Raw genomic sequence first — 57671 nt, forward strand, 5'->3', positions numbered from 1 at the left:
AGGACCAGGCGCAGCACGTCGAGCTGACCCGGGACCTCGCGGTGCGCTTCAACCAGCGGTACGGCCAGACGTTCGTGATCCCCAGGACGACTCAGCCGAAGGTGGCCGCCAGGGTGATGGATCTCCAGGACCCCACGTCCAAGATGGGCAAGTCGCACGCCCGTACCGCCGGAATCATCTATCTGCTGGACGAGCCCGAGGCGGTGCGGAAGAAGGTGATGCGGGCGGTGACCGACGGCGGCAGTGATGTCGTCCATGACCGGGCGGAGCGGCCCGGGGTGGCGAATCTGCTGGATGTGCTGGCGGCGTGCACGGGCGGCGATCCCGAGAAGATCGCCGGTCAGTACGACTCGTACGGCGCGCTGAAGAAGGACACGGCGGAGGCGGTGGTGGAACTGCTGCGGCCGGTCCGGGAGCGGCATGCGGAGCTGGCGGCCGATCCCGCCTCGGTGGACGCCGTTCTGCGGGACGGCGCGGAGCGGGCGCGGGCGATGGCGCGGCCCCGGGTCGACGAGGCGTACCGGGCGGTGGGGCTGCTGCCGCCGGTCTGAAGGGAGACCGCCGGAGCTACGTCGCGCGGTTGTACCGGTGCTCCCCTGCCCGGTCCGGGCAGGGGAGCACAGCCTGTGAAGAGGTCAGCCGTTGCCGGTGGCCAGCTCGCGGCTGCGGTCCCGGGCGGCCTCCAGTGCGGCGATCAGGGCGGCCCGTACGCCGTGGTTCTCCAGCTCCCGGATGGCGTTGATGGTGGTGCCGGCCGGGGAGGTGACGTTCTCCCGGAGCTTGACCGGGTGCTCGCCGCTGTCCCGGAGCATGACGGCGGCCCCTATGGCGGCCTGGACGATGAGGTCGTGGGCCTTGTCGCGGGGCAGGCCGAGCAGGATGCCCGCGTCGGTCATGGCCTCGACCAGGAAGTAGAAGTACGCCGGGCCGGAGCCGGAGAGCGCGGTGGCGGCGTCCTGCTGGGTCTCGGGGACGCGCAGGGTCTTGCCGACGGTGGAGAAGATCTCCTCGGCGCGGGTGAGGTGGGTGCCGTCGGCGTGGGTGCCCGCGGAGATCACGGACATGGCCTCGTCCACGAGGGCGGGGGTGTTCGTCATGACGCGGACGACGGGGGTGCCGGGCGTCAGCCGCTCCTCGAAGAAGGCCGTGGGGACGCCGGCCGCGCCGCTGATGACCAGCCGGTCGACGGGGACGTGTGGCGCCAGTTCGTGCAGCAGCGCGCCCATGTCCTGGGGCTTGACGGTCAGGATGAGGGTGTCGGCGGACTTGGCGGCCTCGGCGTTGGAGACCGCTTCGACGCCGTACCTCGTACGGAGCTGGTCGGCGCGCTCCGGGCGGCGGGCGGTGACCAGCAGATCGGAGGGGGCCCAGCCGCCCCGGATCATTCCGCTGAGGAGTGCCTCGCCGATTTTGCCGGTGCCGAGTACGGCGACCTTCTGGGACATGGTGCGGTTCACCTCGCCGGTGGGGCTTCGTATGGACGGTCGCGCGTTCATCCTCGCATTGCGGGGCGCGTGCGGCGGCGGTGTTCCACGGTGCGGGCACCGGACCCGTGCCGGAAGTGGCGGCAGGTACGTACGGGGGAGGTGGGGCACGTACGCCAGAAGGTGCGTACGTCAGAAGGTGCGTACGTCAGGGGGTGCGGCGGGAGAGGGTGGCGGCGCCGAGGGAGAGCACCAGGAGGGCGCAGGCGGTGACGACGACGATGTCGCGGAGGAAGGCTCCGGTGACGGCCGTGTGCCGGAGGACTTCGTTCATGCCGTCCACGGCGTAGGACATGGGCAGCACGTCGGAGACGGCTCGCAGGACCGGCTGCATCGTCTCGCGCGGGGCGAACAGGCCGCACAGGAGGAGCTGGGGCATCAGTACGGCTGGCATGAACTGGACGGCCTGGAACTCGGAGGAGGCGAAGGCCGAGACGAAGAGCCCCAGGGCGGTGCCCAGGAGCGCGTCCAGAAGGGCGACCAGGAGCAGCAGCCACGGGGAGCCGGTGACGTCCAGGTCCAGGAGCCATAGGGACAGGCCGGTGGCGACGGCGGACTGGAGGATCGCCACGAGGCCGAAGGCCAGGGCGTAGCCGGCGATCAGATCGGCCTTGCCCAGGGGCATGGCGAGGAGGCGTTCGAGGGTTCCCGAGGTGCGCTCGCGCAGCGTGGCGATGGACGTGACCAGGAACATCGTGAGCATCGGGAAGATGCCGAGGAGTTCGGCGCCGACGGTGTCGAAGGTCCGTGGGGTGGCGTCGAAGACGTACCGCAGCAGGGCGATCATCGCGCAGGGCACGACGAGCATCAGGGCGAGGGTGCGGGGGTCGTGGCGCAGTTGGCGGAGCATCCGCGTGGCGGTGGCCAGGGTGCGGGCGCCGGAGAAGACGGGTGGGGAGGGGTACGGGGCGGTGGAGGGGCCTGGAGGGACCAGAGTTTTTGAAGGGGGCAGGGGGTCGGGGCTGCCGACGGGTTCCGGGTGGGTGGGGAGGTCTGGGCTCGTGGGGGGCATGCCGGCTCCTTCGCGGGGGCGCCCGGGGGCGTCCGTCAGGGCGTGGGGTGCGGGTTGCGGCGGGACGGCGGCTGTGGCTGCGGTCGCGCCTGTGCCTTCTCCTCCTTCTCCTTCGCCTGTGCCTTCTCCTCGTTCTCCTTCGCCTGCTCCTGCGCCTGCGCCTGCGCTTCGTCCACGAGGCGCAGGAAGGCGTCCTCGACGGTGGCGCACCCCGTGCGCTCGCGGAGGGCGCCCGGTGTCCCGTCGGCGAGGATGCGGCCCTCGCGCATCAGGAGCAGCCGGTGGCAGCGTTCGGCCTCGTCCATGACGTGCGAGGAGACCAGCAGGGTGGCGCCGCGCTCGGCGGCGATGGCGTGGAAGAGGTGCCACAGGTCGCGGCGGAGTACGGGGTCCAGGCCGACGGTGGGTTCGTCCAGGACGAGGAGTTCGGGGGTGCCCAGCAGGGCGACGGCGAGGGAGACCCTGCTGCGCTGGCCGCCGGAGAGGTTGCCCGCCAGGTCCTCGGCGTGCGCGCCGAGGTCGACGTCCTCGATGGCGCGGCGCACGGTTTCGCGGCGCTCGGCGCGGGCGGCCCGCCCTGGGCGCAGGACGGCGGCGAAGTAGTCGAGGTTGTGCCGTACGGACAGGTCGTCGTAGACGGACGGGGCCTGGGTGACGTAGCCGAGGCGGGGGCGCAGCCGGGGGTGGCCGGCCGGGTGGCCGAGGACGTCGAGGGTGCCGGTGGCCCGGGCCTGGGTGCCGACGACGGCGCGCATGAGGGTGGACTTGCCGCAGCCGGAGGGGCCCAGCAGGCCGGTGATCCAGCCTCGGGGGATGTCGAAGGTGAGGGCGTCCAGGACCGTACGGCCGCCGCGTACGACGGTGAGGCCGCGGGCGTGGACGGCCGGGCCGGTGGGAGCGGCAGGGCCGGCGGGATCGACGGAACCAGCGGGATCAATGGAGCCGGCGGGATCGCGTCCGTAATTCATCACGTGTTGAATTTTGCTCCGCGCCGGACCGGCGCGTCAAGCGATGGCGCACGCTCCGGCGACCGCCGGAGTGAACGGAGGCGAGCATTCCGTTTCGCTGACTCCGCGTTAACGCGACGGTTACACGCGAAGGCGCACACGGCCATGTCGCCCTGGACACACTGAAGTTGAGTGTCCAGGCGCGCCTTTTAGCTGCTGGGAGGCGCCACCCCGGGCATCCCCGTGCCCGCGCGACCACAACGGATCGATCCGGCAGCCCGCACTCCCGTCCCCGGGCCCACCGGTCCCCTTCCACGGACCGCGGCCCCTTCCGGCGGACCCGGCGGCCCGTTCAACGGCCCGGCCGGCGGTCCGTCCCTCCGCACGGCGCGACGTGCGTCATGCGGTCCGCTACGCGCCGGAGGCGTCCCTCATGCAGAAAATCCTGGAATTCCGCGCGGATTTCACCGCGTCCCTCGTCGTCTTCCTCCTCGCCGTCCCCTTGTGCGTGGGGGTGGCGGTCGCCTCGGGGGTGCCGGCCGAACTGGGGCTGGTCACCGGCATCGTCGGCGGGCTGCTCACCGGCCTGCTGCCCGGGAGCAGTCTTCAGGTCAGCGGGCCCGCGGCCGGCCTGACCGTACTGGTCTACGAAGCGGTCAAGGAGTACGGGCTCGGCGCGCTGGGCGCCCTGGTGCTGATGGCGGGCCTGCTCCAGCTCGCCATGGGCGCGCTGCGGCTCGGCCGCTGGTTCCGCGCCATCTCGGTGGCGGTCGTGCAGGGCATGCTCGCGGGCATCGGGCTGGTGCTGATCGCCGGGCAGGCGTACGCGCTGGCCGACGCCAAGCCGCCGGGCAACGGCATCACCAACATCGGCGGACTGCCCGGCCTGGCCTTCGACACCCTCCTCTCGGACGCCGCGCTGACCGCGCTCGCGGTCGGCCTCGGGACGATCGCCGTCCTGGTGCTGTGGCCGCGCCGGTCACGGGCGGCGCGGTTGCTGCCGGCGCCGCTGGTGGCGGTGGCGCTGGCGACGGTGGCCGTGGCCGTACTGGATCTGCCGGTGGCGCGGGTGGACGTGCAGGGGCTCGTGGACGCCGTACAGCCTCCGGAGGGACCGGACTTCCTGCGGCTGGCGCAGGCCGGCGTCGTGGTGGGGGCGCTGGGCACGGTACTCGCCATCGCCCTGATCGCCTCCGCGGAGTCGCTGTTCAGCGCCGCCGCGGTGGACCGGCTGCACGACGGGCCGCGGACGGACTACGACAAGGAGCTGCTGGCGCAGGGCGCGGGCAACGCGGTGTGCGGGGTGCTGGGCGCGCTCCCCATGACGGCGGTGATCGTGCGCAGTGCGGCCAACGTCCAGGCGGGCGCCCGTACGAAGGTCTCGCGGGTGCTGCACGGCGTGTGGCTGCTGGTGTTCGCGGCGGCGTTCCCGGCGGCGCTGGGTGTCGTGCCGCCGGCGGCACTGGCCGGGGTGCTGGTGCACGCGGGGTGGAAGCTGCTGCCGGTGCGGGAGTTCGGGCCTCTGTGGCGCGAGCACCGGGGCGAGGCGGTGGTGCTGGCGGCCACGGCGGTGGCGATCGTGGCGACCAACATGTTCGAGGGCGTGCTCATCGGGCTGCTGATGGCGGTCGCCAAGTCGGCGTGGGAGACCTCGCACGTCCATCTGGAGGTGCTCGACGGGAGCGAGGAGACCGGGACGGTGCGGGCCGGTACGCGGGGGCCCGGTACGGCGCGGCCCGGTGCGGAGGGGCACGGCACGAAGGGGCACGGCACGAAGGGCTCGGGCGCGCGGTCCGGCGCGCAGAGTGGTGAGGGGCGTACGACAGGTGGCCCCGCGCCCGTCACCGCACCTTCACCCGTAACCGTCCCCGCGTCGGCCTCCGCGCCCGCCCCCGTACCCGTACCTCCCGAAGGACGCCTCTACGTACGGGCCGTGGGCAACGCGACCTTCCTGCGGCTGCCGAAGCTGCTGGACCAGTTGGAGGAACTGCCCCGGGACCGCGAGGTCGAACTGGACCTGTCGGGCCTGCGGCACCTGGACCGCGCCTGTGCGGCGGCTCTGGCCGGCTGGGCCGACGGCCGGCGGTCGGCCCGGCCGGTCGCCGTCACCCGGCCGGACCTCGCCCGGCCCCGCTCCGGGCATAAGGGGGTATAGCGGAAGGTAAGCGGAAGGGGCGGGCGCAGCGCGGCACACACCCGTAGGGTCGAACGGCTTACGCATTTCTGGATTAGGCACCTCCGGATTACGTACCTCCGGTTTGCCCGCCCTGCCCCGTCAGCCCCCTCCGCCCCTCCCCCCGCTCCAAGGAGTTCCGTGATCCGCCGGCCCCTGCGCTCCTGCGGTGCGACCGCCGCACTGTCCGTCGCCCTCCTGCTCTCCGCCTGTTCCCCGGGGACCGGTGGCGCGGGCGGCGGCACGGCCGGTGCCGCCGGCGTGGGTGATCCGCTCTTCCCCTCGCTCGGCAACGGCGGTTACGACGTCGGCCATTACGGCATCGACCTCGACTACGACGTGGCCGGCGGCACCCTCGACGCGACCACCGAGATCACCGCCACCGCCACCCAGGACCTGTCCTCCTTCACGCTCGACCTGGAGGGCCTGAAGGTGACGGGCGTGCAGGTGGACGGCGCGGACGCCGCGTTCTCCCGCAAGGGCCACAAGCTGACGGTCCGGCCGGCCGGCTCCCTGAAGAAGGGCGTGAAATTCCGTACGACCGTGAAGTACGGCGGCGAGCCGAAGGCCATGAAGGACGCCGACGGGTCGCCGGAGGGGTGGGTCAGGACACCGGACGGCGCTTTCGTCACGGGCGAGCCGGCCGGGTCGATGACGTGGTTCCCCGGCAACAACCACCCGTCCGACAAGGCCACGTACGACTTCTCCCTCACCGTGCCCCGGGGATACACCGCGGTCGCCAACGGGGAATTGCGGGCGAGACGGGCCGGGAAAGGCCGCGAGACCTTCCAGTGGCACAGCGGTGAGCCGATGTCGAGCTATCTGGCCACCGCGAGCATCGGGAAATTCACCGTCACCGAATCGCGCACGGCGGACGGCCTCCCCCTTTACGTGGCGGTGGATCCGCAGGAGGCGGAGAAGAGCGAGAAGCCGCTCTCCCGGCTCGAAGAAATACTGAAGTGGTCGGTCAAGCGCTTCGGCCGCTATCCCTTCTCCTCGGCCGGCGCGATCGTCGATCACCCGCCGCGGGTCGCCGAGAATTACGGCGCGCTGGAGACCCAGACCAAGCCCGTCTACGCGGGCGCACCGGATGAGACGGTCGTGGTGCACGAGACGGCGCACCAGTGGTTCGGGGATTCGGTGACGCCGAAGACCTGGAAGGACATCTGGCTCAACGAGGGATTCGCGACGTACGCGGAATGGCTGTGGGAGGAGGACGAGGGCGGCCGGACGGCGGAGGAGCAATTCAAGGAGAACTACGAAAAGGCCGAGGACGACCTCGTCTGGAAATTCCCGCCCGGCGCCCCGAGCAGCCAAAAGGACGTGCTGGAGGAGCCGGTGTACTACCGCGGCGCGATGGTCCTCCAGCAGCTCCGCAAAGCCGTCGGCGACAAGGTCTTCTTCAAGATCCTCAAGGACTGGCCGTCCGAGCACCGCTATTCCACCGTCAGCACGCGGGACTTCATCGCCTTCTGCGAAGCGCGTACCGACACCGATCTCAAGGACCTCTTCGCCGACTGGCTGTACGGGAAGGGCAACCCGGGCTGGGAGTACTGACGCCCCGGCCGGACGCTCCGACCGGACGCCCCGGCCGGATCCTCCACGTCGGTCACCGCGCCCGGGCGCCCGCCCCTCCCCTATCCGACGCCCGGGATCAGGGGCACCAGACCGGGCCGGCGGGCCGCGAGCGCCAGGAAGCGGACCGTGGAACGGACGACCTGTTCCTTGAAGCGGGCCGCGGCCCGGCCGGTCAGCACCCGCTCGCGCGGCGCGTCGTCGGCCCGTACGAACTGCACCAGGCCGTCCCGCCGCCCCAGGCTGACGCACTGGAGGGCGAAGGAGAACTTCAGCGGCGCGGGCTCGGCGCCCCGCGACTCGGCGATGATCGCGGAGGCGACGTACGAGCCGGTGGGCAGCGCGGCGGCACAGGACATCCGCAGGGCACCGGCGGCGGCACTGCGGGCACCGGCCGCGTCACCCGCGCCGTAGATCTCGGGGTGGCCGACCGAGCGCAGCGCCGCGTCCACCCGCAGCCGGCCGGTGTCCGGATCGGTCTCCAGGCCGGCCCGGACGGCCAGGTCCGAGGCGGGCCGCAGCGCGGTGGCCCAGACGACGGCGTCGGCGTCCACCGCGTCGGCGTCCGTGACGTGCCGCCCCTCCTCGACCCGTACGCCAAGCCCCCGCAGGGCCGTACGGACATGGGCGCGGCCCCGGTCCGACAGACCGCCGCCGACCTCGCCGGAGGTCAGCAGCCGCACGCGCCACCCGGGGTATGCCTCGGCCAGTTCGGCGGCCGTCTCTATCCCGGTGAGGCCGCCGCCGACGACCGCCAGTGCGCCGGGGCCGTCCAGCAGCCGCTTGCGCAGTTCGGCGGCGGACTCGGCGCTGAAGGCGCGCTCGCCCGCGCCCCGCAGGTCGGTGTGGCTGCCGAGGGCGTAGATCAGGCGGTCGTACAGCAGGACCCGGCCGTCGTCGGTGTGGACGGCGCGGCCCGCCGGGTCCAGTTCGGTGGCGCGGGCGGGGACGTGGTCGATGCCGGTGCCGCGCAGCATCCGGGAGCGCGGGTGGGTGACGTCGGGGCGGCCGGCGGCCAGTTCGTGCAGGCGTACGCGTTCGGTGAAGCGGTCGCCGGGGTCGACGAGGGTGACGCAGGCGTGCGGGGCGAGGCGGAGCGCGGCCATGGTGCCGGCGTAGCCCCCGCCGATGACCACGACCCGCTGCCGTTGCGGTCGGTTGCGCATGAGCCCTCCATGAGCGAGTAGCGAGTAGCGAGTACTGATCGGGAGCGGCGAGAGAGGAAAGGCACGGGAGACGGTGAGGCGTGGGCGTCGGCCCGTACGCGTCATCCGGTGGGCGGGAACAGCGCGTCGAGGTCGAGATGGCCGAGTTTGCCGGGGTTGAAGACGGCGTCCACCTCCGTGATGAGGCCGCGGTGCACGGTGAAGCCGATGACGCCGGCCTGGTTTCCCGCCGGGTCCAGGAAGACCACGCCCGCCGCGCCGTTGACGTCCCGGACGGCCATCCGCATCGTCGCCGGGTCGAACCCGCCGCTCACCAGGCCCCGCGCGTACCGGGCGACCTTGTCGCGGCCGAGGACCGGGCGGCGCGCGGCGGAGACCCGGCCGCCGCCGTCCGTACGCCAGACGACCTCCGGGTCCAGGACGGCCATCAGGTGATCGAGGTCGCCGCCCATGACGGCGGAGAGGAACGCCTCGACCGTACGGCGGTGTTCCGCGCGGTCGACGGTGCGGCGCGGCGCCTCGGCCCGTACCCGTCGGCGGGCCCGCGAGGCGAGCTGCCGTACCGATTCCGGGGTGCGGCCCACCACGTCGGCGATCTCCGGGAAGGGGACGGCGAAGACGTCGTGGAGGATGAAGGCGGTGCGCTCGGCGGGGGTGAGCCGTTCCAGGACGGTGAGCAGGGCCAGGCCGACGGACTCCTCCAGCGTGACCCGGTCCTCCGGCCCGGTGGGGGCGGAGGGGCCGCTGGGTACGACGGGTGCCACGGCACCGCCCCGGCCGGTCCGGCCACCGGGACCGGGCCCCGCCACGACCGGCTCCGGCAGCCATGGCCCGACGTACGTCTCGCGGCGGGCCCGGGCCGAACCGAGCAGGTCGTAACAGATCCGGCCGACAACGGTCGTGAGGTAGGCGCGCGGGTCCTCCACCGCGGTGCCGGCGGGCAGTTCCTGCCAGCGCAGCCAGGTCTCCTGCACGGCGTCGTCGGCGTCCGAGACCGTGCCCAGGATCCGGTAGGCGACCGCCCACAGCCTGCCCCGGTGCTCCTCGAAACGTGCGAGCCGCGCGTCCACTGCCGAAGACGTCTCCGCCATGCCGTCACCCTTTCCGCGCGCCGTTCGGCCGCGCCTTTCCGTGGCGCTCCGCTGTACGTACTTCTGTGCGTACTTCTGTTGCGTACATCCGGGCGCTCTACGAGGGAGACGAAGCGGCGGGGCGGAGTGTGACAGTGACGTCCAGCGCGTACGCCTCCTCGATCACCCCGTCCGGGAAGACCTTCAGCAGCTCGGCGCGCTCGTCCTCCAGGACGGGACGGGCGGCCTCCGGCCCTATGGCGGCGAAGTACGAGCGGCTGCCGAGCATCGCGAGATGGGTGTCCAGGGGGACGCGCCGGGTCCAGCGCAGGACACGCCGGACGGGCTCCGGACGGGGGCCGGGGCCGGGCCCCGTACCGGAGTTGAAGCCGGAACCGGGACCGGGACTGGGACCGGGACCGGAACCGGGACCGGAACCGAGGCCGCGGATGAGTGCGCCGGCTTCGGGGGCGACGCTGTGGGCGTGGTAGCCGGGCAGGCGGCGGGCCAGCCGCGCCTCCTGTCCGGCGGCCCACTCCACCTGTGGGTCGGGGACGTTCCACCACAGGGCCAGCGCCCCGCCCGGCCGCAGGATCCGCATCGCCTCGGGGACCGAGCGGGCCGGTTCGGTCCAGTGCCACGCCTGGGCGTACGTGACGAGGTCGAAGCCCGCGTCGTCCGCGAAGGGCAGGGCGTCACCGAGAGCGCGTACGAGAGGAGTGCCGGGAGCGGCGGCACGCAGTTCGGCCGCCATGGCGGCGCCCGGCTCGACGGCGGTGACCCGGGCGCCGCGGCCGGCCAGCAGCCGGGTCGCGATGCCGGTGCCGGCCCCCACGTCCAGGACACGGGCCCCGGCGAGGGGGCGGCCGGTGAGGGCTTCGAGGGCGTCGAAGAGGGCGGGCGGATAGCCGGGGCGGGCCGCCGCGTACTGAGTGGCGACGGAGTCGAAGGAGCGGGCGAGGGCGGAGTGCCGGGGCGGCTGGGGTTGACGGGGTTGTGGGGTGTGCGGTGTCTGTTGGGGTTGACGGGGGTTCGCGGGAAGGGGCGAGGGCTGCGTCATGGGCCCATCGTGCAGCGGAAATCGGCCGGAGCACCCGGGTTCCCGACGGCCAGGCGTAGGGGCGTACGGGCATAGGGGCCGGGCGTGCGTACGGGCGTACGGGCGTACGGGCGTACGGGCGTACGGGCCGGGCGGTGTCGCGTATGACGTCAGAGGTAATCGACGGGCCATGGCGTCCCCGGCAGGATCACCTGCATGAGCAACGACACGAAGACCCCCGCCCAGGCCGCGGCCCCGACCGCCGCGCAGACCGCCCGGACCCGCGCCGTCGTCGACGGCTTCCTGTCCCGGATCGCGGACCCGCAGGCCACCCCGGAGAGCATCGCCGCCCTCTACGGCGACACGGTGGACTGGATGTGTGCCGAGAATCCCGTGGTGCCGTGGCTGCGTCCGCGGACGTCCCGCGAGGGCATCGCCGCGCACTGGCGCGAGCTGGGCGAGCACACCGTTCCGGGTGCGGGCGGCATATCCGTCGACGCCGTGGTGGTCGAAGGCGCGGAGGCCGTACTGACCGGGCGGGTGTGGGGGACGGTCCGGGCCACCGGCAAGGAGTTCCGCTCGCCCTTCGCGGTCCGCTTCACCGTCGAGAACGACAGAATCGTCCGGCACCACGTCTACGAGGACGGCGTGGCCGTGGCCGCGGCCTGCACCCCGGACGACCCGGCGGCATGACCGGGGCCGCGGCCCCTCAGAGTCCCTCACACCCCCTCACGCGGCCCTTCGGAGGTCCCTCAGCGGCGCTTCTTCTTGGCGCGCGCCTTGCCGCGGGCCGCCGGGTTGCCCGTACGGGAGCTGCGGCGGCGCTCGTAGCGCTCGCACTCCGCCTCGTACTCGGCGCGACGCAGCTTCTCGCCCGGCGCCTCGACCAGGCTCCGGAAGAAGTACGCGAGCAGCGACCCGATGAAGCCGATGAGCAGCAGGCTCTGCGCGGACCGCTCCCCCGGGCTGTCGGCGGCGCGGTCGGAGCGGCGGGTGAGGCCGTCCCAGGTACGGCGGAAGGCGAGCGCGCTGCACACCGCGAAGCCCGCGACGACCAGCACGCTGACGAACGATCCGACCTCGGCGATCTCCAGGCCCTGGAAGGCGGTGCGCAGCACGAGCGCCCCTGCTGCGGCCAGGAGCAGCGAGCCGGCGGCCACTGCGGCTCGGCGCAGGGCGTAGCCGCCGTCGTGCCGCAGCCAGGTCGTACCGAAGAAACGGATCTCTGCGGGCCGGGGGGCGGCGTCGCGCGCATCACCCGGCCGTGCGTCACTTTCCGGCCGCACGCCGTCCGGTCGGGTCTGCTCGTCGTTCACGCCGTCCATGCCGTCGATTATCCCCGGTGGCAGCGGCCGGCCGGGGCGGCGGTCCTTGTCCGGGGGCGGTCCGTGGCCGGGGGCAGTGCGTGGCCGGTGGCGGTCAGCTCCCGCAGGGCGTGGCGATCATGCCGTCGCTGCCCGTCTTGACGTACGCGTCGGAGACGTACTGGCCGGGGGCGATGTTGTCCCAGATGTCAGTGGTGCCGTACGGGCCGCTGACCCGCTCGCCCTTGCGCTGGCAGCGGATGGCGATCCGGGCCCCGTACGGAAGCTGCCGTACGAGCTCCGTGCTGCTGCTCGGTCCGCTGCGGACGTTGACGCGGTAGCCGGGCGCGACCGGGAAGGAAGCCACGGCGGCCATGACTGCTTCGGCCGCGACGGCTTCGGTCGCGACTCCTTCGCCGGCGACGGCTTCGGTCGCGACTCCTTCGCCGGCGACGGCCTCGGTCGCGACTCCTTCGGCCGTACCGCTCTCGACAGTGTTCTCCTGTGTGGTCATGTGGACGGTTCTCCCCCGTTATGTCGGTGTTCGTCACGGCCGGCTCCCCTGTGAACCGGCGCAACTCGCACGCTAGCAAGGTTCATTCATCTCGTACGCACCATCGACTAGGCTCCCTTAGCCGCACCTGCGGCCGACGACACGGGGGTGGGACGATGCCGCCGCTGCGAGGTTCCGGGGCCGGCCCGGAAGCGGAGCATCCGCGAGACGTGGAAGACGTGGCGCACGCCGGGCAGTACCGCCTGGACGCGCGGCTGGGTTCCGGGGGCATGGGCGTGGTCCATCTGGCGCGCTCCTCCTCCGGTCTGCGGCTCGCCGTGAAGGTCATCCACGCCGAATACGCCCAGGACCCGGAGTTCCGGGCGCGGTTCCGGCAGGAGGTGGCGGCGGCCCGGCGGGTGAGCGGGGCGTTCACGGCGCCGGTCGTGGACGCGGACACGGACGGCGACCGCCCCTGGATGGCGACCCTTTACATCCCCGGCCCGACCCTGTCCGAGCACGTGAAGCGGAACGGCCCGCTGGCCCCGGACGAGATACGGCGGCTGGCTTCCGGGCTCGCCGAGGCGCTGCGCGACATCCACCGCGCCGGCGTGGTGCACCGCGACCTCAAGCCGGGCAATGTGCTGCTCGCCGCCGACGGACCGAAGGTCATCGACTTCGGCATCTCGCGCCCGGCCGACAGCGAGATGCGGACCGAGACCGGCAAGCTGATCGGTACGCCGCCGTTCATGGCGCCCGAGCAGTTCCAGCGCCCGCGCGAGGTGGGGCCCGCGGCCGATGTGTTCGCGCTGGGATCGGTGCTGGTGCACGCGGCGACCGGCAGCGGTCCGTTCGACTCGGAGAGCCCGTACCTGGTCGCGTACCAGGTCGTGCACGACGAGGCGGATCTGGCGGGGGTGCCGCAGGAGTTGGAGCCGCTGATCCGGAGCTGTCTGGCGAAGGACCCGGCGGACCGGCCCACTCCGGACGCGCTGATGAAGCTGCTGCACACGGACGTGCCGACCGAGGTGTACGCCGAACCGTTCCCGGACTTCCTCGCGAAGGCCGCACCGGCCGCACCGGCCGCACCGGAGACGACGCCTGGGAAAGCGGTGGCCCGTGTCCCGGAGACCCGTGCCCCGGAGGCGGATGGCCCGGAGACGAATGGCGCGGCGGCCGGCGGCCGGGACGCGGCCACGCACGTACGCGGCTCCGGCACGCCGGACACCGGACCGGCCGGCCCCGCCAAGAAGGTGGACGCCACTGCCGGCAAGACCGCCACCACCGGAAGCACCGGCACCACCGGCACCACCGCCACCACCGGACCTACCGACACCCCCACCCCGGCCCGCGCCCGCCGAAGGTGGCGGCGGCGATGGCCGGTGTGGTCCGCCGTGGCGGCGGTACTGGCAGCGGCCGGCGGCTTCGCGGGCGTACGGATGCTGGCCCCCGACGAGGGATCCGCGCTCCAGACCCACATGGCCGGCGCCGACGCCACCTTCCACCCCTGGCACACGTCACTGGCCGAGCGCCCGCCCGGCCGCCCCTCCGAGATGCCCTTCTGCACCCATGGCTCCCCCGCGGCCCACGCCTCGCCCGCCCTCTTCTGCGTCCAGCGCGGGCTGAAGGCCGCCCGGGTCGATCCCGGGCGCGGCACCGTGGCGTGGCGGCGGGCCGGTGAACCGGTCCGCGTCAAGGACACCCCGCCCAGCGCGCCGGCCCTCTCCGGCGGCCTGCTCTACGTCCTGTCCCCCGACACCACACGCCTGGAGGCGCTGGACCCGTCCGCCGGGGGCGGGGGCGCGACGCGCTGGAGCATGGACGTACGGGCCTACAAGGGGCGGGTCCATGTCGTCGGGGACAGCGTCCTGCTGACGGCCGAGGACGGTACGGTCACCGCCCTGGACAGCGCGACCCACCGGCAACTGTGGCGCAAGCGCTTCCCCGGTCAGCCGCTCGGCCGCTTCACCGCGTACAGGGACGCCCGTACGGCCTATGCCGCCACGCCCTCGGCCGACGGCACCAGCACCCTCGTCACCGCCATCGACCCGCGGCGCGGCACGGTGCGCCGGGAGCAGCGGCTGCCCGGCACGCTCACCCTCGCCGGAACGGGCACCTCCGGCGCGCTCTACCTCACCGCCGCCTCCCCCGTTCTGATCACCCGCGCCACGGCCGTGGTCCGTCTCGACCCGGACGGCCGCCACACCCGCCGGCTGTCGCTGGCCGCGCCGCTGGACGACGTGGCGGCGGTGGTGCACGGCGAGACGGTCTACCTGCTCGGGGACGGCGGCTCGCTCCAGGCCGTCGGGGAGCGCCGCTGGAACGTGGAGACGTCCGTGAGCCGGGGCTCGGCACCGGTCGTGGCGGCCGACGGCGAGCGGCTGTACTTCAGCGCGGCCGACGGGCGGCTGCTGACCGTGGGCGCCCGCGACGGGGCGCTGCTCGGGCAGACCCCGCCCCGGCTGGCCGCCGACCGCCGCAACGGCTTCCTGGAGAGGCTGCCGGCGCCGCTCCTGGACCCGGACCGCGGCCGGATCTACGCGGCGGCCCCGGACGGCACGGTCTTCGGCACCGATATGAGGAACCCCGCCCGCCGGTGAGGCGGACGGGGTGAGGGAAGGTACGAAAGTCGCGTACGGGACCGTAGGGGCGCGGGCCCCGGCCCGGCCCCGCACAGGTCCGCAGACCCGTGACGCGTCAGCCGAGCCTGCCCACGCCGGCCACCGTCAGCCGGGCCTGCCCACGTCAGCTACCGCCGGCCGGGCCCGTTCACGCCGGCCACCGTCAGCCGAGCCTGCTCACGTCGCGCACCGCGCCCTTGTCCGCGCTGGTCGCCATCGCCGCGTACGCCCGCAGCGCCTGCGAGACCTTGCGCTCCCGCTTCCTGGGCGCGTACCGCCCGCCCAGCGCCTCCCGGCGGGCCGTCAGCTCCTCGTCGCCCACCAGCAGTTCGATCGAACGGCTGGGGATGTCGATGCGGATGCGGTCGCCGTCCTCCACCAGCGCGATGGTCCCGCCGGACGCCGCCTCGGGCGAGGCGTGGCCGATGGACAGGCCGGAGGTGCCGCCGGAGAACCGGCCGTCGGTGACCAGCGCGCACGCCTTGCCCAGGCCGCGTCCCTTGAGGAAGGAGGTCGGGTAGAGCATCTCCTGCATGCCCGGGCCGCCCTTGGGGCCCTCGTACCGGATGACGACCACGTCGCCCTCCTTGACCTGCTTGCCGAGGATCTTCTCGACGGCCTCCTCCTGCGATTCGCAGACCACGGCCGGGCCCTCGAACGTCCAGATGGACTCGTCCACGCCGGCGGTCTTCACCACACAGCCGTCCTCGGCCAGGTTGCCCTTGAGGACCGCCAGTCCGCCGTCGGCGGAGTAGGCGTGCGCCAGGTCGCGGATGCAGCCGTTCGCGGCGTCGGTGTCCAGGCTCTGCCAGCGCTCGGACTGGGAGAAGGCGGTGGCGGAGCGCTTGCAGCCGGGTGCCGCGTGCCACAGCTCCACGGCCTCGGGGGACGGCGAACCGCCCCTGACGTCCCAGGTCTTGAGCCAGTCCGCCATCGAAGCACTGTGTACGGTGTGCACGTCCTCGTTGAGGAGCCCGCCCCGGTACAGCTCGCCGAGGATGGCCGGGATGCCGCCGGCCCGGTGCACGTCCTCCATGTAGTACGTGCCGCCCGGCGCGACGTTCGGGGCGACCTTGGCCAGGCACGGCACCCGCCGCGAGACCGCGTTGATGTCCTTTAGGTCGAAGTCCAGCCCGGCTTCCTGGGCGGCGGCGAGCAGGTGCAGGATCGTGTTGGTCGAGCCGCCCATGGCGATGTCCAGGGCCATGGCGTTCTCGAAGGCGGCGCGGGAGCCGATGCTGCGCGGCAGGACGGAGGCGTCGTCCTGCTCGTAGTAGCGCTTGGTGATCTCCACGACCGTACGGCCGGCGGTCTCGTACAGGGCCCGGCGGGCGGTGTGGGTGGCCAGCAGCGAGCCGTTGCCCGGGAGCGAGAGGCCGATCGCCTCGGTCAGGCAGTTCATCGAGTTGGCGGTGAACATGCCCGAACAGGAGCCGCAGGTCGGGCAGGCGTTCTCCTCGATACGGAGGATGTCCTCGTCCGAGACGTTCTCATCGACCGCGTCGGTGATCGCGTTGACCAGGTCGAGCTTGCGGACGGTGCCGTCCACGAGGGTGGCCCGGCCGGCCTCCATGGGGCCGCCGGAGACGAAGACCGCCGGGATGTTCAGCCGCAGCGCGGCCATCAGCATGCCCGGGGTGATCTTGTCGCAGTTGGAGATGCAGATCAGCGCGTCCGCGCAGTGCGCCTCGGCCATGTACTCCACGGAGTCGGCGATCAGGTCGCGGGACGGCAGGGAGTAGAGCATCCCACCGTGGCCCATGGCGATGCCGTCGTCGACCGCGATGGTGTTGAACTCCCGCGCGATGCCGCCGGCCGCCTTGATCGCCTCGCTGACGATCCTGCCCACCGGCTGGAGGTGGGTGTGGCCGGGCACGAACTCGGTGAAGCTGTTGGCCACCGCGATGATCGGCTTGCCGAAGTCCTCGCGCGCTACGCCCGAGGCCTGCATGAGCGCGCGGGCGCCGGCCATGTTGCGGCCATGGGTGACGGTGCGGGACCTCAGCTCGGGCACGTGGATCCACTCCCTCGGATGCGTGTGGTGGTGCGTCGGGTCGGCGTCTGCCGAGCCTACGCTCCGGCTCCGCGGTCCGGACAGGTTCTCCGCGATGTGAGACGGGCGACCGGAGTACGGACACGGAGGCGGGGTCCGTACGCGCTGCCCGTTCGCGGGTTCGTGCACGGGCACCGTACGCAGAGGCCGTACGCACAGGCCGTACGCGGTGTACGCCGAACACGTCGGGCCCGCGCCCGCGCCCGGAACCAGCCGGCCTACTCCTCGGTCAGGTACCGCTGGAGCGCCGGCGCCACCGACGCGATCACGTCCTCGATGTCCGCCGAGGCGATCGGGTCCATCTTGACCACGTACCGCAGCATCGCGATGCCGATCAGGTGCCCGGCCGCCAACTGCGCCCGCAAGGCCGGGTCCGGCACGTCCAGTCCGCCCGCGACGCGCTCCAGCAGCCGGCGCCGGATCAGGTCGCGCAGCACCCCCGCCGCGGTCTCGTTGGTCAGCGCCGAGCGCAGCACCGCCAGCAGCGGCTGCCGGGTGGCGGGGTCCTCCCAGAATCCGAACACGAACCGGGCCATCCGCTCGCCGGCCGCCTCCGGGCTGCCCGCCACCGCCTCCGGCAGGCTCAGCGCGGGCGCCAGGGTCATTTCGATCGCCGCCGCGAAGACCTGCTCCTTGGTGCCGAAGTAGTGGTGGACCAGGGCCGGGTCCACGGCCGCCGCCTTGGCGATGGCCCTGACCGACGCCTTGTCGTAGCCGTGCTCGGCGAATTGCGTACGGGCCGCGGCCAGGATCCGCTCGCGGGCGCCGGGGCCGTCGGCACGCTCCGTACGGGCCGGCCGGCCGCGCCGGCGAGCGGGGGCCGGGCCTGCCCCGGTCACGAACCGGGCACCCACGTCGGCGAGGCCAGGTGCAGCCGGGTGAAGGCCAGCGCCTCGGCGAGGTCCGCCTCGCGCTCGGCCGCCGACATCGCGCGCCGGGTGTTGACCTCCACCACCACATGGCCGTCGAAGCCGGTGGCGGCCAGCCGCTCCAGCAGCTCGGCGCAGGGCTGGGTGCCGCGGCCGGGCACCAGGTGCTCGTCCTTGTTGGAGCCGTTGCCGTCGGCGAGGTGGATATGGGCCAGCCGCTCGCCCATCCGGTCGACCATGTCCAGCGCGTCGCTGCGCGAGGTGGCGGTGTGCGAGAGGTCGACCGTGAAGTGCCGGTAGTCCTCCTTGGTGGGGTCCCAGTCCGGCGCGTACGCCAGCATCTCGCGGTCCCGGTAGCGCCACGGGTACATGTTCTCGACGGCGAAGCGCACATCCGTCTCGCTCTCCATGCGCCACACTCCGCGCACGAACTCCCGGGCGTAATTGCGCTGCCATCTGAAGGGCGGGTGGACGACCACCGTCGAGGCGCCGAGCTTCTCCGCGGCGTTCCGTGCGCGCTGCAGCTTCACCCAGGGATCCGTGGACCACACCCGCTGCGTGATCAGCAGACAGGGCGCGTGCACGGCCAGGACGGGCACTCCGTGGTAGTCGGAGAGCCGCCGCAGCGCCTCTATGTCCTGGCTGACCGGATCGGTCCAGACCATGACCTCGACGCCGTCGTAGCCCAGGCGCGCGGCGATCTCGAAGGCCGTCGCCGTCGACTCCGGATACACCGAGGCCGTGGACAGGGCGACCTTCGCATCCGGGATGCGCACCACTGGCTCCGTCACGGAAGACAGGGTACGGGCCCGGTCCGGGCGGGGGGGCAGGCGGTCCGGTCCGGGCCCGTACCAGGGCGGGGGCAGCGGTCCGGACCGGGCCCCGGCGCGGAGGTACGGCCGTCCTGACCGGCTTCCGGGCCGGGCAGCGGTCCGGACCGGCTCCGTACTACGCCGGGGGCAGGTGGTCCAGCCGCCGCAGGATGACGCCCTCGCGCAGCGCCCACGGGCAGATCTCCAGCGTGTCCGCCCCGAAGAGGTCCATCGCGCCCTCGGCGACCAGCGCCCCGGCCAGCAGTTGCCGGGCGCGGCCCTCCGAGACGCCGGGCAGCGCGGCCCGCTCCCCGGTGCTCATCGCCGCCAGCCGCGGCACCCACTCCTCCAGCGCCCTGCGGCTCAGCTCACGCTGCACGTACAGACCGTCCGCGGACCGAGCGGCGCCCGCGATCCGGGCGAGCTGCTTGAAGGTCTTGGAGGTGCCCACGACGTGGTCCGGGGAGCCGAAGCGGGTGAAGTCGCTCACCACCCGGGCGATTTCGGCCCGTACGCGCTTGCGCAGCGCCCGTACGTCGTCCGGTTCGGGCGGATCTCCCGGCAGGTCGCTGGCGGTCAGCCGGCCCGCGCCCAGCGGCAGCGAGGCCGCCACGTCCGGCTGCTCGTCCAGCCCGTACGCGACCTCCAGCGACCCGCCGCCGATGTCCAGCACCAGCAGTCGGCCCGCCGACCAGCCGAACCAGCGGCGGGCGGCCAGGAACGTCAGCCGGGCCTCGTCCTCGCCGGAGAGCACCCGCAGCGTGACGCCGGTCTCCTGGGCGATGCGCCGCAGCACCTTCTCGCCGTTGGACGCCTCACGGATCGCGGAGGTGGCGAAGGGCAGCACGTCCTCCACGCCCTTGTCCTCGGCGACCAGGACGGCTTCCTGGAGGGTGGCCACGAGCCGGTCGACACCGGTGTCACCGATCGCGCCGTCGGCGTCGAGGAGTTCGGCCAGGCGCAGTTCCGCCTTGTGCGAGTAGGCGGGCAGCGGGCACGCGCCCGGGTGCGCGTCCATCACCAGCAGATGGACCGTGTTGGAACCCACATCGATGACGCCGAGTCTCATACCTGGAAACCTACTGCGACCACGGCGTCTTCCCGCCGCCGCCCGCCTTAGTCTTGAGTGGTGGCAACGACGAAAAAGGCGAAGCGCGAAAAAGCCTTGAAGAAGGAAAAAGCCCTGAAGAAGGACGAAAAGCGTCGCGCGCAGGAGGCGCGGGACGCCCGGGCCGACGAGGTCGGCCTCGACTTCGCCCGGGCCTGGGTCACCTTTCCCGACCCGGCCGACGACGAGCAGGTCTTCCGCTGCGACCTGACCTGGCTGACCTCCCGCTGGACGTGCGTCTTCGGCAGCGGGTGCAAGGGCATCGAGGCGGGCCGCGCGGACGACGGCTGCTGCACGCTCGGCGCGCACTTCTCCGACGAGGAGGACGAGCAGCGGGTCGCGGAGCACGTGGCCCGGCTGACGCCGGACGTCTGGCAGTTCCACGAGATCGGCACGGACTCCGGCTGGATCCAGGAGGACGAGGACGGCGACCGCCAGACCCGGCGCTGGAAGGGCTCGTGCATCTTCCAGAACCGGCCGGGCTTCGCGGGCGGCGCGGGCTGCTCGCTGCACATCCTCGCGCTGCGCGAGGGCCGCGAGCCGCTGGAGACCAAGCCGGACGTGTGCTGGCAGCTCCCGGTCCGCCGTACGTACGACTGGATCGAGCGGCCGGACGACACCCGCGTGCTCCAGGTCACCATCGGGGAGTACGACCGGCGGGGCTGGGGGCCGGGCGGCCACGACCTGCACTGGTGGTGCACCTCGGCCACCTCGGCTCACGGGGCGGGAGAGCCGGTGTATGTCTCCTACGCCCCTGAATTGACCGAACTCATGGGCAAAGAGGGTTACGCCCGGCTCGTCCAGCTCTGCGAGGAACGTCTCGCGTCGGCGCTGCCGATGGCTCCGCACCCGGCGGACCCGCCGCGCTGAGCGGGCCCGGCGCGCTGAGCGGGCCCGCCGCTGAACGGACCCGGCGCTGAGCCGGCCCCTCGGCTTGGAGCGGCCGGCAGCCGCCTTCGCGCGTCAGCCGGCGGGGGCGTCGTTGCCACCGGGTGCCGGGGACGGCGGGCCCGGGGACGGGCCGGACGACGGTCCCGGGGCCGGTGGGCCGGACGACGGCCCGGAGTCCGCCGGCGGCGTGGCCGGGTGGGGCGGCTCCGCTCCGGGGCTCGGTGCGGGCGGACCAGGATTCGGACCGGGGTTCGGACCAGGGTTCGGACCGGCGGGTCCGGGATGTCCGCGATACCCGGGGGCAGGGCGGCCGGGAGCGGGGGCCGCGGCCCCGTCGCCTCGCCCGCCCCCGCCGCTCCCGTAACCGTCGTTGCCTCCGTGGTTCCCGTTGCCTCCGTAGCCGCCGCCGCTTCCGTTGCCCTCCAGCGTGACGGCCGTACCTCCGGGCTCCACCAGGACCCGGGTCCGCCAGTGCCCCGCGGGCTCCCGGCCGCCGTCGACGTACACCGTCACGGTCGTGGTCTGTCCCGGCCGCAGCACCCCGGCCGTGGCGCTCAACCGGAGCCACGGGGCGCCGGCGCGGACCGACCAGTGGACCGGCGTGCCACCGGACGCGGTGAGGGTGATGGCCGTGACGGCGCCGGCCGGCTGCGCGGTGACGGTCAGCCGGCCCGGTCCGCCGCGCGAACGGTCCGGCTCGCCGGGCCGCAGCGGCCGGCCGTCCGCGCCGATGACCTGCACCTCGACATCGGAGGCCCGGTCCGCTTCCGGACCCGGCAGGCCCGGGGACGTACGGGCGCTGCCGGCGTTCTCGTACGGACCGCCGTCGAGCCGGTACTGATCGCCGGTCTCGTTGGCCGTCGCCGTGGGGGCGTCCTGCCCCTCCCCCGTCTGCGGGGCTCCCCGGTAGGCCGCCCACAGGGCGAGCACCGGCGCCGCCAGGACCGTGGCGACCAGGGTCGTGGTCAGGGCGCGGGTGCGCAGCCGGTGCCGGCGCGCCGCCCGGTCCCTGGGGCCGACGGGAAAGCCCCTGCGGTCGTAGCGCGGAGAACCGTTTGCGCCACCCCCGGCCGGGGCACCCGCACGCCGCGCCCCGCGCCGCCGGTGACGCCCGCGCCCGCCACGCCCTCGGCCCGCCCGGACCGTGACCGCCGGGCCGCCGCCGTCGCCGCGTACACCGCCTCCCTGGGCGCCGTCACCAGGGGCAGCGTCCCCTGGGCGGCGGGCGCGGTGCCCGGCCAGGGTCCGTCGGCCGTGGCCCGCTCGGCGGTACGGCGGCACTCCGCGCACTCGTCCACGTGCCGTACCAGCTCCCGGCGCAGGGCGGCGCCCAGCAGCATCTGGGTGTCGCCCGCGACCTGTGCGACGTCGGGGCAGCGCCCGTACTCCACGACCGCCAGCGCGGCCCTGGTCCGCTCGACCTCGCAGGCCGCGCTGGAGAGCAGGGAGCGGGTGGCGCCGGGGTCCGTACCGAGGACGGCGGCGACCTCGGCGGGCGGCAGGCGGTGGCGGACGGACAGCTCCAGCGCCTCGCGCTGCTCGGGGGTCGTGCCGGCCGCCTCCGGCCAGGCGAGCGCGGCCAGTTCGCGCCGCCGCCGCTCCGCCTCGGACTCCTGTCCGGGCCCCGGCTGCCGTCCTGGCTGCTGTCCCGGCCCCGGCTCCGGCTCCGGCCCCGCGTCCGGACTCGCCGCCGCTCCCGACGGGCCGGCGGCCGTCCCGGCGGGGTCCTCCGCCCGCTCCGAGAGCCTGCGCAGACAGGCCCAGCGGGCCAGGGCGTACAGCCACGGCCGGTACAGGTCGTCCGCCGCGGGCCGCCGGCCGTGGTGCCGCTCGGCCAGGGCCACCACCTCTCCCAGGACCGCGGTGGCCGCGTCGTGCTCACACAAAACGGACAGGCAGTACGTGAACAGCCCGTCCAGGTAAGGCTCGTACCTCTCGGGAGGACGCTGTGGAGGCCGGCGGGACGCGCTGCTGTGCGCCCGGTGTGCGCCGGTGGTGTGCGTGGGGGGATCGGGCCTGCTGCTCATCACCCGGCGACGGTAGGCGGATGATGCAGGCGCTCTCGCGCCGCTTGGGCACTTTTAACCCTTACGGGTGACCATCTCCCTCAAAAGGGGACAGGAATCCGCCATTCCACTCCCGGTTCCTTCCCTCGTGCGTGCACTCCTACCCGCCCGCCGTCCCCCGCACCCACGTCCCGCTTCACCTTCCGTACGGGCCCGCTCCCCCTGCGTTCCGCCGCGATGCGCCGATCTTGCGAGGCCCTCCCCTTACCGGCCCGTTTCCCGCCTCCCGCACCGCGTTGTCAGACCCCACGGCTACGGTGAACCCCATGGCAACCCGTAAAACCCCGGCCAAGGAGCGCCCCTCCTACCGCTGCACCGAATGCGGCTGGACGACCGTGAAGTGGCTCGGCCGCTGCCCCGAGTGCCAGGCGTGGGGCACGGTCGAGGAGTTCGGCGGCGCCCCCGCGGTCCGTATGACCGCGCCCGGCCGTGTCACGACGGCCGCGCTGCCCATCGCGCAGGTCGACGGCCGCCAGGCCACCGCCCGGCCCACGGGCGTGGACGAGCTGGACCGGGTGCTGGGCGGCGGCCTGGTCCCCGGCGCGGTGATCCTGCTCGCCGGCGAGCCGGGCGTGGGCAAGTCCACGCTCCTGCTGGACGTCGCCGCGAAGGCAGCCGGCCCCGAGCACCGCACGCTGTATGTGACCGGCGAGGAGTCCGCGAGCCAGGTCCGGCTGCGCGCCGACCGCATCGGCGCCATCGACGACCACCTCTACCTGGCCGCCGAGACCGACCTGTCCGCGCTGCTGGGCCATCTGGACGCGGTCAAGCCCGCGCTGCTGATCGTGGACTCCGTGCAGACCGTCGCCTCCCCGGAGATCGACGGTGCGCCCGGCGGCATGGCGCAGGTCCGCGAGGTGGCCGGGGCCCTGATCCGGGCGTCCAAGGAGCGCGGGATGTGCACACTCCTGGTCGGCCATGTCACCAAGGACGGCGCCATCGCCGGCCCCCGCCTGCTGGAGCACCTCGTCGACGTCGTGCTCGGCTTCGAGGGCGACCGGCACGCCCGCCTGCGGCTCGTACGCGGCGTGAAGAACCGCTACGGCACCACCGACGAGGTCGGCTGCTTCGAGCTGCACGACGAAGGGATCACCGGCCTGGCCGACCCCTCCGGCCTCTTCCTGACCCGCCGCGCCGAGCCGGTGCCCGGTACGTGCCTGACCGTCACCCTGGAAGGCCGGCGCCCGCTGGTGGCCGAGGTCCAGGCGCTGACCGTCGACTCCCAGATCCCCTCCCCGCGCCGCACGACCTCCGGCCTGGAGACCTCCCGGGTCTCGATGATGCTGGCCGTACTGGAGCAGCGCGGCCGTATCAGCGCCCTGGGGAAGCGGGACATCTACAGCGCGACGGTCGGCGGTGTGAAGCTGACCGAGCCGGCCGCCGACCTGGCCGTGGCCCTCGCACTGGCCAGCGCCGCCAGTGACACCCCGCTGCCCAAGAACCTCGTCGCCATCGGCGAGGTGGGGCTGGCGGGCGAGGTCAGGCGGGTGACGGGCGTCCAGCGCCGGCTGGCGGAGGCGGCCCGGCTCGGCTTCACCCACGCCCTGGTCCCGGCCGACCCGGGCAAGATCCCGCCGGGCATGCGGGTGCTGGAGGTGGCCGATGTGGGCGAGGCGCTGCGGGTGCTGCCCAAGCACGTACGGCGTGCGGCCCCTGATGAGGACGCGGAGCGCGCGCAGGACCCGGGAAGGAGCCCGCGCGAGCGCCGCCGGGAGAGCGGACGCGAGGACGGGCGTGGGAGCGGGCGCGGCACGGCCCGGGGAAGCGCCCGGGAAAGCGTCCCGGAGGAGGCCCCCGCATAGGTACCTCACACAGGCCCTTACACAGGCCCCCGCACGGGTCCCCGCCAAGGACGCTCCGCCCCGGACGACCGGGCGCCGGTAGACTTTGCCCCGGTCTCGTCCGTCAATGAGGAAGCCGCCGCCCCACGTACGCGCTCAACTGCGTAACCAAGGCTTTGACCAAGGCTTCTGCCGGGCGGCCCGCGGCACCGACAGACCTTGCGACGGAGGAGTGCAGTGGCAGCCAACGACCGGGCAGCGTCTCCCGGCAGGTCCGGCTGGGGCCCCCCGTCCCGCAGGGCCGGGGACGGCGGCACCGACGGGCTGATGCGTGCCTCGCTGAGCGCGGTGGCACCGGGCACGGCCCTGCGCGACGGCCTGGAGCGCATCCTGCGCGGCAACACGGGCGGGCTGATCGTGCTCGGCTTCGACAAGACCGTCGAGTCGATGTGCACCGGCGGCTTCGTGCTGGACGTGGAGTTCTCCGCCACCCGGCTGCGCGAGCTGTGCAAGCTCGACGGCGCGCTGGTCCTGGACAAGGACATCACCAAGATCCTCCGCGCCGGGGTGCAGCTCGTCCCGGACGCCTCGATCCCCACCGAGGAGACCGGCACCCGCCACCGCACCGCGCAGCGGGTCTCCATCCAGGCCGGGTTCCCGGTCGTCTCCGTCAGCCAGTCCATGCGCCTGATCGCGCTGTACGTGGACGGTGAGCGGCGGGTCCTGGAGGAGTCGGCCGCGATCCTCTCCCGCGCCAACCAGGCGCTGGCCACGCTGGAGCGCTACAAGCTGCGCCTGGACGAGGTCGCCGGCACGCTCTCCGCGCTGGAGATCGAGGACCTGGTGACGGTCCGTGACGTGACCGCGGTCGCCCAGCGCCTGGAGATGGTGCGCCGCATCGCGACCGAGATCGCCGAGTACGTGGTCGAGCTGGGCACCGACGGCCGGCTGCTCTCCCTCCAACTCGACGAGCTGATCGCGGGCGTGGAGCCCGAGCGTGAACTCGTCGTACGGGACTACGTCCCCGAACCGACCGCCAAGCGCTCCCGCACGGTCCCCGAGGCGCTGTCCGAGCTGGACTCCCTCAGCCACGCCGAGCTGCTCGAACTGCCCATAGTCGCAAGGGCCCTGGGCTACAGCGGCTCGCCCGAGACCCTGGACTCGGCGGTCTCGCCACGCGGCTTCCGCCTGCTGGCGAAGGTCCCCCGCCTCCCGGGCGCGGTCATCGAGCGCCTCGTCGAGCACTTCGGCGGACTCCAGAAGCTGCTCGCGGCGAGCGTGGACGACCTCCAGGCCGTGGACGGCGTCGGCGAGGCCCGCGCCCGGACGGTCCGCGAGGGCCTGTCCCGCCTCGCGGAGTCCTCGATCCTCGAACGGTACGTGTAGCGGGGTACGCGAAGGGGCGCGCGGAGCGCCGGTGGTCACGCTTCCAGCAAGGCCGCCTCCTGCTCCGCCGACAGGCCGACCTCGGGCCGGCCCGGCCGCAGCGGCGCCCGCTCGCCCAGCCCCCGCAGCCAGGTCCAGGTGTCGGCCACCGTCTGACCGACCGGCCGGCAGCGCAGCCCGGTCTCCAGTGCCTTGGTCACATCGCCGCCGAACAACGTGTCGTACAGCTCGCTGTCCGGCGGGAGCCAGACCGGCAGTTCGGTCCACGGCTCGACACCGGCCGCGAGGATCTTCTCGGGCGCGGTCCAGCGCAGCTCCGCGCCGGAGCCGGTGACCCGCACACACGCCTCCAGCAGCTCGCCCATCGTGGCGTGCCCCTGCTCGCTCACCAGGTTGTAGGCACCGCCCAGCCCGCGTTCGACGGCATCCAGGGTCCAGCGGGCCAGGTCGCGTACGTCGATGTACTGGAGCGCCAGGTCGTGCGGACCGGGCGCCGGCACCGGCCCGCCACGGGCGATGCGCCCCAGCCACCACGGCAGCCGCCCGATGTTCTCGCCGGGCCCCAGGATCAGCCCGGCCCGGCCCAGCAGCGCCCGGTCCCCGAAGTGCGCCAGCGCGGCCAGCTCGCCGCCCCGCTTGTCCAGCGCGTACTCGGTCCGGTCCGCGTCGGGCGAGGCGCCGTCCACCAGCGGACCGTCCTCGGCGAGCCCGGCCGCGGCCGGATAGGCGTACACCGACCGGCTGGAGACGTACACATAGCGGCCGGCCCGGTCGGCGAGCAGCCGGGCGGTGTCCCGTACGGCCGACGGCGCCTCCTTCCAGGTGTCCACGACCGCGTCCCACTCGCCGTCCTTGAGGACCGCGAGCGTGGCCGGGTCGGTACGGTCCCCGCGCAGCGCCGCCACACCGGGCGGCGGTTCGTGCCGCCCCCGGTGGAAGACCGTCACCCGCCAGTCACGTGCCAGCGCCTCGCGTACGATCGCGCCCCCTACGAACTCCGTACCGCCCAGTACCAGAAGCCTCATACCGCGAGCGTGCCGCACGCAGGGCGCGCGGTGTGGCCTTCACGCCGACAGCGAAAACGAGTGACTGGACGGGGAGCGGGGGACGCTATGACGAGGCCGGGGAAAACGAGGGACCCGATGCCGAAAGAGCCGGTGACGGCTGGCCGTTGGGCGAGTGGTCGCCGGCCGGGCCCTCGGACGGGCCGTCGGTGGCCAGGGCGAGGTTCACGGCCGCCTCGGCGTGCAGATAGGTGGTCGGGAAGACCGGGACCGGGCTGTCCTCGGGCCCGATCAGCAGCTCGATCTCCGTACAGCCCAGTATGACGCCTTCCGCCCCGCCGCGATCAGCTCCGCGATGACGGCCCGGAAGTCCTGCCGGGACTCCTCGCGTACGACGCCGACGCACAGCTCCTCGTAGATGACCTCGTGGACCCGCCGCCGCCCCTCGGCGCCGGGGACGAGCACCTCCAGCCCATGGGAGGCCAGACGGCCACGGTAGAAGTCCTGCTCCATGGTGAAGGCGGTACCCAGCAGCCCGACCCGGCGAAGTCCCTTCGCGCGGACCGCGTCCGCCGTGGTGTCGGCCAGGTGCAGCAGCGGGATCCGTACCGCGTCCGCCACCTGCCCGGCGACCTTGTGCATGGTGTTGGTGCAGATCAGCACCATGTCCGCACCGGCCGCCTGGACCGCGCGCGCCGCGTCGGCCAGCAGCGCGCCGGCCTCCTCCCACCGGCCCTCCACCTGGAGCCGTTCGATGCGCGCGAAGTCCACGGAGTACAGCACGCACGGGGCGGAGTGCAGTCCGCCCAGCCGCTCCCGCGTCAGCTCGTTCAGCAGCCGGTAGTACTCCGCGGTCGATTCCCAGCTCATGCCGCCGAGCAGCCCGATCGTCTTCATCGGACCACTCTGCCACGAAGATCGGTACGGTGCCCAGCAGTTATCGCCCGGGCCGGGCGGCCGGCCCCACTCCCGGATGGCCAGGCCCTAGGGCCTAGGCTTCCTCGTCGGCCAGCACGAAGGACGTACGGACCGCGGTCAGCCCGCCGACCTTGGCCTCGACGAGGTACGTACCGGCCCGCACCGTGCCCGCGGCCGGTGTCGCGCACCGGGGGGCGCTCGGCTTGCGGTCCCACTCGACGGTACGCGTGACCACCCCGTCCGCCGGGACCTGCACCAGCGCGGCCCCGCTGGTCGAGGGGCAGTCGTCCGAGGCCCACACCCGCTTGTCGCTGGAGGTCTCGGTGATGGTGAGCACCGCGGCCCTGTGCCCGAGGTCGACCTTGCAGGCGGTGTCCGCGGAGTTCTTCAGCGTCACCTCGAACGTCGGCTTCTCCCCGGCCTTGAAGGTGTCCTTGAGGCTGCGCAGCTTCAACTCCGTCGTACCGGCGGGGCAGTTCGCCAGCGAGGAGCCCGCCTGTACGGCGACGGCGCCCGAGCCCTCTCCTATGGGCGTACCGACCCCGGCCGAGGAACCGGACCCGCCGCCGGACCCCGTACCGCCGTCGCCGCCACCGCCCGACCCGGAGGACGAGCCGGAGCCGGACCCGCTCCCCGAGCCGTCCCGGCCGCCCGGCTTCCGGCTGATCCCGGAATCGGTTTCGTTCGGTCCCGGCGTGATGGTCGTCGCGGGCCCGGGGCCCCGCCCGCCCTTGGCGTCGTCGCTCTTTCCGGCGTCGGTCCCGTCCCAGTTCAGTGCCCACACCACCAGCAGCGCGACCAGGGCGACGATGGTCAGCGCAACGGCCCTCCGCCGCCAGTAGATGGAGGAGGGAAGCGGCCCGATCGGATTGCGCAGAGATCCCACGCGGAAACTCTACGAGAGATCACCTGTCACACAGGTCAGTACCCGCCGCACAAAGCGGCAACTTTTAGCATCATCAGCTTTGGTGGGGGGTGTTTCTTGGGCTGGTTGGGGCTGTGTCATCCTCTTTGGTGCCACTCCTCCTTGTGTCCGAAGCCCTGGCCGTTGTCGATCAACCGCAGCCAGTCCAGGCGCAGTTCCCACAGTGCGGTGCGCTCCAGCGCCGCGCCCAGCCGGGCGTCCGCGGTGACGAAGGGGAAGCGCCCGGTGTACGCCTGCCACCCGGCCGCGCGCCGCGCGCCTTCCAGGCGCCGGCACACACCGCGGCCCTGCACGCCGGTCAGCTCCGTCCACTCCTGCCCGTCCTTCTGGGCGGTGCAGGCGACCCGCGCGCCGGCCGGGCCGCAGGCCGCCAGCGCCCGGCCGTGCCGGGTGGAGTCCGCGGTGACGAAGACCAGCGCCGGCACCGGGCCGTCCACCGGGGCGTACAGCACGGCGCACGCCTGCGGCCCGTCCTCGTCGGTGTAGGCGAGGGTCAGGGTGGTGTGCGCGGCCAGTGCCCGGCGCAGCGCGGGCGGGCAGCCACCGCCGCCGTCCTGTCCCTCTTCTCCCTCTTCCCGGGCCGGCTCCGCTCCGCTCCCGCGCGTGTTCTCGTCCATGTGCGCATCTTGGTTCATGCGCACAGCTTGGTTCGTACGCGCCTCATGCCGTCCCGCCGGGGGCGGGCGCGGGCGCGGTCTCCAGCAGTCCGCGCAGCGAGGTCTTCACACCGGCCGCGAAGGCGTCCCGTGCCTCGGGGCCGAGGAGGTCCAGGGACAGATACGGATTGAGGTCCTCCAGTTCGACCAGGAGGAGTTCGCCGTCCGGGGTCCGGCAGGCGTCCACGCGCTGGATGCCGTGATCGATGTCGTTCCAGTCGACGAAGCGCTGGGCGAAGGCCAGGTCCGCCGCGTCGGCCTGGTACGGCTCCAGGGCCCATCGCCGGTCGGGCCGGGGCGCGTACAGGGCGTACTGGAAGGTCCGGTCGATGAAGTAGAACGACACCTCGTACGCGAAGCGGATGCGCGGCTGGACCAGCACGTCGCCGTACGCCAGGTCCGGCAGCCGCCGGCCGGGGACGATCTCCAGTCCCACGGAGTCCGCGCCGAGCTTGGGCTTGACCACGTACTCGTCGGCCGCGGGCAGCCGGCCGGTGTCCTGGGCCCGGTCGACGGTGGGGATGACCGGGTACCCGGCGGCGCAGAGGTCGAGGAGGTACTGCTTGCCGAGCATGTCGGCCTTGCCCGTGAGCTGGTTGTAGACGCGCACGCCGTCCTTCAGCGCCCGGTCGCGGAAGTCATCGTACCGGTCCTGGTAGCCGAGGACGGGGCCGCTGTTACGGACCAAGACCGCGTCGTGGGCGCCCATCAGCGCGGCGGCGTCCAGGGGGTGGCACAGGGCGACGTCGAAGTCCTCGCGCAGGCGGGAGGAGAGGAGGATGTCCTCGTCGCAGTACCGCCGCCCGCGGGCCTCATAGGTCAGGTCGGTGACGTACAGAATGCTGGGCCGGGTGGCTGACATGACTCTCCTGGTGGAACGGCGCGCACCGGCGGGAACCGGCCGCGGAAGATCATTCTCCGCCACCGCCGTCCGCCACCGCCGTCCGCCACCACCGTCCGCCACCGCCACCGCGCCGGTCGGCGCCTTTGGCCCCGCGTCCGGCCCCCGCATCCGGCCTACGGGACGGAACCCGGCGTGCGGGTGGCGTGCGGCGCCGCTGGCCTGGTGTGTTTCCTGGTGGCGCGGCACCGTGCCAGGATCGACGGTGCGATGACTTCCATGCCTGCCACCTCAGCACCCGCCACCTCAGCACCGGCCACTTCAGCGCCCGCCGGCGGACCCGCCGACGCGGCCCTGCTGCACGGCCCCGTCACCGACTGGTTCGACGAGCACGCCCGCGACCTGCCCTGGCGCCGCCCCGAGGCCGGCGCCTGGGGTGTGATGGTCAGCGAGTTCATGCTCCAGCAGACGCCCGTCAGCAGGGTGCTGCCGGTGTACGAACAGTGGCTGGCCCGCTGGCCGCGCCCCGCCGACCTGGCCGCCGAGCCGCCCGGTGAGGCCGTACGCGCCTGGGGCCGGCTCGGCTACCCGCGGCGCGCGCTGCGGCTGCACGGCGCGGCCCGTGCCATACGGGAGCGGCACGGCGGCGACGTACCGCGCGACCACGCGGCGCTCCTCGCGCTGCCCGGCGTCGGCGAGTACACGGCCGCCGCGGTGGCCTCCTTCGCGTACGGGCAGCGGCACGCCGTCCTGGACACCAACGTCCGCCGGGTCCTGGCCCGCGCGGTCAGCGGCCGGCAGTTCCCGCCGAACGCCACCACCGCCGCCGAGCGCAAGCTCGCCCGCGCCCTGCTGCCCGAGGACGAGCCGACGGCGGCGAAGTGGGCCGCGGCCACGATGGAGCTGGGCGCGCTGGTGTGCACCGCCCGCGGCCCGGAGTGCGCGCGCTGCCCGATCGCGGCCCGCTGCGCCTGGCGGCTGGCCGGGTCGCCCGCGCACGACGGCCCGCCGCGGCGCGGCCAGACGTACGCCGGTACGGACCGGCAGGTGCGCGGGAAGCTGCTCGCCGTGTTGCGCGAGGCGGTGGCGCCGGTGCCGCAGCACGTACTGGACGCGGTGTGGGAGGAGCCGGTGCAGCGCGCCCGGGCCCTGGACGGGCTGGTGGCGGACGGCCTGGTCGAGCCCCTGCCCGGCAGCACGTACCGCCTTCCGGTGGGCTGAGCCCGCCCGGGCCCGGCCCGCTCCCCGGAGCCGGGCCCGCCCCGCCCTGCCCGATCCGCTCCGCCCTGCCCGGTCCGCCGCGCAGGGCCGGACGCCCTCCGCAGGTCCGGACGCCCTCCGCGGGGCCCGCCCGGGCCCCTTCCGCCGCCCGTCCCCCTCAAGACGTATGCCCCCGGCGCCCCGTACGTCTCAGGTATGACACCCGGCCCGCTGTTACACAACCGACGGTTTTCCGTGCTCTGGCTGTGGGTCCGACGCACATTACGTCGCAACACCCCCTCCGTAGCGTCTCTCCCGTGCTGGAGGAGACCACCGGCACGGTCAACGTGGGGAATCGCAAGCGGATCGGAGGCGTCGGAATGGCGACCAGCGGCGGCAAGGTACTGGACTTCGAAGAGTACGTGCGTACGCGGCAGGAGGCCCTGCTGCGCAGTGCCCGGCGTCTGGTGCCCGACCCGGTCGACGCCCAGGACCTCCTCCAGACCGCCCTGGTCCGTACGTACGGACGCTGGGACGGCATCGCCGACAAGTCCCTCGCGGACGCCTACCTCCGGCGTGTCATGATCAACACGCGGACGGAGTGGTGGCGGGCGCGCAAGCTGGAGGAGGTGCCCACCGAGCAGCTCCCGGACGCGAGCGTGGACGACGGCACCGAACAGCGTGCGGACCGTGCCCTCTTGATGGACATACTGGGAGTGCTCGCGCCCAAGCAGCGCAGCGTCGTGGTGCTGCGACACTGGGAGCAGATGAGCACAGAGGAGACCGCGGCGGCACTGGGCATGTCCACGGGGACGGTCAAGAGCACGCTGCACCGGGCGCTGGCCCGGCTGCGCCAGGAGCTGGAGAACCGTGACATCGACGCGCGCGTGCTGGAGCGCGGCGAGCAGGAGCGGGAGCGGTGCGCGGCCTGACCGGAGCCGAGACCAGCGGCTTAGCCACAAGCACGGTGAGCAGGAGCGGTTTGACCAGGAACAGGTTGACCAGGGGCAGGTTGACCACAGCCGGAGCGGCCACCTCGGGGGTGGCCGCCATCGGCCTTTTGCTGGCCGGGTGCAATCCGGGGGGCGAAGGCGTACGGACCGAGGGCTCGGCCAGCAGTTCCGCCGTACCCAAAGGCAGCGGGGTCAAGTCCTCGACCCCGTCGCCGTCCCCCTCGGTGACGTACAGAAAAGTCAACGCGGTCGAGTTGGTCAGACACGACCCGAAGGTCGGCGACGAGGTGAAGAAGTCCCTCGCCAAGCCGTGTGCCGCCGACGAGTACCCGGTGGAGGTCACCTACGCCTCGCTCACCGGCGGAACGGTCGCCGATGTGATCGTCAATGTGATGACCTGCGCGGACTCCGTCGGCATCGGCTCGTACGTCTACCGCAGCAACGGCGATTCGTACGACAATGTCTTCACCAATGAGAAGCCGTCGGTCTCCGCGGGCGTCAGCAAAGGAGAGCTGGAGGTCTCCGAGCAGACGTATGACACGGGTGACAAGGTGTGCTGTGCTTCCGGTGAGGATGTGATGACCTACCACTGGAAGGGCGGCCGGTTCGTGGAGTACGCCCGGCACCACACCGACTACAGCAAGGTCGGCGCCACCGACGACAACAACGACGACGAGCCCGCGTCCGAAAGCGGTCCCGCGGCCGAGGACGGCGCGGAAACGGAGGGTTGAGACACCGCATGGCCGACACCCATGTCCTCTTCGTCGAGGACGACGACGTCATCCGCGAGGCCACGCAGCTCGCCCTGGAGCGCGACGGCTTCGTGGTCACCGCCATGCCCGACGGGCTGGCGGGCCTGGAGGCGTTCAGGGCGAACCGCCCGGACATCGCGCTGCTGGACGTCATGGTGCCCGGCCTGGACGGCGTCAGTCTGTGCCGCCGGATCCGTGACGAGTCCACCGTTCCGGTGATCATGCTCTCGGCGCGGGCCGACTCCATCGACGTGGTGCTCGGCCTGGAGGCCGGCGCCGACGACTACGTCACCAAGCCGTTCGACGGCGCCGTACTGGTCGCCCGTATCCGCGCGGTGCTGCGGCGCTTCGGGCACGCCAGCGGCCCGGAGGGCTCGGGCGCCGCGGCCGGCGAGGCGGGCGGCGGGGCCGGGGCGGTACTGCGCTTCGGCGATCTGGAGGTCGACACCGAGGGCATGGAGGTGCGCAAGGGCGGCGAGCCCGTCGCGCTGACGCCCACCGAGATGCGGCTGCTGCTGGAGTTCTCCGACGCGCCCGGTACGGTTCTCTCGCGCGACCGGCTGCTGGAGCGGGTGTGGGACTACGGCTGGGGCGGTGACACCCGGGTCGTGGACGTCCACGTCCAGCGGCTGCGCGGCAAGATCGGCCAGGACCGGATCGAGACCGTCCGCGGCTTCGGTTACAAGCTGAGAGGCTGACACCCACGGTGGTCAGGCTCGTCCTGCGTACAGGGCTGCGATGGAAACTCAGCGCGGCGATCGCGCTCGTCGGAGCGCTGGTCGCGGTCGCGCTGAGCCTTGTCGTCCACAACGCCGCCCGGGTCTCGATGCTCGACAACAGCCGGGACGTGCAGTCCGAGCGGCTGAACTTCACCCAGCGGGTCTACGAGTCCACCAACCGCCTCCAGTTCGGCGCGAAGATCGATGATCCGGCGCTGCCCAAGGCGCTGCGGGCCGAGGTCGGCAAGGGCAAGCGCGCCACCTACCTCCAGGACACCGGGCACACCGCCCCCGAGGTGTGGGCCGCCTCCCCGCTGGGCAACGGCCGGGTGCTGTCCATCCACGACCACTTCCCGGACCGCTTCGCCGTCCTGGACGACCTGGACCAGGCACTGGTCATCGGCTCGACCGCGGTCGTGGTCGGCGGCTGCGCGCTGGGCGTGCTGGTCGGCGGACGGCTCTCCAAGCGGCTGCGCAAGGCCGCAGCCGCCGCCGGCAAGCTCGCCGAGGGCGACACCTCCGTACGGATCAGGGACGAGGTCGGCGGACGCGTCCGGGACGAGACCGACGACCTGGCCTGGGCGGTGGACGCCATGTCCGACGCGCTCCAGCAGCGCATCGAGGCCGAGCGCCGGGTCACCGCGGACATCGCCCACGAACTGCGGACACCGGTCACCGGCCTGCTCACCGCGGCCGAGCTGCTGCCGCCGGGCCGCCCCTCGGAACTCGTACGGGACCGGGCCCAGGCCATGCGCACCCTCGTCGAGGACGTGCTGGAAGTCGCGCGGCTGGACGGGTACGCCGAACGGGCCGAACTCCAGGACGTGGCGCTGGGCGAGTTCGTCACCCGGCGCGTACGGGCCCTGAACCCCGACGTCACGATCGACGTCGTACGGGACGCGGAGGTCAGCACCGACCCGCGCCGCCTGGAACGCATCCTGGGCAACCTGATCGCCAACGCCGCCCGCCACGGCAAGCCGCCCATCGAGGTCACCGTCGAGGGCCGCGTCATCCGTGTCCGCGACCACGGCACCGGCTTCCCCGAGGCCCTGCTCCGCGAGGGCCCCAGCCGTTTCCGTACGGGCAGCAGCGACCGCGCCGGCCGCGGCCACGGCCTGGGCCTGACCATCGCCGCCGGCCAGGCCCGCGTCCTGGGGGCCCGCCTGACCTTCCGCAACGCCGACGAACTCACCGACGGCAGCACCGGCGCCGTCTCCGTGCTCTGGCTCCCCGAAAACGCCCCCACCGACACCGGCAGCTTCCCCGTCCTCCACCTCCCCAACCGCCCCTGAACCCCACCGGTGGTCCGATCACGCCACCATGCCGGCGGGCACCACGGACAGCGGCCCCCGGGCGCGTACGTGACGTACGCGCCCGGGGGCCGCTCGGCCATGAGCCCGGTGCCGGATCAGACGGCCTCCGTGCTCCCGGCCGGCTTGGCCGGGCCCCCGCGCAGCGGGACCTCCTTGAGGAACCAGGCCAGGATGAAGCCGATCACGCTGATCGCCGCACCCCAGACGAAGACCAGGTGGGTGCCGTCGGAGACCGCGTGGAGGTAGGCGTCCTTGATCGCGGCCGGCAGCTTGGCCAGGCCGGCCTGGTCGAGCTGGGCACCGCCGCCGGTCATCGAGGCCCCGCCGGCGCCGACGCGCTGCTGCATGACGGCCTGGACCTTGTCGGTGAAGATCGCGCCGAAGATCGCAACGCCGAAGGAGCCGCCGATCGTACGGAAGAGGGTGGCGGACGAGGAGCCGACGCCCATGTCCTTCATCTCGACGCTGTTCTGCGCGATCAGCATCGTGGTCTGCATCAGGAAGCCCATGCCGGCCCCGAGCACCGCCATGTACACACCCGAGGTGAAGCGGGTGGTGCCCACGTCCATCAGGGACAGCAGAGCGAGTCCGGCCGTCACCAGCGCACCGCCGCCGACCACGAAGATCTTGTACTTGCCCGTGTTGGTGGTGATGCGGCCCGCGACCAGCGAGACGGCCATCATGGAGAGCAGCATCGGCAGCAGCAGCAGACCCGAGTTGGTGGCCGAGGCGCCCTGGACGATCTGCTGGAACAGCGGCAGGAAGGTCATCGACCCGAACATCACGAAGCCGACCAGGAAGCCGACGACGGTGATCAGCGAGAAGTTGCCGTTGCGGAAGATGTGCAGCGGCAGCACCGGCTCGCTCACCTTGCGCTCGACCAGGACGAACGCCACGAGAGCGACCACGGCCAGCGCGCCGAGCCCCAGGATCTGCGCCGACGCCCAGTCGTACTCCGTACCGCCCCAGGTGGTCATCAGGACCAGCGAGGTGATGCCGATGGTCAGCAGCGCGGCGCCCACGTAGTCCACGCGTGCCTGCGCGCGCTTCTTCGGCAGGTGCAGTACGGCGGTGATCGCGACCAGGGCGATCGCGCCGAGCGGCAGGTTGATGTAGAAGCTCCAGCGCCAGCCGAGGTGGTCGGTGATCGCGCCGCCGACCAGCGGTCCGCCGATCATCGCGATGGCCATGACACCGGCCATCATGCCCTGGTACTTGCCGCGGTCCCGCGGCGGGATCAGGTCGCCGATGATCGCCATGACGCCGACCATCAGACCGCCCGCGCCCAGGCCCTGGACGGCGCGGAAGCCGATGAGCTGGCCCATGTCCTGCGCCATGCCGGACAGCGCGGAGCCGATCAGAAAGATCACGATGGACGTGAGGAAGACGCCCTTACGTCCGTACATGTCACCGAGCTTGCCCCAGATCGGGGTCGAGGCCGCGGTCGCCAGTGTGTACGCGGTGACCACCCAGGAGAGGTGGTTCAGCCCGCCCAGCTCACCGACGATCGTGGGCATCGCGGTGCCCACGATCATGTTGTCCAGCATGGCGAGCAGCATCGCGATCATGAGCGCGAAAAGCACCATGCGTACGCTGGCAGGCTGCTTGCCCTCCTTACCCCCGGTCTTCGCCGGTTCCCCCGTTATGTCCCCCACTGGGGTCGCCTGTTGCTGCGACATCCCCATCACTCCCACTTACTTGCCGCCCGGCTAGTTCAGTACAGTGCGGAAAGGTAGACCGGCAACTAGCCGGGCGTCAAGTAAGTTATGCACAGGCGCCGCCGACCAGGACCGACCACGCAGGAGAGAGCACCATGGCCACACCGCAGGCGCGCAGGAGCAACACCCGCCAGCGCATCCAGGACGTCGCCTTGGAGCTCTTCGCGGAGCACGGGTACGAGAAGACCTCGCTGCGCGAGATCGCGGAGAAGCTCGATGTCACCAAGGCGGCGCTGTACTACCACTTCAAGACCAAGGAAGACATCCTCATCGGGCTCTTCCAGGATCTGACCCGGCCCATCGACGAGCTGATCGAGTGGGGCCAGGAGCAGCCACGCACCCTGGAGACCAAGAAGGAACTCATCCGCCGCTACAGCGACGCGCTGAGTACCGCGGCTCCCCTTTTCCGCTTCATGCAGGAGAACCAGGCCACGGTCCGCGACCTGAGCATCGGCGAGTCCTTCAAACAGCGGATGCTCACCCTGTTCGAACTCCTCAAGGAGCCCGGGGCGGAACTGGCCGATCAGGTCCGCTGCATCACGGCGCTCTTCTCCATGCACGCGGGAATGTTCGCGATGCAGCACATCGAAGGCGACCCCGAGGACAAGCGCAAGGCCATCCTGGAGGTCGCCACCGAGCTGATCACGACCGCCAACCCGGCCGGCCGGCAGGCGGCGGAAGGGCCGGAGGGGCGGGAGGGGCCGGGAGGACCGGAAGGCTTGGCGGGCCTCGCTTAGACGGAGACGCCGTGGTCCCGCAGGAACTTCAGCGGCTCCACGCCCATGCCGTAGTCAGGACCCGTCCGCTCCTCGAAGTGCAGGTGGGGGCCGGTCGAGTTGCCGGTGCTGCCGGAGCGGCCGATCTCCTGGCCCGTCTCCACGCTCTGCCCCACATGGACCTCGATGCCCGAAAGGTGCGCGTACTGGGTGTAGGTGTTGCCGTCGTGCTGGATGACGATGGCGTTGCCGTACGCCGGACCGTCACCGCCACCGTTGGGGCCCGCCTTGACCACCGTGCCGCGATGGGCGGCGTGCACCGCCGTACCGCTGGGCACCACGAAGTCCTGACCGCTGTGGTTGTGCGACCAGTGGCTGCCGGCCAGCCCGAACGAGGCGCCCAGCGTGTAGGAGTCCACCGGCTTCACCCAGGAGCGGGCCTTGGCCTCGGCGGCCTCCTGTGCCGCCCGCTTCTTGTCCTCGGCGGCCTTCTTCTCCGCGTCGGCCGCCTTCTGCTGAGCCTCGGCCTGCGCCTTGACCGCCGCCTCGAAGCCGGAGGTCAGCCCCGTCAGCGCGACGTCACCGGACTGGCCGGCCGCGGTGGCCACGCCGGCGCCCAGGGCGACCGAGACGCCGATCCCCGCTGCCATGACAGCGGCGCGGGTACGAACGGCGGACTTCTTCTCGATACGGCGGATGGCGAACTTCGACATACGGGGGAGAACCTCCAGAAAGGAATGGGTCCCGGCTGCGGACCGGGATCGCCATACCTTGGTAACCGCTCCGGATGGTCCGGCCAAGCCCCCTTTCTACTACCCGGCCCCGTATTCACCACCGAGGAAATAAATACCGCCTGCTACCCGCCGCTCCCGTTCCCAAACACCTCGAACAGCCCCGTGCGGGATACCGTCGCCCTGGTCAGATACCCCCTCCCACCTGGGGTTTTGCCGCCCCGGCCAGCCCTTGACGCGGCACCCCTCCCACGGCCCTCGACCACTTCTCCCAGAAAGCGGAAGCGACCCGGCCTCCATTTCCACTATTCCGGCTAGGAGGCCGCGAACCGCCTGTGCGGCATATCACCGCGCCATAAGATCCATTCTCTTACCGGCGGGTATGGGGTCCGCCTTTGCCGGGACCAAAGACCTTGTGACCCGGGCCACCGCATTTGGCGTCGTAGTTCGGCGCCCCGGCGTACGGCACGGACAGCGGCACGCGGGCGGGACGTACGGGCGCCGCGTACGGACGGGGCGCACGAGCAGGGCGTACGGACAGGGCGTACAGGCGCCGGCGTACGGATGGGGGCGACCCGCGCGCGGTGGCGGAGAGGCCCCCGGGCTCCCGGGTCCGCCTCAGCCGCGGAACGGCGCTCTGGGGGCCCGTCACGGCCCGTCCCGAGCGTCCGGCACAGGGCACCCGGCCGCGGAAGGCAGAACGCAGCCTGCCCCGGCACCGTACGAAACGGTGCCGGGGCAGGCAGTGGCGTGACGCGGCGGAGCCGGAGCTACGCCTCCTTGCTCAGGTTCGGGCCCGAGCCGCCGGCGGCGGACTCGATCGGCGGGGCGTCCGGCAGGGCCGCCTTCTCCTCGCCGCGGAAGGTGAACTTCGCGCTCTCACCCTCGCCCTCGACATCGACGACCACGATGTGTCCCGGACGCAGCTCGCTGAAGAGGATCTTCTCCGAGAGGGCGTCCTCGATCTCGCGCTGGATCGTCCGGCGCAGCGGGCGGGCGCCCAGCACCGGGTCGTAGCCGCGCTTGGCGAGCAGCGACTTGGCCTCGCCGCTGAGCTCGATGCCCATGTCGCGGTCCTTGAGCCGCTCGTCCACCTTGTTGATCATGAGGTCGACGATCTGGATGATGTCTTCCTCGGTCAGTTGGTGGAAGACCACGGTGTCATCGACACGGTTGAGGAATTCCGGCCGGAAGTGCTGCTTGAGCTCTTCGTTGACCTTGTTCTTCATTCGCTCGTAACCGGTCTTGACATCTCCCTGGGCGGCGAAGCCCAGGTTGAAGCCCTTGGAGATGTCCCGGGTCCCCAGGTTGGTCGTCATGATGATGACCGTGTTCTTGAAGTCCACGACGCGGCCCTGGGAGTCGGTCAGCCGACCGTCCTCCAGGATCTGCAGAAGGGAGTTGAAGATATCGGGGTGGGCCTTCTCGACCTCGTCGAAGAGGACGACGGAGAACGGCTTGCGGCGCACCTTCTCGGTGAGCTGGCCGCCCTCTTCGTAACCCACGTAACCGGGGGGAGAACCGAAGAGCCGGGAAACCGTGTGCTTCTCGCTGAACTCCGACATGTCCAGGGAGATCAGCGCGTCCTCGTCACCGAAGAGGAATTCGGCGAGCGTCTTGGACAGCTCGGTCTTACCCACACCGGACGGGCCGGCGAAGATGAACGAGCCACCAGGACGCTTGGGGTCCTTCAGGCCGGCCCGCGTACGGCGGATGGCCTGCGAGAGGGCCTTGATGGCGTCCTTCTGCCCGATGACGCGCTTGTGCAGCTCGTCCTCCATGCGGAGCAGGCGCGAGGACTCCTCCTCGGTGAGCTTGAAGACCGGGATGCCCGTGGCCGTGGCCAGCACCTCGGCGATCAGCTCGCCGTCGACCTCGGCGACGACGTCCATGTCGCCGGCCTTCCACTCCTTCTCCCGCTTGGCCTTGGCGGCCAGGAGCTGCTTCTCCTTGTCGCGCAGGCCCGCGGCCATCTCGAAGTCCTGCGAGTCGATCGCGGACTCCTTCTCCCGGCGCACGTCGGCGATCTTCTCGTCGAACTCGCGGAGGTCCGGCGGCGCGGTCATCCGGCGGATGCGCATCCGGGAGCCGGCCTCGTCGATCAGGTCGATCGCCTTGTCCGGCAGGAAGCGGTCGGAGATGTAGCGGTCGGCGAGCTGGGCGGCCTGGACCAGCGCCTCGTCGGTGATGGAGACGCGGTGGTGGGCCTCGTAGCGGTCCCGCAGACCCTTGAGGATCTCGATGGTGTGCGGCAGCGAGGGCTCCGCGACCTGGATGGGCTGGAAGCGGCGCTCCAGGGCCGCGTCCTTCTCCAGGTGCTTGCGGTACTCGTCCAGCGTCGTGGCACCGATGGTCTGGAGCTCACCGCGGGCCAGCATCGGCTTGAGGATCGAGGCGGCGTCGATCGCGCCCTCGGCGGCGCCCGCACCCACCAGGGTGTGCAGCTCGTCGATGAACAGGATGATGTCGCCGCGGGTGCGGATCTCCTTGAGGACCTTCTTCAGGCGCTCCTCGAAGTCACCGCGGTAACGGGAGCCGGCGACCAGCGCACCGAGGTCGAGGGTGTAGAGGTGCTTGTCCTTGAGGGTCTCGGGCACCTCGCCCTTGACGATGGCCTGCGCCAGGCCCTCGACGACCGCCGTCTTGCCGACGCCGGGCTCGCCGATGAGCACCGGGTTGTTCTTGGTACGGCGGGACAGCACCTGCATGACCCGCTCGATCTCCTTCTCGCGCCCGATGACCGGGTCGAGCTTGGTCTCGCGGGCCGCCTGGGTGAGGTTGCGGCCGAACTGGTCCAGGACCAGGGAGGTCGAGGGGGTGCCCTCGGCCGGGCCGCCGGCGGTGGCGGCCTCCTTGCCCTGGTAGCCGGAGAGCAACTGGATGACCTGCTGGCGCACCCGGTTGAGATCGGCGCCCAGCTTCACCAGGACCTGAGCTGCGACGCCCTCGCCCTCGCGGATCAGGCCGAGCAGGATGTGCTCCGTACCGATGTAGTTGTGGCCGAGCTGAAGGGCCTCGCGGAGCGACAGCTCCAGCACCTTCTTGGCACGGGGGGTGAAGGGGATGTGGCCGGACGGGGCCTGCTGCCCCTGGCCGATGATCTCCTCCACCTGCTGGCGGACCGCCTCGAGCGAAATCCCGAGGCTCTCCAGGGCCTTAGCGGCGACACCCTCACCCTCGTGGATCAGGCCCAGGAGGATGTGCTCGGTGCCGATGTAGTTGTGGTTGAGCATCCGGGCTTCTTCCTGAGCCAGGACGACAACCCGCCGCGCGCGGTCGGTGAACCTCTCGAACATCGTTAATCGCTCCTCAGAGCGGTCAGGCAGTTAGGGGTCGGTCCCCTCCCTGTCCTTCCGCATGCTAGTCCCGTGGGACGGGACAGCTCATTCCAACTGCCGACATCCGTCCGGATCACACCCGCGGCGGCGGGGAAATCTGCTGCCGAACAGCCGACATCTGCTCCAACCCGATGGTGCGAGACGATGTTCCCGCAGGCCAGGCATATACGCCCTCCGCCAGTACGCCCGTGGCGAACGCCGCACCAACCGACACGCGCATCGTCCCTTCCCACTAGGGATGTCTTACCCGTTGCCGCTGACACTCCATGCGGCGCGGGCCGGTTCCATCCGCTACGGGCGAACAACCTCGCGCCGCCGAATGCACCGTTGCGCGCTACCAGCGGGCACGGTGCGTATCCGGACACCAACACAGCGTAACTTCTGGTGACTTCGGCAGTTGCACCGGACATGTCCGTCGCGCCCCCGCGCCCCTGCGGCCCCCTCGCCACCGTCCGGCGGTGGTACGAGGACGAGCTGGGCTGGGCGACCGCCGGAAGCGACCCCGTGGAGCTGCTGACCGGCGTGCGTTTCGACGCGCTGGAGATGCCCGCCGACGCCGGGTACGCGGTCCTGCGCCGGGTACCGGAGACCGGCCCGGTCGCCCTGGTCAAGGGCCCGTGGAACGGCCGTCCGACGATGCTGGCGCTGATCGCCGCGGGCAGCGCCGAGGAGCTGCCCGGGCTCCTGGAGTGGCTGGAGTGGGGTCCGCTGGTCCCGGATCTCACGGCGCGCGGCGCCGGGGACCGGATGCCCGCCCCCTCACCCCGCGGATTCGGCGCGCGGGAGGCCGCGGGGTGGGTGCGGCCTCCCGAGCCGGGGCGCGAGGTGGAGACGACCCTGCCCGTCACGGGGGTGGGGGCAGGATTCGGGGGCGATAACGGGACTCCCCCTACGAAACGTAAGGGGCGTGCCCCCGATCTCGTACGACTCGTGAGCGCGGCGGCGACGGAATGCCACCGTGCCCGGTTGACGCGTTCTCGTAATGCTCGGACTCAAGCGGATCGCGGATACGGCGATCAGCCGTTGGCCTTCTCGTACGCCTCACGGATGTCGGCGGGGACACGGCCGCGGTCGTTGACGTTGTAGCCGTTCTCCTTCGCCCACTTACGGACCTCCGCGGTGTCCTGCTTGCCGCCGGAGGAAGCCACCCGGGCCTTGCCGCGGCCACCGGCCGCGCGTCCGGTCCGGCGGCCCGCCTTCACGAACTCCGCGAGCGACTCGCGGAGCTTCTGGGCGTTGGCGGTGGTGAGGTCGATCTCGTAGGACTTGCCGTCGAGAGCGAACGTCACGGTCTCGTCGGCCTCGCCGCCGTTGAGGTCGTCGACAAGAAGAACCTGAACCTTCTGTGCCACCGGTTTCCCTTTCATCGAATGCGGATTACGACGGAAAGCAAACCGCTTTTCCGGGAAAAACACAAACCCCTGGGTAGGCTTGAGTTGCCCGACTGTAGGGGAACCCTCGGTTCCGCACCTATCGGATAGGGGCGCGATTCGGACATAGAACGCTGATCACAGGTGCAGAAGCATGCGACTGTTGCCCAGGGTGTTGGGCTTCACTCGTTCGAGACCGAGGAACTCCGCAACACCCTCGTCATAGGAACGCAGCAGCTCGCTGTACACATCACCGTCGACAGGCGTCTCACCGATCTCCACGAAGCCGTGCTTGGCGAAGAAGTCGACTTCGAAGGTGAGGCAGAAAATACGTCGCACTCCGAGCCAGCCCGCCGTGCGCAGCAGCTTGTCCAGGAGCAGGTGTCCCACGCCCGCGCCCTTCAGAGCCGGGTCCACGGCCAGCGTACGCACCTCCGCCAGGTCTTCCCACATGACGTGCAGAGCGCCGCAGCCGACGACCTCCGCGTCCTGGTCGCGTTCGGCCACCCAGAACTCCTGGATGTCCTCGTAAAGCGTGACCGTGGCTTTGCCGAGCAGGATCCCGTCCCGGGAGTAGGAGTCGATGAGCCGGCGTACGGCCGGCACATCGCTGGTCCTGGCGCGGCGGATGGTGAGGCCATTTGTCAGCGGCGGCATGCGGGGACGTTATCGCCCCGAGGCGGCCGGTCCGCTCCCGGGTACTTCCGGCGTCCGCGGCCGGGCGCGTTGTGCCGGCCGCGCCGGTTCCGCCGGGGGCTGTGCGGCTCGGGCGGGCGGTTCCGCGGCTTCTGCGGTCTCTTCCGCGGTCTCTTCTGCGGTCTCTTCCCCGGCTACTTCCCCGGTCTCTTCCGGGTCTTCCCCGGTCCCTTCCCCATCGTCCCCGGTCCCTTCCGCGTCTGCCCCGGAAGGGGACGGTTCGCCGGCGGCCGGTTCGTCTCCTTGCACCATGCGTACGGCATCCCGTAGGGCATACCTCTGTTCCGGCGACATCATGCCGAAGAAGGCCACCAGAGCCGCCGCGGGGTTGTCACTGGCGGACCAGGCTTCGTTCATCAGTGCGGCCGAGTAGGCGGCACGAGTGGAGACCGCCTCATATCTATAGGCGCGGCCTTCTGCTTCCCGTCGGACCCAGCCCTTCTGATGGAGGTTGTCCAATACGGTCATGACCGTGGTGTAGGCGATCGACCGTTCCTTCTGCAGATCTTCCAGGACTTCTCGAACGGTCACCGGGCGGTTCCACTCCCAGACCCGCGTCATGACCGCGTCTTCCAGATCACCCAAGCGTCTCGGCACACCAGCACAATAGGTGGGAGATGTCGCGATTGCCGGTTTTTACCGGTTGATTTACCCGGGAAAAAGGAAGTACGACCCGAAATGAGGAATCTCGGGCCGCACGTCGCGTTCGATGTGTTCAGTTGGTCGGGCGGGTGTTCACCAGGTCCGGCGGGCGGACCCTGCGCATCCGGTGCGCCCGGGGCACGGGACGCCTCCCGCGCGCACCTTGGGCACGTACGTACGACACCTTGGGCGCGTACGTCCGGCGCATCCGTCAGGCGCCGTGTGCCTTGGGCTCCTGGCGGGCGGCTTCCGCGCGGGCGAGAGCGGCGTCCACCGCGGCGTCTTCCTTCGCCTTGTTCTCGCCACCCTGGCTCTTCACCATCGTCACGATCAGCGCGGTGAACGCCACGGCCATCACCACGGGCGGAATCAGCGCTGCGATGTAATCCACGGCCTGCGGCCTCCTTCGCGAGTGAGGCTTCCAGAGTACGCAGCACTCATGCCGAGCGGGCCTCGGGGGGCACCTGGAAGCGCCCTTTCAGGGAGCTTTTGGGCGGTGGGGCCGGCTTGCGGCGCGGCGGGAAGACCTCGCCGGGAGTGGGAATGGGCCGGTCGGGGCGCGGCCCGGCCGGCCGGGGCCGCGGATCGGGCCCGGCCGGCGGGGACGGCGCGGGCCCGTCGGCGGCCCGGCCACCGGGCAGCGCGCGCAGCCGGGCCCGTACGGACCGCTCGGCCAGGTGCTCACAGCGGTGCAGCACGGCCGCGCGCCGCCCGGCCTCCTCCGGTCCGGCACGGCGCGCGCACAGCGAGCGCAGGGCCGCGAGGTCGCCGTGGCCCGGGACATAGCCCGTGGCCAGGGCTTCCTGGAGCCGGTCGAGATAGCCGCCGGCGGAGCCGGGGAGCGCCGCGCGGTAGCGGGCGAGGTCGGCGAGCAGGAAGGCGCGCTGCCGGCCGCCCTCCCGGACCGCCTCGTCCACGTCCTCGGCCAGCCGGAGGCAGTCTCGGACTTCCTCCGACCGGTCGGGGCCGAGCGGGCCGCGGGCGGCTGGATCGTGCGTCGGCTGGAGGGCGATGGCGAGAGCGCGACGGAGCACACGCAGCTCATCGGCGCTGAACGCCATGCCACCTCGGGAACCGTATGGCGTGGGCATGGGCCGACTTTAAGTGCTAAGCGGACAAAATTGGCCGATATCCGCATTTTCGGGTGCGGCGGGGCGGGAGCGCGTGGGGCGCCAGTCTCGTACGCCTGTTCGTCCGTACGTCCGTACGCCTGCATGACGTACGGCGCGCGTCACAGCACGTACGGCGCGCGTCACAGCACGTACGGCGCGCGTCACCGAGCCCGCACCGCCACCCGCGCCCAGCCACTCACCTACGGACGGGACACGTTGCGCTCATAGACGAGCCGCAGCCCGATCAGCGTCAGCCAGGGCTCGTGCTCGTCGATGACCGAGGACTCCCCGAGGACCATCGGCGCCAGACCGCCGGTCGCGATGACCGTCACGTCGTCCGGGTCGGCGGCCAGTTCGCGGGCCATCCGCCCGACCACGCCGTCGACCTGGCCCGCGAAGCCGTACAGGATGCCGGACTGCATCGCCTCGACCGTGTTCTTGCCGATGACGCTGCGCGGCCGGGCCAGTTCGATCTTGCGGAGCTGGGCGCCCTTGACACCCAGGGCGTCGACGGAGATCTCGATACCCGGGGCGATCACCCCGCCGACGTACTCCCCGCGCTCGCTGACCGCGTCGAAGGTCGTGGCCGTACCGAAGTCGACGACCACGGCCGGCCCGCCGTACAGCTCGACCGCCGCCAGCGCGTTGATGATCCGGTCGGCGCCGACCTCCTTCGGGTTGTCCATCAAGATCGGCACACCCGTCTTGACGCCCGGTTCCACGAGGATCGCCGGCACGTCCCCGTAGTAGCGGCGGGTGACCTCGCGCAGCTCGTGGAGGACGGAGGGGACGGTGGAGCAGATGGAGATGCCACCGATGCCGTCGCCCAGTTCGTCGCCCAGGAGCGGGTGCATGCCCATCAGGCCCTGGAGCAGCACGGCGAGTTCGTCGGCGGTGCGCCGGGCGTCGGTGGAGATCCGCCAGTGCTCGACGATGTCCTCGCCGTCGAACAGGCCGAGAACGGTGTGGGTGTTGCCGACATCGATGGTGAGAAGCATCAGGCGTCCTCCTCACGGAGGTCCAGGCCGATGTCGAGGATCGGGGAGGAGTGGGTCAGCGCGCCCACGGCCAGGAAGTCGACGCCGGTCTCGGCGTACGTACGGGCCGTCCGCAGGGTGAGCCGCCCGGAGGACTCCAGAATGGCACGCCCCGCGACCAGTTCGACGGCTTCCTTCGTCTCCTCGGGAGTGAAGTTGTCCAGCAGGATCAGATCGGCGCCCTCGTCGAGGATCGGGGGGATCTGGTCCAGGCGGTCGACCTCCACCTCGATCGGCACGCCCGGGAACTCCTCCCGTACGGCCCGGAACGCCTCGGCGATGCCACCCGCCGCCACGACGTGGTTGTCCTTGATGAGCGCGGCGTCCGACAGGGACATCCGGTGGTTGACGCCGCCGCCGCAGCGCACCGCGAACTTCTCCAGCGCGCGCAGGCCGGGCGTCGTCTTACGGGTGTCGCGGACCTTGGCCTTGGTGCCTTCCAGCTCGTCCGCCCAGGCCCGGGTGGCGGTCGCGATGCCGGAGAGGCGGCACAGGATGTTCAGGGCGCTGCGCTCGCCGGTGAGCAGGTCGCGGGTGCGGGTGGTGACGCTGAGCAGCTTCTGGCCCGGCTCGACCCGGTCGCCGTCCTCGACGTGCCGCTCGACCTCGAACTCGTCGGTGCACACGATGGACAGCACCGCCTCGGCGACCCGCAGGCCCGCCACGGTGCCCGCCTCGCGCGCGGTGAAGTCACCGGTGGCCACGGCGTCTTCGGGCACGGTGGCGACGGTGGTGACGTCCACGCCCTGGTCGAGGTCCTCCTCGACCGCCATGTGGGCGATGTCCTCGACCTGTACGGGGTCCAGGCCGGCGGCGACCAGGAGGGCTGCGAGGTCGGGGTCCAGTCCGCAGGCCAGCGGGTCGAGTTCGTACGCCTCGCCGTCGGCGCCGTCCGGTCCGCCGCAGCCGCAGGCGTCGCCACAGCCGCCGCCGGTGCCGCCGGTGCCACCGGTGGAGAGGCCGCCGATCTGGAGGAGGGGCAGGTCATCGGGGGTGCCGGGGGTTTCGGGCGTGCCGGGGGTGTTCACGGGTTCGGCTCCGTCTCGGGGAAGGTGGCGGTGGCCGTCGTACGGACGGTCAGGGTGGTCGGGGTGATCGAGGTGCGGGCGGGACTGGTGGGGCGGGTGGGGCTGTAGTCGGTGTCCGTGTCGGTGCTCGGGGAAGCGGGTACGGCCGACGGCCCGTCGGAGCCCGGCGCGTCCATGGTGATACGGAAGTGGCGGCGCCAGTTGGTGTCGTCACGCTCCGGGCGGTCCTCGCGCCAGTGGCAGCCACGGGTCTCCTCACGGCGGAGGGCGGCGGCGACCAGCACCCGGGCCACACACAGGAGGTTGGTGGCCTCCCACGCCTCGACGCCGGGTTCGGGCTGCTTGCCGTGTTCGCCCGTGAGGGCGTCGGCCGCCTGGTCGCGGAGCCGGTCGAGTTCGGCGGCGGCCCGGGCCAGGCTGTCCGCGCTGCGCAGCACGCCGGCGCCGGCAGTCATGATGCGCTGGATCGTGAGCCGCGTCTCGGGGGCGAGCAGCGGGAGGGCGGGGGCGGACTCGGCGGTGGGCCGCGCGTCACCGTGCCGCCCGTCGCCGCCCGCCCCGGCTTCCATACGGGTGCCGCTCCCCGTTTCCGCCACGATGCCCGCCGTTTCCGCCACGATGTCCGCCGCGATGCGCTCGGCGAACACCAGGCCCTCCAGGAGGGAGTTGGAGGCGAGCCTGTTGGCCCCGTGCACGCCGGTGCAGGCGACCTCGCCGCAGGCGTACAGACCGGGTACGGTCGTCCGCCCGCGCAGGTCCGTCCGTACGCCGCCGGAGGCGTAGTGGGCGGCCGGGGCGACCGGGATCGGCTCGGTGACCGGGTCGATGCCGTGCGCGCGGCAGGCGGCCAGGATCGTGGGGAAGCGGCTGCTCCACATCTCCGCGCCGAAGTGCCGGCCGTCCAGGTACATGTGCTCGACGCCCAGCTCGGAGGCGCGTCGCAAGATCGCCTTGGCGACGATGTCCCGCGGGGCCAGCTCGGCGAGTTCGTGCTGCCCCACCATGAAGCGGGTCCCGGAGGCGTCGACCAGATGGGCGCCCTCGCCGCGTACCGCCTCCGAGATCAGCGGCTGCTGTCCTTCGGCGTCCGGCCCCAGGTACAGGACCGTCGGGTGGAACTGGACGAACTCCAGGTCGGAGACCTCGGCTCCGGCCCGCAGCGCCAGAGCCACCCCGTCCCCGGTGGAGACGGGGGGGTTGGTGGTCGCGGAGAAGACCTGTCCCATGCCGCCGGTGGCCAGAACGACGGCGGGGACGTGTACGGCGCCGACACCGTCGTGCTGCCCCTCCCCCATGACGTGCAGGGTCACCCCCGCCGTACGGCCCTCGGCGTCCATGAGCAGGTCCAGGACCAGGGCGTTCTCGATCGTCCGCAGCCCTTGGGAGCGGACCGCGGCCACGAGCGCACGGGAGATCTCCGCGCCGGTCGCGTCACCGCCCGCGTGCGCTATGCGGCGGCGGTGGTGGCCGCCCTCACGGGTGAGGGCGATCTCGCCGGTCCCGGGTGAGGTGTCGAACCGCGCGCCGGTCTCGATGAGGCGGCGTACGGCGTCGGGTCCTTCGGTGACCAGGGTCCGTACGGCGTTCTCGTCGCACAGGCCGGCTCCGGCGACCAGAGTGTCGGCCAGGTGCTGTTCGGGGGTGTCGCCCTCTCCCAGGGCAGCCGCGATGCCGCCCTGCGCCCAGCGCGTGGAGCCGTCGTCCAGCCGGGCCTTGGTGACCACGACGGTCCGGCGGCCGGCCGCGGCGCAGCGCAGGGCGGCGGTCAGGCCGGCCACTCCGGAGCCCACGACGACGACATCGGCTTCGATGGCCCATCCGGGGGCGGGGGCCTGGAGGCGTATGCCGGTGGTGGGGGTGGTCCCGGTGGTGGAGGTGGTTCCGGTGGTGGAGGTGGTGGAGGTGGTTCCGGTCATCGGGACGCTCCGAAGGTTCCGAAGGTGAGGCGGACGTTGTCGATCAGACGGGTACCGCCGACCTTGGCGGCGACGGCGAGGACGGCCTCACCCTCGTAGGAGTCCGGTATTTCCCTGAAGTCCGTCGGGTCGACCAGCGCGAGGTAGTCCAGTTCCAGCGGCGGCGTCAGACGGGCGGCGTCCTCCAGGACCGTACGGGCGGCGACGCGCGCCACACTGGGCCCGTGCGGCGGGCTGACGGCGGCGTGCGCCACGGCGTGCGCGTCGGCCGCCGCCCGCTCCTCTCCCAGCGCCGCGAGCGCGGATGAACGGTCCTGCGCCGGCAGGGCGGTGGAGGCGGCGCGCTCGCGCAGCGCCTCCTCGGCCGCGAGCCGGTCACGCGCCGCGAACAGCGCCCGGGACAGCGCCAGGGCGGTACGGCGCTCCGCTGCGGACAGGTAGCGGTTACGGCTGGAGAGCGCCAGCCCGTCGTCCTCACGGACGGTGGGCACCCCGACGATCTCCACGTCGAAATTGAGGTCGGCCACCATGCGCGTGATGACGGCGAGCTGCTGTGCGTCCTTCTGCCCGAAGAAGGCGACATCGGGCCGCGAGAGGTGCAGGAGCTTGCCGACGACCGTCAGCACACCGTCGAAGTGACCGGGCCGGCTGGCGCCTTCCAGCAGGTCCCCCATAGGCCCCGCGGTGATACGGACCTGCGGCTGACCGCCCGGGTAGACCTCCTCCACCGAGGGGGCGAAGACGGCGTCCGCGCCCGCCTTCTCGGCCAGCCCAACATCGGCAGCCAAGGTACGGGGGTAGCGGTCGAGGTCCTCGCCGGCCCCGAACTGCAGGGGGTTGACGAAGACCGTCACGACGACCTGTCCTTCGGCGCCGACCCGCTCGCGGGCGGCCCGCACCAGCGTGGCGTGGCCTTCGTGCAGCGCGCCCATGGTCATCACGACGGCGCGCGGGCCCGTACGGCGGGGAAGGGCGCGCAGTTCGGCGGCCGTGTGCACCAGGTGTGTGCGCAGGGCGTTCATCGGTCGTTCCCCTCTGGGGAGTCGGGGGCATCGGGGTTGGAGGGGCCCTCGGGGTGTCGGGAGTTTCGGGGGTGGTGGGAGTTTCGGAAGCGCCGGAAGCATCCGGCCGACCGAAATCACTTTCACCCTTCCGGGTGCGGGACGAACTCTCGGCCGAACCGCCGACCGGACCGCCGGCCGTGCCGGGCCCGGTCATCCCGCTCCCCGGCACATTCGCGAGGACGTCGAGCAGATCCTCGGCCAGCTCCGGCTTCAGCAGCCCGTGGGCCAGCGCCCGGTCCGCCGTCGTACGCGCCATGGCCAGGTAGCCCTCGACGGACTGCGGCGCGTGTTTGCGCAGCTCCGCGACGTGCGCGGCGACCGTGCCCGCGTCACCGCGCGCGACCGGCCCCGTCAGCGCGCTGTCCCCGGAGCGCAGTGCGTTGTCCAGCGCGGCACCCAGGAGCGGTCCGAGCATCCGGTCGGGGGACCCCACTCCGGCGTCGCGCAGCAGTTCCATCGACTGGGCGACCAGTGTGACCAGGTGGTTCGCGCCCAGGGCGAGAGCTGCGTGGTAGAGCGGGCGGGCGTCCTCCTCGATCCACTCGGGTTCCCCGCCCATCTCGATCACCAGCGCCTCGGCCGCCATGCGCAGTTGCTCGGGCGCGGTGACGCCGAAGGAGCAGCCGGCGAGCCGCTGGACGTCCACGGCGGTGCCGGTGAAGGTCATCGCGGGATGCAGGGCGAGCGGCAGGGCACCGGCGCGGGTGGCCGGGTCAAGGACAGCCGCGCCGAATCGTCCGGACGTGTGAACGAGAAGCTGCCCGGGCCGCACGGCGCCGGTCTCCGCGAGCCCTCTCACCAGGCCGGGCAGGGCGTCGTCGGGCACCGTCAGCAGCACCAGTTCGGCGCGCGCCAGCACCTCGGCCGGAGGCACGATCGGCACGTCGGGCAGCAGCGCGGCAGCGCGCCGTACGGAGGCGTCGGAGACCCCGGACACGGCGACCGGCCGGTGTCCGGCGAGCTTGAGGGACGCGGCGAGGGCGGGGCCCACGCGACCCGCGCCGACGACCCCGACAGTCAGTCGTGCGGGGCGGTCCTGGGCCTCGATGGGTGGGGTTGCGTTCACGCGGCGGTGGCCTTCCGTTCCAGTCCGCGGGGGGTACCGGACGATTCGTTCGCCATGCTACGCGAGTGTTTCGGACCGGCCCCGGAGTCCTGCGGGAGGGGACGAGGGCGATCTCCGACGGCGGTCACGAACCGTACGCCCCACCCAACCGAAAGTTATCCACAGGCCTCGCGGGCGGGAGTCGCGATGAGTCATGATCGATGCAAGGCAGCCGCCGGGCGGATCACGCGGGCGGGCCGAGCGGTGAGCGCCGGGCGGGTGCGCGGCGTACGGGGAAGGAACGGGGACATGGGCGCGAGCGAACGCGGTGAGCGGAACGGCCCGGGCGCGGGAAGCAGCCCGGGCACGGCAAATGATCCGGGCGCGGCAAATGACCCGGGCGCGGGAAGCGGTCCGCACGAGCAGAACGGCCCGAGTGACGAAGGGACCGGATCGGGCGACGAGGGAGCCGAGCGGACCGATGAGCGGGCGCGGCTGCTCGCGGCCTGGCGGGGCGCCGGCCGGACCCTCTCGGTGCCCCTGGGCGGCTACACCCTCCGCGACCGGCTGAACGCCCTGGCGGCCGGCGCTCCCGATGTGTACGACCTCGACGACTGGGCCGACATCTACGGCAATGAGCAGAGCGTCGTCGGCGCGCTGGAGCGGCGCACCGCCGAGCTGCTCGGCACGGAAGCCGCCGCATTCTTCCCCACCGGGACGATGGCGCAGCAGGTCGCCCTGCGCTGCTGGGCCGGCCGTACGGGTGACGCGACGGTCGCCGGTCACCCGCTCTCGCACTTGGAAGTGCACGAGGGCGACGCGTACGCCGTGCTCAGCGGACTGCGCATGGTGCATCCGACGAGCGAACCGCGGATGCCGACGGCCGAGGAGATACACGACCTGCCGGAGCCCTTCGGCACGCTGACGCTGGAACTGCCGCTGCGGGACGCCGGATTCGTACTCCCGCGCTGGGAGGAGCTGACGGCCACCGTCACAGCGGCCCGGGAGCGCGACGCGGTGGTCCACTTCGACGGCGCGCGCCTGTGGGAGTCGGTCACGCACTTCGGCCGCACGCTCGAAGAGACCGCCGCGCTCGCGGACAGCGTGTACGTCTCCTACTACAAGGCCCTGGGCGCCGTATCCGGAGCCGCGCTGGCGGGGTCGGAGGACTTCGTGGCCGAGACGCGGGCCTGGCGGCACCGTTACGGCGGGCAGCTCTTCCAGCAGTGGCCGACGGCACTGTCGGCGCTCATAGGGCTTGACCAGGTGCTGCCGCGGCTGCCGGAGTACGTCGCGCACGCCGCGGTCGTGGCGGGGGCGCTGCGGGAGGCACTGGCCGAGGCCGGCACTCCCTGGTTCCAGGTGCATCCGGAGGTGCCGCACACCCATCAGTTCCAGGTATGGCTGCCGTATCCGGCCGAGGTGCTGGACGAGGCGGGGGTCCGTCAGGCCGAGAAGACCCGGACGGCCCTCTTCCGCAGATGGACGGAGCCGGGTCCGCCGGGCCTGGCGATGACGGAGGTCACGGTCACCGAACCGGCGCTCGACTGGACGCCCGCCGACGTCCGTTCGGCGCTCTCGGACTTCCTGGGCGAGGTGAAGCCGCTGACGCGCTGAAAGCGAAGCGGACCGGACGCGCGAGCCAAGTCGCCGACACGGAGGCACGTGCGACAACGGAGGCGTGGAGAGCGAAGCGGACCGGTCGCGAGCCAAGTCGCCGACACGGAGGCATGGGCGACAACGGAGGCGTGGAGGGGAGGGGGTGGGGGGAGGGGAGGGGCCCCAGGAGGCGGAGGTGGTGGGTTCAGCGAGTGGGGACAGAGGGCTGGGCCTGATTGGCCGAGCGGGTGAGAACGGTGCGTACGGCGCGCAGGGCGCGGGCCGAGGGGCGGTCCGCGGGGGCGGTGACGACGGCCTGGAACCGGCGCCACGTACGGAACTCGCGGATGGCCCGGGCCTCGCCGGTACCGGGCGCGGGCGGTGCACTCTCGCCTCTGCGAGCGGTGCGGTAGGTGTCGAGCATGTGCTGCTGGGTTGCGTCCATGTCCATCAGCTTGGGACGGCTCGTCGGCACCCGGCGCATCGTTTGACGAGACCCGTCAAACGATGTCTTCGCAGGTCACGGACCATGGAAGATGAGTACGGCCGCACGGCCCGAACCGCGTCGGCCCGGCCCGGGCCAACCCGGCCCGGCCCGGCACAGGTCGCGTCGGCCCGGCCCGGCACAGGTCGCGCCGGCTCGGCACGGCACAGGTCGCGCCGGCTCGGGCTTGGTCGTGTGCCGGGTGACTGCGGGGGCGTGCCACGGACGGGCGCTTCCGGGACGGATGGGATGGAGTGGGGGACGGGGCATGAGTGTGTGGATCGATGTCGCGGGGCTGTCGCATGAGCGCATAGTTTTCAGCCCCTCTCCGCTGGCCGAACTCGTCAGCGCCCTGCACGCGCTCACCGAGCCCGGCCACCACCCCGGTCTGCACGGCTGGACCACCGCGACCACCGCCTCCCTCAAAGCGGATCTCGCCGACCGGCTGCACGAGGCGGACTTCCTGTGGGGGCCGACCTTCTCCGACATCTTCCTGCCGTTCGCCGCGCTCCCGGACGTCGCCGGGCAGCCCGGCGCGACGGTCACCGAGGACCTGGACATGCTCGACCGGCTCGACGACGAGACGTACGTCACCGCCGCCCTGGTGTTCTCCTGCGCCAGCCACTACGGCAAGGGCGGCCCCTCGCCACTGGTCGACGAGGGAGTCCGGCGGCTGGCACTGGAGCGCGCCGACGCACGCGGTCCACGCCAGGCCGCGTTCGCCCGGCGGCTGATCGCCGATCCGCCGACCATACGGACCTGGATACGCCGCCTGATCGAGGACTGTGAAGAGGCGTTCTTCGCGGACCTCTGGCAACGGCTGAGGGTCCAACTGGCGGCGGACGCCCGGCACAAAACGGAGATACTGCGGCGCAAGGGCCTGGCCGAAGCGCTGGCCGAGCTCTCCCCCGCCGTGTCCCTGGACGAGGAACGTTCACGCATCGTCGTCGACAAGCTGGTCCAGGGAAGCACCACGGCGGTCGATCCGGCCGTCGGCGTCGGCCTGTCGCTGGTGCCGTCGTCCTACGGCTGGCCACATCTGATGGTGTTGTACGACCGTGGCTGGCGCCCGGTGATCCACTACCCCGTCGGAGCGCCCGAGCTGTCCAACCCCGCGTCCGTGACGCTGCTGGAGGACCGGCTGAACGCGCTGTCGCACCCGATGCGCATCCGGATATGCCGCAACCTGGCCCGTACGGCCTACACCACCGGAGAGTTGGCGATCGAGCACGGCATCACCGCGCCCGAGGTCTCCCGCCATCTGGCGATCCTCAAGAAGGCCGGGCTGATACAGACGCGGCGCCGCGGACGGTACGTGCTGCACCAACTGAACCTCCAGGTGGTGGCGCGCCTGGGCAGTGACTTCCTGGAGAGCGTGCTGCGCTGACGGCCACCGGCATGTGGCCGCCCGCCCGGCCGCCTGGAGAGGGCGGTCCTAGTGCGCCGCGCCCCCGGCCCGTACGAGTCCCGTCTCGTACGCGAGGACGACCGCCTGGACCCGGTCGCGCAGCCCCAGCTTGGTGAGGATCCGGCCGACATGGGTTTTGACCGTGGCTTCGGACAGTACGAGCTGCGCCGCGATCTCCCCGTTGGACAGCCCCTGCGCGACCAGCAGCAGCACCTCCCGCTCGCGCTCGGTGAGCCGCCCGATCTCCGGCCGTACCGGCTCGCCCGCGGTGGCCGGCAGCATCGGCGTGAAGCGGTCCAGCAGGCGCCGGGTGGTGGACGGCGCGACGACCGCGTCACCGCTCTGTACGGCGCGGATGGCGGCCAGCAGTTCGCTCGGCGGCACGTCCTTGAGCATGAAGCCGCTGGCGCCCGCCTTGAGCGCCGAGAACGCGTACTCGTCCAGGTCGAAGGTGGTCAGGATCAGCACCTTCGGCGCGTCCTCCTTCTGCCCGCCCTCACAGATCCGGCGGGTGGCCTCCACCCCGTCCAGATGCGGCATACGGACGTCCATCAGAATCACATCGACCTTGGTGGAGCGCAGCACCTCCAGTGCCTGCACCCCGTCGCCCGCCTCGGCGACGACCTCCATGTCCGGCTGCGCGGCCAGCACCATCCGGAAACCGGTACGCAGCAGCACCTGATCGTCTACGAGCATCACGCGGATGGTCATGAGGAAGTCCTTCGGGAGACGGAAGAGGGAGGAGGTGGAAGAGGGGAACAGGAAGTAGAGGGAGGGAGGCGGGTGAGGAGCAGGGGCGATCGCGGGGCGGGTGGGCTTCAGCGTGCGGACTTCAGCGGCAGTACGGCACTGATCCGGAAGCCTCCCCCCGGCCGCGGCCCCGCGTCCAGGCTGCCCCCGACCATACCGACGCGCTCCCGCATGCCGATGAGGCCGTGGCCCAGCCCGTCCGCCCCGCCGCCCTCGTACAACTCGTGCTGCGCGCCCCGGCCGTCGTCCTCGGCGAGCACTTCCAGGTCGCTGTCCTGGTAGCTGATCCGGACGGTCGCGCCGACGTCCGGACCGCCGTGCTTGCGGGTGTTGGTCAGTGCCTCCTGCACGATGCGGTACGCGGTGAGTTCGACGCTGCTGGGCAGCGGTCGCGGCTCGCCCTCCACCCGGAAGTCGACCGTCATTCCGGTGCCGCGCACCTGCTCGATGAGTTCCGCGAGCTGTTCGACGCCGGGCTGCGGCACGTACTCGCCGCCCTCCGGCTGTTCGCCGCTGCGCAGCACGCCCAGCAGCCGGCGCATCTCGGCGAGCGCCTGCCGGCCCGTCCCGGAGATCGTCTCCAGCGCCTGCTTGGCCTGCTCGGGGGCGCTGTCCAGGACGTACGCGGCGCCGTCCGCCTGCACCACCATCACCGACACGTTGTGCGCCACCACGTCGTGCAGCTCACGGGCGATCCGCGCCCGCTCGGCGGCCACCGCGATCCGCGACTGGGTCTCGCGCTCCTTCTCCAGCCGGGCGGCCTTCTCTTCGAGCTGCGCCCAGTACGCACGGCGCGTACGGACCGAGTCCCCGAGCACCCAGGCCAGGATGAAAGGGGCCGTGAACAGCGTCCCGACGAACAGGGTCTGCCCTATGGGGTGCACGTCCTGAGGGCCGCCGAAGCGCACGAACGTGATGCCGGGACCGATGAGCGCGCCGATGAGCGCGACGCGCGAGGCCCACCGCGTGGTGCCGGAGGCGACCGTGTAGATGATGACGAGGGTGGCGAAGTCGGCGGGGTGCGACTGGATGTTTTCGATGAGCTGCCAGATGCACAGGACGATGGCCAGCAGCAGCATCTTCTCCGGCATCTTGCGGCGCAGCGCGATGACCGTGCACAGGCCGAGGCTGAGGAAGAGTCCGACGACCTGTTCCGACGCGCCGATGGCGGGCCCCATGAGCCACAGGGCGTTGAATCCCAGCAGGAGGACGGCCCAGAAGGTGTCCACCCCTGTCGGATGCCTGCGGAAGAAGTCGTAGAGGCGCTGCACGTAACCCAGCGTAGGCAGGGCGTATAGGTGTACGGGTCAACCGGACGGGCGATCCTGTGTGCCGGTCGTACTCCCCAAGGTGGAGACCGGACGCCGCCGTTATCGCCCGGCCGCGGAAGAGGCCCGGCCGGACCGCTTGAGCGGGTGGGCCGTGCGGGCCCGGCCGGCCCCGTGCCCCTTACCGTAGGGCGGTGACCGAGGCGACCGACACAAGTGGTGAATGGCGCGGCTGGCGGGAGGCCACCGAGAAGGCGCTCTACGGGCCGGACGGCTTCTACTCCCGCGCCGACGGGCCCGGGCCGGCCGGGCACTTCCGCACCTCCGTGCACGCCTCGCCCTTGTACGCGCGCGCCATCGCCACGCTCGTACGGCGGGTGGACGCGGCGCTGGGGCATCCGGCCGAACTGGCTCTGGTGGACGTGGGTGCGGGCCGTGGCGAGCTGCTGACCGGCGTGCTCCACGCTCTCGACATGCTCGACGCACCTGGCACGCCCGTCGCACCAGGCGCACCCGATGCGCCCGACGCGCCCGGACCGCCCGGCGCACCGGCGGACTCCGTACGCCCGCGCCTGCGCCCGTACGCCGTCGAACGCGCCCCGCGCCCCTCCGGCCTGG

General features: G+C 72.2%; 51 protein-coding genes and 2 pseudogenes (2 of these 53 only partly in view). 18 read left to right on the forward strand and 35 right to left on the reverse strand.

The window, feature by feature from the left end; translation table 11 throughout:
- Positions 1-551, forward strand: partial view of a tryptophan--tRNA ligase gene (gene trpS / locus KGS77_RS14635; RefSeq protein ID WP_242587475.1) — the 3' portion only. Its footprint begins 448 nt before the window's first position; 551 of the gene's 999 nt are visible here — the last part of the coding sequence; the start codon falls outside the window, past its left edge; the stop codon is at positions 549-551.
- Positions 552-635: 84 nt separating this feature from the next.
- Here the strand turns inward: trpS and proC are convergent, their stop codons facing one another.
- The 3 genes from proC to KGS77_RS14650 all read right to left on the reverse strand — a co-directional run bounded on the left by proC (position 636) and on the right by KGS77_RS14650 (position 3467).
- Positions 636-1445: a pyrroline-5-carboxylate reductase gene (gene proC, locus KGS77_RS14640; RefSeq protein WP_242581558.1), complete on the reverse strand. Its 810-nt coding sequence runs from the start codon at positions 1443-1445 to the stop codon at positions 636-638.
- Between the two features lie 187 nt (positions 1446-1632).
- Positions 1633-2334 (reverse strand): ABC transporter permease, encoded by a 702-nt coding sequence (locus tag KGS77_RS14645; RefSeq protein WP_242587476.1) that lies wholly within the window; start codon positions 2332-2334, stop codon positions 1633-1635.
- A gap of 197 nt (positions 2335-2531) precedes the next feature.
- Complete coding sequence (locus tag KGS77_RS14650) at positions 2532-3467, reverse strand: ABC transporter ATP-binding protein (RefSeq protein ID WP_242581560.1); 936 nt, start codon at positions 3465-3467, stop codon at positions 2532-2534.
- A gap of 409 nt (positions 3468-3876) precedes the next feature.
- On the opposite strand from KGS77_RS14650, the gene KGS77_RS14655 reads away from it, so the two are divergent.
- The gene (locus KGS77_RS14655; RefSeq protein WP_242581562.1) at positions 3877-5598 is read left to right on the forward strand and encodes a SulP family inorganic anion transporter; all 1722 of its coding nucleotides are present in this window, start codon (positions 3877-3879) and stop codon (positions 5596-5598) included.
- Between the two features lie 159 nt (positions 5599-5757).
- Positions 5758-7173 carry a M1 family metallopeptidase gene (locus KGS77_RS14660; RefSeq protein WP_242581564.1) on the forward strand — a complete coding sequence of 472 codons (1416 nt, stop codon included), beginning with the start codon at positions 5758-5760 and terminating at the stop codon, positions 7171-7173.
- Between the two features lie 80 nt (positions 7174-7253).
- Here the strand turns inward: KGS77_RS14660 and KGS77_RS14665 are convergent, their stop codons facing one another.
- From KGS77_RS14665 to KGS77_RS14675, 3 genes are all read right to left on the reverse strand, one after another.
- Positions 7254-8357 carry an FAD-dependent oxidoreductase gene (locus tag KGS77_RS14665; protein WP_242581566.1) on the reverse strand — a complete coding sequence of 368 codons (1104 nt, stop codon included), beginning with the start codon at positions 8355-8357 and terminating at the stop codon, positions 7254-7256.
- Positions 8358-8458: 101 nt separating this feature from the next.
- Positions 8459-9448, reverse strand: a complete 990-nt coding sequence (gene sigJ, locus KGS77_RS14670) for an RNA polymerase sigma factor SigJ (protein WP_242581568.1) — start codon at positions 9446-9448, stop codon at positions 8459-8461.
- 97 nt (positions 9449-9545) lie between these two features.
- Positions 9546-10487 carry a class I SAM-dependent methyltransferase gene (locus tag KGS77_RS14675; RefSeq protein WP_242581570.1) on the reverse strand — a complete coding sequence of 314 codons (942 nt, stop codon included), beginning with the start codon at positions 10485-10487 and terminating at the stop codon, positions 9546-9548.
- A 195-nt stretch (positions 10488-10682) separates the two neighbouring features.
- Between KGS77_RS14675 and KGS77_RS14680 the strand changes: the two genes are divergently transcribed.
- Positions 10683-11159, forward strand: a complete 477-nt coding sequence (locus KGS77_RS14680; protein WP_242581572.1) for a nuclear transport factor 2 family protein — start codon at positions 10683-10685, stop codon at positions 11157-11159.
- A 59-nt stretch (positions 11160-11218) separates the two neighbouring features.
- On the opposite strand, the gene KGS77_RS14685 is transcribed toward KGS77_RS14680, so the two are convergent.
- Together KGS77_RS14685 and KGS77_RS14690 are read right to left on the reverse strand one after the other, a co-directional pair.
- Positions 11219-11791 (reverse strand): hypothetical protein, encoded by a 573-nt coding sequence (locus KGS77_RS14685; RefSeq protein WP_242581574.1) that lies wholly within the window; start codon positions 11789-11791, stop codon positions 11219-11221.
- Between the two features lie 94 nt (positions 11792-11885).
- Positions 11886-12284 carry an SH3 domain-containing protein gene (locus KGS77_RS14690; protein ID WP_242581576.1) on the reverse strand — a complete coding sequence of 133 codons (399 nt, stop codon included), beginning with the start codon at positions 12282-12284 and terminating at the stop codon, positions 11886-11888.
- Positions 12285-12439: 155 nt separating this feature from the next.
- On the opposite strand from KGS77_RS14690, the gene KGS77_RS14695 reads away from it, so the two are divergent.
- Entirely contained in the window at positions 12440-14863 is a 2424-nt protein-coding gene (locus KGS77_RS14695) for a protein kinase (RefSeq protein WP_242581578.1), read from the forward strand.
- A 184-nt stretch (positions 14864-15047) separates the two neighbouring features.
- On the opposite strand, the gene ilvD is transcribed toward KGS77_RS14695, so the two are convergent.
- From ilvD to KGS77_RS14715, 4 genes are all read right to left on the reverse strand, one after another.
- Positions 15048-16898 carry a dihydroxy-acid dehydratase gene (gene ilvD, locus KGS77_RS14700; RefSeq protein ID WP_242581581.1) on the reverse strand — a complete coding sequence of 617 codons (1851 nt, stop codon included), beginning with the start codon at positions 16896-16898 and terminating at the stop codon, positions 15048-15050.
- 257 nt (positions 16899-17155) lie between these two features.
- The gene (locus tag KGS77_RS14705; RefSeq protein ID WP_242581583.1) at positions 17156-17776 is read right to left on the reverse strand and encodes a TetR family transcriptional regulator; all 621 of its coding nucleotides are present in this window, start codon (positions 17774-17776) and stop codon (positions 17156-17158) included.
- A complete protein-coding gene (locus tag KGS77_RS14710) occupies positions 17773-18597 on the reverse strand; it encodes a sugar phosphate isomerase/epimerase (protein WP_242581585.1) in 825 nt (274 codons plus the stop codon). The genes KGS77_RS14705 and KGS77_RS14710 overlap by 4 nt, the downstream gene beginning before the upstream one ends.
- Before the next feature lie 157 nt (positions 18598-18754).
- Positions 18755-19687, reverse strand: coding sequence for a Ppx/GppA phosphatase family protein (locus KGS77_RS14715; RefSeq protein WP_242581586.1), 933 nt, complete (start codon positions 19685-19687; stop codon positions 18755-18757).
- A gap of 60 nt (positions 19688-19747) precedes the next feature.
- Between KGS77_RS14715 and KGS77_RS14720 the strand changes: the two genes are divergently transcribed.
- On the forward strand, positions 19748-20596 hold the full coding sequence (locus KGS77_RS14720) for a hypothetical protein (protein ID WP_242581588.1): 849 nt from the start codon (positions 19748-19750) through the stop codon (positions 20594-20596).
- A 93-nt stretch (positions 20597-20689) separates the two neighbouring features.
- Here KGS77_RS14720 and KGS77_RS35010 read toward each other — a convergent pair whose 3' ends face one another.
- Together KGS77_RS35010 and KGS77_RS35015 are read right to left on the reverse strand one after the other, a co-directional pair.
- Entirely contained in the window at positions 20690-21547 is an 858-nt protein-coding gene (locus tag KGS77_RS35010; RefSeq protein WP_347404492.1) for a hypothetical protein, read from the reverse strand.
- 35 nt (positions 21548-21582) lie between these two features.
- Positions 21583-22647: a hypothetical protein gene (locus KGS77_RS35015; RefSeq protein WP_347404493.1), complete on the reverse strand. Its 1065-nt coding sequence runs from the start codon at positions 22645-22647 to the stop codon at positions 21583-21585.
- A 302-nt stretch (positions 22648-22949) separates the two neighbouring features.
- Between KGS77_RS35015 and radA the strand changes: the two genes are divergently transcribed.
- Complete coding sequence (gene radA / locus KGS77_RS14730) at positions 22950-24485, forward strand: DNA repair protein RadA (protein ID WP_242581591.1); 1536 nt, start codon at positions 22950-22952, stop codon at positions 24483-24485.
- A gap of 216 nt (positions 24486-24701) precedes the next feature.
- A complete protein-coding gene (disA, locus tag KGS77_RS14735; RefSeq protein WP_242581593.1) occupies positions 24702-25850 on the forward strand; it encodes a DNA integrity scanning diadenylate cyclase DisA in 1149 nt (382 codons plus the stop codon).
- 35 nt (positions 25851-25885) lie between these two features.
- Here disA and KGS77_RS14740 read toward each other — a convergent pair whose 3' ends face one another.
- The 5 genes and pseudogenes from KGS77_RS14740 to KGS77_RS14760 form a co-directional block, all read right to left on the reverse strand.
- Positions 25886-26875 (reverse strand): NAD-dependent epimerase/dehydratase family protein, encoded by a 990-nt coding sequence (locus tag KGS77_RS14740; RefSeq protein ID WP_242581595.1) that lies wholly within the window; start codon positions 26873-26875, stop codon positions 25886-25888.
- Between the two features lie 190 nt (positions 26876-27065).
- Positions 27066-27751 (reverse strand): annotated as a pseudogene (locus tag KGS77_RS14745) (aspartate/glutamate racemase family protein); the annotation flags it as partial.
- Between the two features lie 94 nt (positions 27752-27845).
- Positions 27846-28658 (reverse strand): hypothetical protein, encoded by an 813-nt coding sequence (locus KGS77_RS14750; RefSeq protein ID WP_242581596.1) that lies wholly within the window; start codon positions 28656-28658, stop codon positions 27846-27848.
- A gap of 116 nt (positions 28659-28774) precedes the next feature.
- On the reverse strand, positions 28775-29314 hold the full coding sequence (locus KGS77_RS14755) for a pyridoxamine 5'-phosphate oxidase (RefSeq protein ID WP_242581597.1): 540 nt from the start codon (positions 29312-29314) through the stop codon (positions 28775-28777).
- 43 nt (positions 29315-29357) lie between these two features.
- Positions 29358-30215, reverse strand: coding sequence for a hypothetical protein (locus tag KGS77_RS14760; RefSeq protein ID WP_242581598.1), 858 nt, complete (start codon positions 30213-30215; stop codon positions 29358-29360).
- Between the two features lie 249 nt (positions 30216-30464).
- Here KGS77_RS14760 and KGS77_RS14765 point away from each other — a divergent pair, with 249 nt between their 5' ends.
- The 5 genes from KGS77_RS14765 (at position 30465) to cseC (ending at position 35110) form a co-directional block, all read left to right on the forward strand.
- Entirely contained in the window at positions 30465-31415 is a 951-nt protein-coding gene (locus KGS77_RS14765; RefSeq protein ID WP_242581599.1) for an A/G-specific adenine glycosylase, read from the forward strand.
- A gap of 359 nt (positions 31416-31774) precedes the next feature.
- Positions 31775-32326, forward strand: a complete 552-nt coding sequence (locus tag KGS77_RS14770) for a SigE family RNA polymerase sigma factor (RefSeq protein WP_136743912.1) — start codon at positions 31775-31777, stop codon at positions 32324-32326.
- An 80-nt stretch (positions 32327-32406) separates the two neighbouring features.
- Positions 32407-33078 (forward strand): hypothetical protein, encoded by a 672-nt coding sequence (locus KGS77_RS14775; RefSeq protein ID WP_242581600.1) that lies wholly within the window; start codon positions 32407-32409, stop codon positions 33076-33078.
- Between the two features lie 8 nt (positions 33079-33086).
- A complete protein-coding gene (gene cseB / locus KGS77_RS14780; RefSeq protein WP_242581601.1) occupies positions 33087-33797 on the forward strand; it encodes a two-component system response regulator CseB in 711 nt (236 codons plus the stop codon).
- Positions 33798-33805: 8 nt separating this feature from the next.
- Positions 33806-35110: a two-component system sensor histidine kinase CseC gene (gene cseC / locus KGS77_RS14785; RefSeq protein ID WP_242581602.1), complete on the forward strand. Its 1305-nt coding sequence runs from the start codon at positions 33806-33808 to the stop codon at positions 35108-35110.
- 116 nt (positions 35111-35226) lie between these two features.
- Here the strand turns inward: cseC and KGS77_RS14790 are convergent, their stop codons facing one another.
- Positions 35227-36717 carry an MDR family MFS transporter gene (locus KGS77_RS14790; protein ID WP_242581603.1) on the reverse strand — a complete coding sequence of 497 codons (1491 nt, stop codon included), beginning with the start codon at positions 36715-36717 and terminating at the stop codon, positions 35227-35229.
- A 227-nt stretch (positions 36718-36944) separates the two neighbouring features.
- On the opposite strand from KGS77_RS14790, the gene KGS77_RS14795 reads away from it, so the two are divergent.
- On the forward strand, positions 36945-37586 hold the full coding sequence (locus KGS77_RS14795; RefSeq protein ID WP_242581604.1) for a TetR/AcrR family transcriptional regulator: 642 nt from the start codon (positions 36945-36947) through the stop codon (positions 37584-37586).
- Here KGS77_RS14795 and KGS77_RS14800 read toward each other — a convergent pair.
- Positions 37583-38278: a M23 family metallopeptidase gene (locus tag KGS77_RS14800; RefSeq protein WP_242581605.1), complete on the reverse strand. Its 696-nt coding sequence runs from the start codon at positions 38276-38278 to the stop codon at positions 37583-37585. The genes KGS77_RS14795 and KGS77_RS14800 overlap by 4 nt on opposite strands.
- Before the next feature lie 788 nt (positions 38279-39066).
- Positions 39067-41592 (reverse strand): ATP-dependent Clp protease ATP-binding subunit, encoded by a 2526-nt coding sequence (locus KGS77_RS14805; protein ID WP_242581607.1) that lies wholly within the window; start codon positions 41590-41592, stop codon positions 39067-39069.
- A 450-nt stretch (positions 41593-42042) separates the two neighbouring features.
- Between KGS77_RS14805 and KGS77_RS14810 the strand changes: the two genes are divergently transcribed.
- Positions 42043-42720: an SCO3374 family protein gene (locus KGS77_RS14810; protein ID WP_242587477.1), complete on the forward strand. Its 678-nt coding sequence runs from the start codon at positions 42043-42045 to the stop codon at positions 42718-42720.
- Here the strand turns inward: KGS77_RS14810 and KGS77_RS14815 are convergent.
- The 10 genes and pseudogenes from KGS77_RS14815 to KGS77_RS14860 form a co-directional block, all read right to left on the reverse strand.
- Positions 42651-42986: an Lsr2 family protein gene (locus tag KGS77_RS14815; protein WP_242581609.1), complete on the reverse strand. Its 336-nt coding sequence runs from the start codon at positions 42984-42986 to the stop codon at positions 42651-42653. The genes KGS77_RS14810 and KGS77_RS14815 overlap by 70 nt on opposite strands.
- A gap of 156 nt (positions 42987-43142) precedes the next feature.
- Positions 43143-43661, reverse strand: a complete 519-nt coding sequence (locus KGS77_RS14820) for an amino-acid N-acetyltransferase (protein WP_242581611.1) — start codon at positions 43659-43661, stop codon at positions 43143-43145.
- A gap of 9 nt (positions 43662-43670) precedes the next feature.
- On the reverse strand, positions 43671-44297 hold the full coding sequence (locus tag KGS77_RS14825) for a BlaI/MecI/CopY family transcriptional regulator (RefSeq protein ID WP_277994226.1): 627 nt from the start codon (positions 44295-44297) through the stop codon (positions 43671-43673).
- A 256-nt stretch (positions 44298-44553) separates the two neighbouring features.
- A complete protein-coding gene (locus KGS77_RS14830) occupies positions 44554-44733 on the reverse strand; it encodes a hypothetical protein (protein WP_242581613.1) in 180 nt (59 codons plus the stop codon).
- 46 nt (positions 44734-44779) lie between these two features.
- Complete coding sequence (locus KGS77_RS14835; RefSeq protein ID WP_242581615.1) at positions 44780-45433, reverse strand: hypothetical protein; 654 nt, start codon at positions 45431-45433, stop codon at positions 44780-44782.
- Positions 45434-45654: 221 nt separating this feature from the next.
- Positions 45655-46452 (reverse strand): type III pantothenate kinase, encoded by a 798-nt coding sequence (locus KGS77_RS14840; RefSeq protein WP_242581618.1) that lies wholly within the window; start codon positions 46450-46452, stop codon positions 45655-45657.
- Entirely contained in the window at positions 46452-47519 is a 1068-nt protein-coding gene (gene nadC / locus KGS77_RS14845) for a carboxylating nicotinate-nucleotide diphosphorylase (protein WP_242581620.1), read from the reverse strand. The genes KGS77_RS14840 and nadC overlap by 1 nt, the downstream gene beginning before the upstream one ends.
- Positions 47516-49435 (reverse strand): L-aspartate oxidase, encoded by a 1920-nt coding sequence (locus KGS77_RS14850; RefSeq protein WP_242581622.1) that lies wholly within the window; start codon positions 49433-49435, stop codon positions 47516-47518. The genes nadC and KGS77_RS14850 overlap by 4 nt, the downstream gene beginning before the upstream one ends.
- Positions 49432-50448, reverse strand: coding sequence for a pantoate--beta-alanine ligase (gene panC / locus KGS77_RS14855; protein ID WP_242587479.1), 1017 nt, complete (start codon positions 50446-50448; stop codon positions 49432-49434). The genes KGS77_RS14850 and panC overlap by 4 nt, the downstream gene beginning before the upstream one ends.
- Positions 50449-50668: 220 nt before the next feature.
- Positions 50669-51565: pseudogene (locus KGS77_RS14860) on the reverse strand (DUF2520 domain-containing protein); the annotation flags it as partial.
- 288 nt (positions 51566-51853) lie between these two features.
- Between KGS77_RS14860 and KGS77_RS14865 the strand changes: the two are divergent.
- Complete coding sequence (locus tag KGS77_RS14865) at positions 51854-53161, forward strand: beta-eliminating lyase-related protein (RefSeq protein WP_242581624.1); 1308 nt, start codon at positions 51854-51856, stop codon at positions 53159-53161.
- 187 nt (positions 53162-53348) lie between these two features.
- On the opposite strand, the gene KGS77_RS14870 is transcribed toward KGS77_RS14865, so the two are convergent.
- Entirely contained in the window at positions 53349-53588 is a 240-nt protein-coding gene (locus KGS77_RS14870) for a hypothetical protein (RefSeq protein WP_242581626.1), read from the reverse strand.
- 313 nt (positions 53589-53901) lie between these two features.
- Between KGS77_RS14870 and KGS77_RS14875 the strand changes: the two genes are divergently transcribed.
- Positions 53902-55014 (forward strand): DUF5937 family protein, encoded by a 1113-nt coding sequence (locus KGS77_RS14875; RefSeq protein ID WP_242587480.1) that lies wholly within the window; start codon positions 53902-53904, stop codon positions 55012-55014.
- Between the two features lie 48 nt (positions 55015-55062).
- Here KGS77_RS14875 and KGS77_RS14880 read toward each other — a convergent pair whose 3' ends face one another.
- Positions 55063-55746: a response regulator transcription factor gene (locus tag KGS77_RS14880; protein ID WP_242581628.1), complete on the reverse strand. Its 684-nt coding sequence runs from the start codon at positions 55744-55746 to the stop codon at positions 55063-55065.
- Between the two features lie 107 nt (positions 55747-55853).
- Positions 55854-57056 (reverse strand): sensor histidine kinase, encoded by a 1203-nt coding sequence (locus KGS77_RS14885; RefSeq protein WP_242581630.1) that lies wholly within the window; start codon positions 57054-57056, stop codon positions 55854-55856.
- 191 nt (positions 57057-57247) lie between these two features.
- Here KGS77_RS14885 and KGS77_RS14890 point away from each other — a divergent pair, with 191 nt between their 5' ends.
- Positions 57248-57671 carry the beginning of an SAM-dependent methyltransferase gene (locus tag KGS77_RS14890; RefSeq protein WP_242581631.1) on the forward strand. It continues 698 nt past the right edge of the window, so 424 of the gene's 1122 nt are visible here — the first part of the coding sequence; its start codon is at positions 57248-57250; its stop codon lies beyond the right edge, outside the window.

Origin of the sequence: Streptomyces sp. MST-110588 (assembly GCF_022695595.1) — a bacterium.
Lineage (GTDB): Bacteria > Actinomycetota > Actinomycetes > Streptomycetales > Streptomycetaceae > Streptomyces.

Bases quoted from the DNA above. Each gene is read 5' to 3' on its own strand.
- KGS77_RS14665 (WP_242581566.1), bottom strand. From the start codon at position 8,357: ATGCGCAACCGACCGCAACGGCAGCGGGTCGTGGTCATCGGCGGGGGC.
- KGS77_RS14685 (WP_242581574.1), bottom strand. From the start codon at position 11,791: ATGGACGGCGTGAACGACGAGCAGACCCGACCGGACGGCGTGCGGCCG.
- KGS77_RS14800 (WP_242581605.1), bottom strand. From the start codon at position 38,278: ATGTCGAAGTTCGCCATCCGCCGTATCGAGAAGAAGTCCGCCGTTCGT.
- KGS77_RS14820 (WP_242581611.1), bottom strand. From the start codon at position 43,661: ATGCCGCCGCTGACAAATGGCCTCACCATCCGCCGCGCCAGGACCAGC.
- KGS77_RS14850 (WP_242581622.1), bottom strand. From the start codon at position 49,435: ATGACCGGAACCACCTCCACCACCTCCACCACCGGAACCACCTCCACC.
- KGS77_RS14805 (WP_242581607.1), bottom strand. From the start codon at position 41,592: ATGTTCGAGAGGTTCACCGACCGCGCGCGGCGGGTTGTCGTCCTGGCT.
- KGS77_RS14755 (WP_242581597.1), bottom strand. From the start codon at position 29,314: ATGGACGAGAACACGCGCGGGAGCGGAGCGGAGCCGGCCCGGGAAGAG.
- KGS77_RS14770 (WP_136743912.1), top strand. From the start codon at position 31,775: ATGGCGACCAGCGGCGGCAAGGTACTGGACTTCGAAGAGTACGTGCGT.
- KGS77_RS14790 (WP_242581603.1), bottom strand. From the start codon at position 36,717: ATGGTGCTTTTCGCGCTCATGATCGCGATGCTGCTCGCCATGCTGGAC.
- KGS77_RS14865 (WP_242581624.1), top strand. From the start codon at position 51,854: ATGGGCGCGAGCGAACGCGGTGAGCGGAACGGCCCGGGCGCGGGAAGC.
- KGS77_RS14765 (WP_242581599.1), top strand. From the start codon at position 30,465: ATGACTTCCATGCCTGCCACCTCAGCACCCGCCACCTCAGCACCGGCC.
- KGS77_RS14795 (WP_242581604.1), top strand. From the start codon at position 36,945: ATGGCCACACCGCAGGCGCGCAGGAGCAACACCCGCCAGCGCATCCAG.
- KGS77_RS14810 (WP_242587477.1), top strand. From the start codon at position 42,043: ATGTCCGTCGCGCCCCCGCGCCCCTGCGGCCCCCTCGCCACCGTCCGG.
- KGS77_RS14715 (WP_242581586.1), bottom strand. From the start codon at position 19,687: ATGAGACTCGGCGTCATCGATGTGGGTTCCAACACGGTCCATCTGCTG.
- KGS77_RS14835 (WP_242581615.1), bottom strand. From the start codon at position 45,433: ATGCCCACGCCATACGGTTCCCGAGGTGGCATGGCGTTCAGCGCCGAT.
- KGS77_RS14645 (WP_242587476.1), bottom strand. From the start codon at position 2,334: ATGCTCCGCCAACTGCGCCACGACCCCCGCACCCTCGCCCTGATGCTC.
- KGS77_RS14740 (WP_242581595.1), bottom strand. From the start codon at position 26,875: ATGAGGCTTCTGGTACTGGGCGGTACGGAGTTCGTAGGGGGCGCGATC.
- sigJ (WP_242581568.1), bottom strand. From the start codon at position 9,448: ATGGCGGAGACGTCTTCGGCAGTGGACGCGCGGCTCGCACGTTTCGAG.
- KGS77_RS14760 (WP_242581598.1), bottom strand. From the start codon at position 30,215: ATGTCAGCCACCCGGCCCAGCATTCTGTACGTCACCGACCTGACCTAT.
- KGS77_RS14695 (WP_242581578.1), top strand. From the start codon at position 12,440: ATGCCGCCGCTGCGAGGTTCCGGGGCCGGCCCGGAAGCGGAGCATCCG.
- KGS77_RS14880 (WP_242581628.1), bottom strand. From the start codon at position 55,746: ATGACCATCCGCGTGATGCTCGTAGACGATCAGGTGCTGCTGCGTACC.
- cseB (WP_242581601.1), top strand. From the start codon at position 33,087: ATGGCCGACACCCATGTCCTCTTCGTCGAGGACGACGACGTCATCCGC.
- KGS77_RS14675 (WP_242581570.1), bottom strand. From the start codon at position 10,487: ATGACGCAGCCCTCGCCCCTTCCCGCGAACCCCCGTCAACCCCAACAG.
- KGS77_RS14680 (WP_242581572.1), top strand. From the start codon at position 10,683: ATGAGCAACGACACGAAGACCCCCGCCCAGGCCGCGGCCCCGACCGCC.
- KGS77_RS14690 (WP_242581576.1), bottom strand. From the start codon at position 12,284: ATGACCACACAGGAGAACACTGTCGAGAGCGGTACGGCCGAAGGAGTC.
- radA (WP_242581591.1), top strand. From the start codon at position 22,950: ATGGCAACCCGTAAAACCCCGGCCAAGGAGCGCCCCTCCTACCGCTGC.
- KGS77_RS14870 (WP_242581626.1), bottom strand. From the start codon at position 53,588: ATGGACGCAACCCAGCAGCACATGCTCGACACCTACCGCACCGCTCGC.
- KGS77_RS14840 (WP_242581618.1), bottom strand. From the start codon at position 46,452: ATGCTTCTCACCATCGATGTCGGCAACACCCACACCGTTCTCGGCCTG.
- KGS77_RS14655 (WP_242581562.1), top strand. From the start codon at position 3,877: ATGCAGAAAATCCTGGAATTCCGCGCGGATTTCACCGCGTCCCTCGTC.
- proC (WP_242581558.1), bottom strand. From the start codon at position 1,445: ATGTCCCAGAAGGTCGCCGTACTCGGCACCGGCAAAATCGGCGAGGCA.